At 32.0% G+C, this 57,671-nt stretch carries 49 protein-coding genes and 1 pseudogene (1 of these 50 running past the window's edge); 33 read left to right on the forward strand and 17 right to left on the reverse strand.

Annotated elements, in window-relative coordinates; translation table 11 throughout:
* Nucleotides 1-191: pseudogene (locus tag BMY33_RS21815) on the reverse strand (alginate export family protein); the annotation flags it as partial.
* 254 nt (nt 192-445) lie between these two features.
* On the opposite strand from BMY33_RS21815, the gene BMY33_RS21820 reads away from it, so the two are divergent.
* Nucleotides 446-1,129, forward strand: a complete 684-nt coding sequence (locus BMY33_RS21820) for a response regulator (protein WP_091412463.1) — start codon at nt 446-448, stop codon at nt 1,127-1,129.
* Nucleotides 1,130-1,140: 11 nt separating this feature from the next.
* On the opposite strand, the gene BMY33_RS21825 is transcribed toward BMY33_RS21820, so the two are convergent.
* Nucleotides 1,141-1,974, reverse strand: a complete 834-nt coding sequence (locus BMY33_RS21825; protein WP_091412464.1) for a type IV pili methyl-accepting chemotaxis transducer N-terminal domain-containing protein — start codon at nt 1,972-1,974, stop codon at nt 1,141-1,143.
* A 456-nt stretch (nt 1,975-2,430) separates the two neighbouring features.
* Between BMY33_RS21825 and BMY33_RS21830 the strand changes: the two genes are divergently transcribed.
* The 9 genes from BMY33_RS21830 (at nt 2,431) to BMY33_RS21870 (ending at nt 15,025) form a co-directional block, all read left to right on the forward strand.
* A complete protein-coding gene (locus BMY33_RS21830) occupies nt 2,431-3,831 on the forward strand; it encodes an MFS transporter (RefSeq protein WP_091412466.1) in 1,401 nt (466 codons plus the stop codon).
* Nucleotides 3,832-4,126: 295 nt separating this feature from the next.
* Nucleotides 4,127-5,533, forward strand: a complete 1,407-nt coding sequence (locus tag BMY33_RS21835) for a CmpA/NrtA family ABC transporter substrate-binding protein (RefSeq protein ID WP_091412468.1) — start codon at nt 4,127-4,129, stop codon at nt 5,531-5,533.
* Nucleotides 5,534-5,644: 111 nt separating this feature from the next.
* Complete coding sequence (locus tag BMY33_RS21840) at nt 5,645-6,742, forward strand: ABC transporter permease (protein WP_091412470.1); 1,098 nt, start codon at nt 5,645-5,647, stop codon at nt 6,740-6,742.
* A 10-nt stretch (nt 6,743-6,752) separates the two neighbouring features.
* Entirely contained in the window at nt 6,753-7,616 is an 864-nt protein-coding gene (locus BMY33_RS21845; RefSeq protein ID WP_091412472.1) for an ABC transporter ATP-binding protein, read from the forward strand.
* A 13-nt stretch (nt 7,617-7,629) separates the two neighbouring features.
* Nucleotides 7,630-8,454 carry an ABC transporter ATP-binding protein gene (locus BMY33_RS21850; RefSeq protein ID WP_091412474.1) on the forward strand — a complete coding sequence of 275 codons (825 nt, stop codon included), beginning with the start codon at nt 7,630-7,632 and terminating at the stop codon, nt 8,452-8,454.
* Nucleotides 8,455-8,843: 389 nt separating this feature from the next.
* Entirely contained in the window at nt 8,844-9,173 is a 330-nt protein-coding gene (locus BMY33_RS21855) for a hypothetical protein (protein WP_091412475.1), read from the forward strand.
* A gap of 92 nt (nt 9,174-9,265) precedes the next feature.
* Entirely contained in the window at nt 9,266-9,589 is a 324-nt protein-coding gene (locus tag BMY33_RS21860; protein ID WP_091412477.1) for a hypothetical protein, read from the forward strand.
* Nucleotides 9,590-10,064: 475 nt separating this feature from the next.
* Complete coding sequence (locus BMY33_RS21865; RefSeq protein ID WP_091412478.1) at nt 10,065-13,586, forward strand: nitrate reductase; 3,522 nt, start codon at nt 10,065-10,067, stop codon at nt 13,584-13,586.
* A 2-nt stretch (nt 13,587-13,588) separates the two neighbouring features.
* Nucleotides 13,589-15,025: a rubredoxin gene (locus BMY33_RS21870; protein WP_091412480.1), complete on the forward strand. Its 1,437-nt coding sequence runs from the start codon at nt 13,589-13,591 to the stop codon at nt 15,023-15,025.
* Between the two features lie 13 nt (nt 15,026-15,038).
* On the opposite strand, the gene BMY33_RS21875 is transcribed toward BMY33_RS21870, so the two are convergent.
* Complete coding sequence (locus tag BMY33_RS21875) at nt 15,039-15,557, reverse strand: lipocalin family protein (RefSeq protein ID WP_091412482.1); 519 nt, start codon at nt 15,555-15,557, stop codon at nt 15,039-15,041.
* 192 nt (nt 15,558-15,749) lie between these two features.
* On the opposite strand from BMY33_RS21875, the gene BMY33_RS23635 reads away from it, so the two are divergent.
* From BMY33_RS23635 to BMY33_RS21885, 3 genes are all read left to right on the forward strand, one after another.
* Nucleotides 15,750-15,899 (forward strand): hypothetical protein, encoded by a 150-nt coding sequence (locus BMY33_RS23635; protein ID WP_170837151.1) that lies wholly within the window; start codon nt 15,750-15,752, stop codon nt 15,897-15,899.
* Between the two features lie 121 nt (nt 15,900-16,020).
* Nucleotides 16,021-16,494, forward strand: a complete 474-nt coding sequence (locus BMY33_RS21880; protein ID WP_091412484.1) for a hypothetical protein — start codon at nt 16,021-16,023, stop codon at nt 16,492-16,494.
* A gap of 175 nt (nt 16,495-16,669) precedes the next feature.
* Complete coding sequence (locus tag BMY33_RS21885; protein WP_091412487.1) at nt 16,670-17,548, forward strand: follicular epithelium yolk protein subunit; 879 nt, start codon at nt 16,670-16,672, stop codon at nt 17,546-17,548.
* Between the two features lie 83 nt (nt 17,549-17,631).
* Here BMY33_RS21885 and BMY33_RS21890 read toward each other — a convergent pair whose 3' ends face one another.
* The 11 genes from BMY33_RS21890 to BMY33_RS21940 form a co-directional block, all read right to left on the reverse strand.
* Nucleotides 17,632-19,083: a S41 family peptidase gene (locus BMY33_RS21890; RefSeq protein WP_091412489.1), complete on the reverse strand. Its 1,452-nt coding sequence runs from the start codon at nt 19,081-19,083 to the stop codon at nt 17,632-17,634.
* A gap of 174 nt (nt 19,084-19,257) precedes the next feature.
* The gene (locus BMY33_RS21895; RefSeq protein ID WP_091412490.1) at nt 19,258-20,565 is read right to left on the reverse strand and encodes a carboxypeptidase-like regulatory domain-containing protein; all 1,308 of its coding nucleotides are present in this window, start codon (nt 20,563-20,565) and stop codon (nt 19,258-19,260) included.
* A 217-nt stretch (nt 20,566-20,782) separates the two neighbouring features.
* Complete coding sequence (locus tag BMY33_RS21900; RefSeq protein ID WP_091412492.1) at nt 20,783-22,186, reverse strand: ATP-binding protein; 1,404 nt, start codon at nt 22,184-22,186, stop codon at nt 20,783-20,785.
* Between the two features lie 124 nt (nt 22,187-22,310).
* Nucleotides 22,311-23,318 carry a GTP 3',8-cyclase MoaA gene (gene moaA, locus BMY33_RS21905; RefSeq protein WP_244543077.1) on the reverse strand — a complete coding sequence of 336 codons (1,008 nt, stop codon included), beginning with the start codon at nt 23,316-23,318 and terminating at the stop codon, nt 22,311-22,313.
* 6 nt (nt 23,319-23,324) lie between these two features.
* Complete coding sequence (gene moaCB, locus BMY33_RS21910; protein WP_091412494.1) at nt 23,325-24,245, reverse strand: bifunctional molybdenum cofactor biosynthesis protein MoaC/MoaB; 921 nt, start codon at nt 24,243-24,245, stop codon at nt 23,325-23,327.
* A 2-nt stretch (nt 24,246-24,247) separates the two neighbouring features.
* On the reverse strand, nt 24,248-24,685 hold the full coding sequence (locus BMY33_RS21915) for a molybdenum cofactor biosynthesis protein MoaE (RefSeq protein ID WP_091412496.1): 438 nt from the start codon (nt 24,683-24,685) through the stop codon (nt 24,248-24,250).
* A 13-nt stretch (nt 24,686-24,698) separates the two neighbouring features.
* Nucleotides 24,699-24,938 (reverse strand): MoaD/ThiS family protein, encoded by a 240-nt coding sequence (locus tag BMY33_RS21920; RefSeq protein WP_091412498.1) that lies wholly within the window; start codon nt 24,936-24,938, stop codon nt 24,699-24,701.
* On the reverse strand, nt 24,929-25,501 hold the full coding sequence (gene mobA / locus BMY33_RS21925; RefSeq protein ID WP_091412500.1) for a molybdenum cofactor guanylyltransferase: 573 nt from the start codon (nt 25,499-25,501) through the stop codon (nt 24,929-24,931). Before mobA ends, BMY33_RS21920 begins: the two co-directional genes overlap by 10 nt.
* Nucleotides 25,498-25,830 (reverse strand): winged helix-turn-helix domain-containing protein, encoded by a 333-nt coding sequence (locus BMY33_RS21930; RefSeq protein WP_091412502.1) that lies wholly within the window; start codon nt 25,828-25,830, stop codon nt 25,498-25,500. The genes mobA and BMY33_RS21930 overlap by 4 nt, the downstream gene beginning before the upstream one ends.
* 140 nt (nt 25,831-25,970) lie before the next feature.
* Nucleotides 25,971-27,149 (reverse strand): molybdopterin molybdotransferase MoeA, encoded by a 1,179-nt coding sequence (locus tag BMY33_RS21935; protein ID WP_091412504.1) that lies wholly within the window; start codon nt 27,147-27,149, stop codon nt 25,971-25,973.
* A gap of 123 nt (nt 27,150-27,272) precedes the next feature.
* Nucleotides 27,273-27,806 carry a hypothetical protein gene (locus tag BMY33_RS21940; protein ID WP_091412506.1) on the reverse strand — a complete coding sequence of 178 codons (534 nt, stop codon included), beginning with the start codon at nt 27,804-27,806 and terminating at the stop codon, nt 27,273-27,275.
* A gap of 300 nt (nt 27,807-28,106) precedes the next feature.
* Here BMY33_RS21940 and BMY33_RS21945 point away from each other — a divergent pair, with 300 nt between their 5' ends.
* The 4 genes from BMY33_RS21945 (at nt 28,107) to BMY33_RS21960 (ending at nt 33,829) form a co-directional block, all read left to right on the forward strand.
* The gene (locus BMY33_RS21945; protein ID WP_091412508.1) at nt 28,107-30,488 is read left to right on the forward strand and encodes a hypothetical protein; all 2,382 of its coding nucleotides are present in this window, start codon (nt 28,107-28,109) and stop codon (nt 30,486-30,488) included.
* A 55-nt stretch (nt 30,489-30,543) separates the two neighbouring features.
* A complete protein-coding gene (gene parS, locus BMY33_RS21950; protein WP_091412510.1) occupies nt 30,544-30,996 on the forward strand; it encodes a type II RES/Xre toxin-antitoxin system antitoxin in 453 nt (150 codons plus the stop codon).
* Nucleotides 30,996-31,451 carry an RES family NAD+ phosphorylase gene (locus tag BMY33_RS21955; RefSeq protein WP_091412511.1) on the forward strand — a complete coding sequence of 152 codons (456 nt, stop codon included), beginning with the start codon at nt 30,996-30,998 and terminating at the stop codon, nt 31,449-31,451. Before parS ends, BMY33_RS21955 begins: the two co-directional genes overlap by 1 nt.
* A gap of 305 nt (nt 31,452-31,756) precedes the next feature.
* A complete protein-coding gene (locus BMY33_RS21960; protein WP_091412615.1) occupies nt 31,757-33,829 on the forward strand; it encodes a M13 family metallopeptidase in 2,073 nt (690 codons plus the stop codon).
* Nucleotides 33,830-33,885: 56 nt separating this feature from the next.
* Here BMY33_RS21960 and BMY33_RS21965 read toward each other — a convergent pair whose 3' ends face one another.
* The gene (locus tag BMY33_RS21965; RefSeq protein WP_091412513.1) at nt 33,886-34,530 is read right to left on the reverse strand and encodes a hypothetical protein; all 645 of its coding nucleotides are present in this window, start codon (nt 34,528-34,530) and stop codon (nt 33,886-33,888) included.
* 102 nt (nt 34,531-34,632) lie between these two features.
* Here BMY33_RS21965 and BMY33_RS21970 point away from each other — a divergent pair, with 102 nt between their 5' ends.
* The 4 genes from BMY33_RS21970 to BMY33_RS21985 all read left to right on the forward strand — a co-directional run bounded on the left by BMY33_RS21970 (nt 34,633) and on the right by BMY33_RS21985 (nt 45,235).
* Nucleotides 34,633-35,967, forward strand: coding sequence for an aspartate kinase (locus BMY33_RS21970; protein ID WP_091412515.1), 1,335 nt, complete (start codon nt 34,633-34,635; stop codon nt 35,965-35,967).
* Nucleotides 35,968-36,593: 626 nt separating this feature from the next.
* Nucleotides 36,594-38,132 carry a YifB family Mg chelatase-like AAA ATPase gene (locus tag BMY33_RS21975; protein WP_091412516.1) on the forward strand — a complete coding sequence of 513 codons (1,539 nt, stop codon included), beginning with the start codon at nt 36,594-36,596 and terminating at the stop codon, nt 38,130-38,132.
* 139 nt (nt 38,133-38,271) lie between these two features.
* Complete coding sequence (locus BMY33_RS21980) at nt 38,272-42,042, forward strand: Ig-like domain-containing protein (RefSeq protein WP_091412518.1); 3,771 nt, start codon at nt 38,272-38,274, stop codon at nt 42,040-42,042.
* Nucleotides 42,043-42,358: 316 nt separating this feature from the next.
* Nucleotides 42,359-45,235, forward strand: coding sequence for a M16 family metallopeptidase (locus BMY33_RS21985; RefSeq protein WP_091412520.1), 2,877 nt, complete (start codon nt 42,359-42,361; stop codon nt 45,233-45,235).
* A gap of 60 nt (nt 45,236-45,295) precedes the next feature.
* Here BMY33_RS21985 and BMY33_RS21990 read toward each other — a convergent pair whose 3' ends face one another.
* Both BMY33_RS21990 and BMY33_RS21995 read right to left on the reverse strand, forming a co-directional pair.
* The gene (locus BMY33_RS21990; protein ID WP_091412523.1) at nt 45,296-45,646 is read right to left on the reverse strand and encodes a hypothetical protein; all 351 of its coding nucleotides are present in this window, start codon (nt 45,644-45,646) and stop codon (nt 45,296-45,298) included.
* 25 nt (nt 45,647-45,671) lie between these two features.
* Nucleotides 45,672-46,247, reverse strand: coding sequence for a toxin-antitoxin system YwqK family antitoxin (locus tag BMY33_RS21995; RefSeq protein ID WP_091412525.1), 576 nt, complete (start codon nt 46,245-46,247; stop codon nt 45,672-45,674).
* Between the two features lie 391 nt (nt 46,248-46,638).
* Here BMY33_RS21995 and BMY33_RS22000 point away from each other — a divergent pair, with 391 nt between their 5' ends.
* The 12 genes from BMY33_RS22000 to ilvD all read left to right on the forward strand — a co-directional run.
* Nucleotides 46,639-47,457 (forward strand): peptidoglycan-binding protein, encoded by an 819-nt coding sequence (locus tag BMY33_RS22000; protein ID WP_091412527.1) that lies wholly within the window; start codon nt 46,639-46,641, stop codon nt 47,455-47,457.
* 22 nt (nt 47,458-47,479) lie between these two features.
* On the forward strand, nt 47,480-48,823 hold the full coding sequence (locus BMY33_RS22005; RefSeq protein ID WP_091412529.1) for an ATP-binding protein: 1,344 nt from the start codon (nt 47,480-47,482) through the stop codon (nt 48,821-48,823).
* Nucleotides 48,824-48,941: 118 nt separating this feature from the next.
* Nucleotides 48,942-50,075, forward strand: a complete 1,134-nt coding sequence (locus BMY33_RS22010) for a DUF2891 domain-containing protein (RefSeq protein ID WP_091412531.1) — start codon at nt 48,942-48,944, stop codon at nt 50,073-50,075.
* A 49-nt stretch (nt 50,076-50,124) separates the two neighbouring features.
* Nucleotides 50,125-51,342: an Nramp family divalent metal transporter gene (locus tag BMY33_RS22015; RefSeq protein ID WP_091412532.1), complete on the forward strand. Its 1,218-nt coding sequence runs from the start codon at nt 50,125-50,127 to the stop codon at nt 51,340-51,342.
* 30 nt (nt 51,343-51,372) lie between these two features.
* Entirely contained in the window at nt 51,373-52,104 is a 732-nt protein-coding gene (gene pxpA, locus BMY33_RS22020) for a 5-oxoprolinase subunit PxpA (RefSeq protein WP_170837152.1), read from the forward strand.
* On the forward strand, nt 52,101-52,835 hold the full coding sequence (pxpB, locus tag BMY33_RS22025) for a 5-oxoprolinase subunit PxpB (protein WP_091412536.1): 735 nt from the start codon (nt 52,101-52,103) through the stop codon (nt 52,833-52,835). Before pxpA ends, pxpB begins: the two co-directional genes overlap by 4 nt.
* Nucleotides 52,832-53,683, forward strand: a complete 852-nt coding sequence (locus tag BMY33_RS22030; RefSeq protein ID WP_091412537.1) for a 5-oxoprolinase subunit C family protein — start codon at nt 52,832-52,834, stop codon at nt 53,681-53,683. The genes pxpB and BMY33_RS22030 overlap by 4 nt, the downstream gene beginning before the upstream one ends.
* A gap of 318 nt (nt 53,684-54,001) precedes the next feature.
* The gene (locus BMY33_RS22035; RefSeq protein WP_091412539.1) at nt 54,002-54,403 is read left to right on the forward strand and encodes a hypothetical protein; all 402 of its coding nucleotides are present in this window, start codon (nt 54,002-54,004) and stop codon (nt 54,401-54,403) included.
* Nucleotides 54,403-55,104: a hypothetical protein gene (locus BMY33_RS22040; RefSeq protein ID WP_091412541.1), complete on the forward strand. Its 702-nt coding sequence runs from the start codon at nt 54,403-54,405 to the stop codon at nt 55,102-55,104. Before BMY33_RS22035 ends, BMY33_RS22040 begins: the two co-directional genes overlap by 1 nt.
* Complete coding sequence (locus BMY33_RS22045; protein WP_091412617.1) at nt 55,074-55,862, forward strand: sensor histidine kinase; 789 nt, start codon at nt 55,074-55,076, stop codon at nt 55,860-55,862. Before BMY33_RS22040 ends, BMY33_RS22045 begins: the two co-directional genes overlap by 31 nt.
* A gap of 16 nt (nt 55,863-55,878) precedes the next feature.
* Complete coding sequence (locus BMY33_RS22050) at nt 55,879-56,535, forward strand: response regulator transcription factor (RefSeq protein WP_091412542.1); 657 nt, start codon at nt 55,879-55,881, stop codon at nt 56,533-56,535.
* 586 nt (nt 56,536-57,121) lie between these two features.
* On the forward strand, nt 57,122-57,671 hold the 5' portion of the coding sequence (gene ilvD, locus BMY33_RS22055; RefSeq protein WP_091412544.1) for a dihydroxy-acid dehydratase. Its footprint extends 1,127 nt past the window's final position; 550 of the gene's 1,677 nt are visible here — the first part of the coding sequence; its start codon is at nt 57,122-57,124; the stop codon falls past the right edge of the window.

The raw sequence follows: 57,671 nt of genomic DNA on the forward strand, positions 1-57,671 counted from the left end.
GTATATCCAAATTTTAAACGAGAACGTTGTTGTACAAATATAGCAGCATCTACTCCTGATGGAACAAGATTCCCGAAACCACGTAAATATTCTGCTCTGGGTCTTATGTCTGCATCAATACTTAATTCCTGAGCATTCCCCTTAAATACCAATACTATTAATAGTATGGCATAGTATAACTTATTTTTCATTTCTTAAATTTGTTTGGTGTGAGTATAAGTAATTCTCACAGTTGCTATGTTCTTTTCAATTAATTCTATTAGCTGACGTATTAATTGAATTACAAATCTAAGTATTAATACGTATTTTTAATGTTTTTATTAAATAAAAATACGTATTCTTCTTTTGAGAATTATTAAATTATTGATAGTATTTTTGAATTATTCTTATCTTTGATTGCTAAGTAGTTTGTTTGTAAAGAATACGTAATTAAGTATTAGAAAGTATGGTGAGTATTGTATTGGTAGATGATCATTTTTTAGTTAGGGATGGAATTCGTTCGCTCCTAGAGGATGAAAAGCAATATGAGGTTATTGGAGAAGCTTCTGATGGTAGAGAAGCAATTGAGTTAGTGCAGTCTTTGTGTCCTGACATTGTAATATGTGATATAAGAATGCCCGAAATGTCTGGAATAGAAACAGTAAAAGAGCTTACTACATTGTCAGTGTCTTCTAAAACAATCATGCTGTCTATGCATGATTCTGATGAGTATATTTTGCAATCAATTAATGCGGGTGCAGATGGATATCTGCTTAAGGATGCGGGTAAAGAGGAGTTTTTGAAAGCGTTATCTACAGTAAGTAAAGGAAATAAATACTTTAGTGGAGATGTTTCTTCTATTTTAGTTAAAAATTTACTTAAAAACAGTGATGAAAGCATAAAGGAAAAACCATCAAAATTAGCTGAAGTTGGTAAAAAGGAAAAGAATAATCCGTTTGATCTTACGAAAAGAGAAAATCAGATACTTAAGTTGGCAGTGTCTGGCATGACTAATAAAGATATTGCAGCTGAGTTAGATATAAGTAAAAGAACTACAGAAGTTCATCGCTTTAATCTAATGAAAAAAATGGCGGTTAAAAATGTATTAGAATTGAGTAAAAAAGCCAGAGAATATGATATGATTCCCTGACTCTTAGTTTTTTAATTGGTTGCTACATCTTCATATAAATTAGTGATTTTATTAAAAGATTTTGTTAGTTGGTTTGTAGTAGCGAACATTTCTTGTAAGGTAAAATCACCATTTAATAGACCATTTTTGTTGGTTTGAAGCTTTTCCCAATAGGACATTACAACACCTAATTCTTCTTCTATGTCGGTGCTGTTGTAATTACTGATTAATAATTCTCCAATAGTGTTATCAAATTTTTCATAGGTTTCATTTAGTACTTTTTTATATTCAGGACTATCTCCTTTAAACATAGTAGTTGCGGTATAATATAAACATAGTCGTTGCGATAACATTCGCTGTCTTCCAGATATATTTATAGTCTTAGCTAAATCTTTGTTTTTGTTCTGAAAAAATTGATTATTATAGTTGTAGCTGTTTTCTATACTGATAACTACTTCATTACAGGATTTTAATAAATTGGTATTTGCTTTTACTATTCTTAAGGAATTTTGAGTGTCTGGAGTACTTGCAATGATTGTTTTAAATTCATCCCATAATGTTCTTACTTTTTTTAAAGAAAGTTTGGTGGAACTACTGGAAGCATTTTTTGTAAGTATTTGTAACTGTTTTTCGAAAATAAACTTACTGGAGTTTAATTCCTTTTTTATCGATTGATCGTTAATTCCTTTAGCGGTTAACAAATAAGCTTTAGAAATTTTCTGAGATAACATTCGTTGTTTTCCTGAGATATTTATAGCCTTTGCATAACTGATAGCCCCGTATTTGTTTGATTGAGCTGTTAGGTGTGTATTGAATACAAGGGCAATAAGGATGGTCAATAAAATTGTAGTGCTCTTCTTTTTCATAAGTAAGTTTTTACTTTGTTATTAATTATTATTGGGGTTAACCATATTAAAAGGGGTTTATGGTGTTTTTTTTGTAAAAAAGGTATTTACGCTACAGAGATATATTTATCAAAATACTTATTTTTTTTTGAGAAAACCAAATATTTAGTACGTAGTCCTATTAAATGCTTTTTGTTGTGCTTCTTGAGTTATGGGATTTCCATATTTACGATATTGTTAAACAGTTAAATATTTGTTTAGCAGTTGTTTAACTATTGTTTAAGCATGTTTTTAATATTGCTTTAAATTTTTGACACCCTAGATTGTTGATTCTGTAATTATGGACTCTCTGTATTATTAAATACGTAATTATGAGGTTTAATACTTAATATATTAACTAAAGTATTGTTTTTTATAGGTATTAGTACTTAGTTTGTTTTGTGATAAATAAAACTTAAACTTAAAAAATACGTTAATATGGATGCCTTAGGGAAGTCTACTACACTAAATCTATTAAACTTCAAAAATCTTTCAATTAGAACTTTTTGGATAACTTCAATTGCTTTTTTCTTATGTTTTTTTTCTTGGTTTGGAATTGTTCCTTTTATGCCTGATGTGGTTAGAGATTTAGGGTTAACTCCAGATCAAAAATGGAATTCAATTATTGTGGCTGTTACGGGAACTGTATTTGCAAGACTTTTTATAGGTAAAATGTGTGATAAATATGGTCCTCGAATCTGTTACACTTGGTTGTTGATGTTAGGGGCAATTCCTGTTGTATTATTAGGACTAGTGCAAACTCCAATGCAGTTTATAATTTGTAGACTTTTTATTGGTTTTATTGGAGCTTCTTTTGTGATAACACAATTTCATACTTCTATTATGTTTGCTTCTAATATAGTAGGTACCGCAAATGCAACTTCTGCTGGATGGGGTAATCTGGGAGGTGGTGCAAATCGCCTAGGAATGCCTTTAATAGCTGCTGGAGTGGTGAGTTTTGGTATTGCAGAAACAGAAGCTTGGAGGTATTGTATGGTAATAGCGGGAGTTGTTTGCTTTTTAATGGGGATTGTGTATTACTTTTTTACGCAAGATACACCTAATGGAAATTATAAAGAACTAAAAGTTAAGGGAGAGTTACCACAATCAAAGAAGGATGAGGTGAGTTTTTTGTCAGCGATTAAGGATTATCGCGTATGGATACTTTTTGTAATATATGCAGCTTGTTTCGGAATGGAACTTACGGTATATGGAACAATGGATGATTATCTTCAAAATACATTTCAGTTAGAACGGGTTACAGCTGGAAACCTAGTATTGTCTTTTGCATTGATGAATATTTTTGCTAGAACGTTAGGAGGTTTTTTTGGAGATCGTTTTGGTAGGTTAAAAGGGTTGCGAGGTCGTGTGTTGTTTCTTGCGGTAATACTTGCGATTGAGGGGGTAATGTTGTCTTTATTTTCTGGAATGAATGGATTAACTTTTGGGGTTGTTTTTTTGGTAGGTTTTAGTCTTTCTGTTCAGATGGCAGAGGGTGCCACCTTTTCGGTGGTACCTTTTATAAATAAAAAAGCGATTGGTTCTATTTCTGGTATTGTGGGTGCAGGAGGTAACGTGGGAGCCTTTGTAGCTGCCATGGTATTGAAGTCAAAATCGGCAATAGCAGAGAAGACTGCTATTTTGGATAATCAAGGCCTTGGAGAAGATGTAGTGAATGCAGCGCAAGCTGCTGCTGCTTCACAAGCAGTATCTGAAGGTTATTTTTTGATTGGTATTTTTGTGGTGATTACTGCAGTAGTTTCTTTAGCAATAAAATTTTCTACCGAAGATGAAAAAGCTATACAGAAAGAGATGAAAGGTATTCCTGTGCCGAACTAACTTATGTTAAGTATCAATATAAAAAGGTTTTTGTATGAATAATAAACATTGTTCGTATGAAAGCCTTTTGTTTTTGCTGTACGTTGTTGATTTTTAGATGTTTTGATAAGTTTCTTCTTGACCGTTTTGCGATTCTGTTAAAAATATGCTGCTAATTTTTTATATAAAATAATATTCTCCCTATAATTTTTACAAAACAAAAATACTTATTTAAATACGTAATTTTAACATTTTAATTAAGTATTTATACTTAGTTTTGAAATATTCTATTAGCTGAATCTTTAAAAACTGAATTATGAAAACAATGAATTTTAAAATAGGGATTTTCTTGACTGCAATGATTTTTTTGTCTTGTGGAGGAGAAAAGAAAAAAGAAATAGCATCTAGTGAAGCGAATGCAAAAGAAGATACATCTAAATTGGTAATAGAGAAGCCTCAATTGACTTTTGGATTTATAAAGTTAACAGATATGGCTCCTTTAGCGATCGCTAAAGAGAAAGGTTTTTTTGAAGATGAAGGTTTATTTGTTTCCGTGGAAGCTCAATCAAATTGGAAAAATGTACTAGATAGAGTGATAGATGGTCAACTAGATGGTTCTCATATGTTGGCGGGACAGCCTATTGCAGCTGGAGCTGGTTTTGGTAGACAAGCAGAGTTGGTGACTCCATTTTCTATGGATTTAAACGGAAATGGTATAACGGTGTCTAATGATGTTTGGTCTAAAATGAAACCTAATGTACCACAAGGAGAGGATGGAAAACCAATTCATCCAATTACCGCAGAATCTTTAAAGCCTGTGATAGAGTCTTATAAGAATGAAGGAAAAGCTTTCAAGATGGGAATGGTATTTCCTGTTTCTACACATAATTATGAAATACGATATTGGTTAGCTGCCGCAGGAATTAATCCAGGAATGTATTCTAAGGATAATATTCAAGGACAGATAGATGCAGATGTATTATTATCGGTAACTCCACCACCACAAATGCCAGCTACTCTTGAAGCTGGAACAATATATGGGTATTGTGTTGGAGAGCCATGGAATCAGCAAGCAGTTTTTAAAGGAATAGGTGTTCCGGTAACCACAAACTATGATATCTGGAAAAATAATCCAGAGAAGGTGTTTGTGATGACAAAGAAGTTCGTAAAAGAATATCCAAATACAGCTACAGCAGTTACTAAAGCATTAATTAGAGCTGGTAAGTGGTTGGATACTCCGGGGAATCGTAAGGAGGCAGTTAAGATATTATCGATGCCAGAATATGTTGGAGCTGATGAGGTGGTTCTTGCAAACTCTATGACTGGAACTTTTGAGTTCGAAAAAGGAGATAAAAGGGAGATGCCTGATTTTAATGTGTTTTATAGATATGATGCAACATATCCTTTTTATTCCGATGGTATATGGTTCTTGACTCAAATGAGACGTTGGGGGCAAATTCCTGAAAGTAAATCTGCAGAGTGGTATGATACTACGATTAAAGATATTTATCGTCCTGATATATGGACAAAAGCAGCTAATTTATTGGTGGAAGAAGGGCATTTAGAAGCTTCTGAATTGCCTAAAACGGATGGTTATAAACCGGTAACTACCGATTTTATTGATGGTAATAAATATGATGCTAAGGATCCGATAGGGTATATCAATAGCTTTGGTATTGGTAATAAAGAAAATGTGGAAGGTGTTTCAAGCATTGAGAAATAAAAAGGGGCTCCCTTTTTATTTCTCTTCCATAAAAAATCAAATAATCTTAAATACTTAGTTCGATAAGGTGTTAGGATAATTGGAGAGAAATAAGTTTTTAAAAAAAATAAAATGAAAGATAGGTCAATACATATTCTAAACTTTGTAGGGTTAGGTTTTTTTGAACCTGCTATACGATTAGCTACAGGAGAAGAGATAAAGAAAAATTTAGTTGCTTTACTTAAAAAAGTATTATTACCAATACTGTCGGTAGGATTATTTTTGTTGTTATGGCATTCTGGTGCTACATATCTTTATAATGTTGAAAAAGATGCTAGAATAGAGAAAGCTCTAGCAGATCAGGGAGAAGTTGGAGCTTTGGAAATGCGTACGTGTATAGAATCTGGAGATATTAGTTGTCAACCTAATACATTGCCATCACCAGCGCAAGTTTGGACTGCGTACAAATCATTATTAGCTGATCACGCAGTTATTTCTGATAAAAAAGTAGCTTTTGCAGAAAAAGTGGCAGCAACCAATGCTCAAAGACAAGAACAGGGTTTAGCTGCAATTACGTATACAGGTAGACCATCTTTTGTGGATCAAATTTTTACAAGTTTAAAAACGGTATTTGCAGGTTTCTTGTTAGCATTGTTTATTGCTGTTCCGATTGGTATTATGTTAGGATTGAGCAAAACATTGAGATCTTCAGTGAATTGGTTGATTCAGATATTTAAACCTGTATCTCCGGTAGTATGGTTGTTGTTGGTTTTTATGATTGTAAAAACATTGACTCGTGGGTCTGACTCAGATAGTTCTTTTATAATCTCTTTTATAAGTGTTGGATTGTGTTCTATGTGGGCAACTCTTGTAAATACTAGTATGGGGGTTTCTTCGGTTGATAAAGATTATATTAACGTGGCTAAAGTACTTCAGTTAAGTGTTGCGCAAAAAGTATTCAAGATTATTTTGCCATCATCGTTTCCTTTAATTTTTACGGGTTTAAGGATAACATTATCTGTGGCTTGGATGGTATTGATTGCAATAGAATTATTAGCGCAAAGTCCTGGTTTAGGTTCTTTTGTTTGGGAAGAATTCCAAAATGGTGCAAATGATTCTAATTCTAAAATCATAGTAGCTATGTTTATTATTGGAATTATAGGATTCTTGTTAGACCGTATTATGTTGACTATACAGAAGTTTGTCACTTTTACAGAAGAAACCGCTTAAAATATAAGATATGGCATATATAGAGTTAAGAAATGTATCTAAGTCTTTTGGAGTAGGGAAAGATCGTACCCAGGTGTTATCTAATATTAATTTGGAGATTGAAGAAGGAGAGTTTGTGGCTATTGTAGGTTTTACAGGAAGCGGGAAGACTACATTAATAAATCTTATTTCTGGTTTGTTAATGCCAGACGAAGGTGAGGTTTTATTTAAAGGAGAACCGGTAACTGGACCTGATCACGAGAGAGGAGTAATTTTTCAAAATTATTCATTGCTCCCTTGGCTAAATGTTCGTAATAATGTAGGGATGGCTGTAAAGGAAGCTTTTAATAAAATGTCTAAAAAAGATCGGAATAGGCGGGTTGAGGATTATGTGGAGATGGTGAACCTTTCGCCGGCTATAGGTAAGCTTCCTAAAGAACTTTCTGGGGGTATGAGGCAGAGAGTTTCTGTAACAAGGGCATTGTCTATGAGTCCCGAAGTTATTTTAATGGATGAACCTCTAAGCGCTTTAGATGCTTTAACGAGAGGGAATTTACAACAAGAGATTCTTAAAATTTGGAACAAGGATAAAAAGACAGCTTTGTTGATTACTAATGATGTGGACGAAGGGATCTTAATGGCGGATCGTATTATTCCATTAAAACCGGGTCCTAAAGCTACACTTGGCCCTGAATATAAAATTAATTTAGAAAGACCAAGAGATAAGACGGCGCTTAATCATAATGAAGAGTATAAGCAACTTCGGAATAGTATAATGGAATATCTTATACAAATAGGAGAGCAAAGAGCTTCAAAAAAAGAAAATGATTATGTATTACCAGATATTAAACCGAAAATGAAACCGGCACCTTTTAGAAGATTAAGTTTTAGTTAAAAATAGATTGAAAATGGAGGCATTAGAAAAAGAAGAAGTAGTAAGAAGATCGGATAATGGGTTGTTTGAAGATAAATACATGTTGGATATTTCTCAGTTAACTAAAATTTATCCTACTCCTAATGGAGATTATGTGGTATTGGATGATCTTGATTTAAAAGTAAAACATGAGGAGTTCATATCTATAATTGGTCATTCTGGTTGTGGTAAGTCTACATTACTTACCATGATTGCGGGACTTAATCCTATTTCAAGAGGAACTATAATTGCGGATAATCAAACTATTAAAGGACCTGGCCCTGATAGAGGAGTGATATTTCAGTCACCAAGCTTATTGCCATGGATGACAGCGTATGATAATGTGATGTTAGGTGTTAAACAAGTGTTCGCTCATGGGACAAAAAAGGATAGAGATGATATCGTTAAGTATTATTTAGCAAAGGTAGGTTTAGAGGATGCCATGCATAAAAAGGCGAAAGAGTTGTCTCAGGGAATGCAACAAAGAGTTGGGATTGCACGAGCATTTGCTCTTAAGCCTAAGGTTTTGTTGCTTGATGAGCCTTTTGGGATGTTAGATTCTCTGACGAGAGGAGAATTACAGGATGTACTTATAGAGGTTTGGAATCAAGAGAAAATAACGGCAATAATGATTACGCATGATGTTGACGAGTCTATTTTCTTAGCAGATCGAGTTATTATGATGACTAGTGGCCCAAGAGCTAAAGTTGGAGATATACTTGAAATTGACTTTGAAAGACCTCGTTTAAGAAAAGATGTTTTGGAACATCCTGATTATTATAAGTATAGAGAGCATTTAATAAATTTTTTAGAACATTAAGGTTATTTAAAATGATACTATAGTTTTGTAAAACACTTTATAATGTTGCTATTTTAATAACATTATAAAGTGTTTTTTTTATATGTACATATGTAGTTAGAAGGAAATATGTAAATAATTATTATGGTGTTAAGTGATGGATTTTAAAATTTCACTTATTTAAATTGTAGAATAAATAATTTAAATAATTATTTTTTTGATAAAACATAATTATTTAGTCAATGCCCCTATTTTTTTAGGGGTATTTTGTTTTTATATGTGTTTTATGTATAGATTTGTATTGTTTTTTAGGGGTATTGTTATTTTTGGTTGTTTTTTATTGAATAACACCCATTAAAATATAGGGGTTAATTTTTTATTTAATTTTTAAAAAGTAAAGAGTAAAAAGTATGAATATTGAAGAATTGATAACTGTATCAATTACGGAATTCTTAGATGTAGAGGTTCATAGGGATACCGGGAATCTGGATTTTTCTTCTAAAATAGAAATCGTGAAAAAACGTATTACTAGTAAAGTGAAAAACAGTCCAGATGCTTATGGTATGGTGAATGGTTTAGATGGCTATGAGTATGAAATGTTTTTTAGTAGTAATCCTAATGATATGATTAAGATAGATGGATGGATTCCAATTGATACCAGTAGAATTGAAAAAGCGGATAAGATTAACGAGTATATAGAAATAGGACTGTTAAGAAGAATAGGTAGTTCTTTGAGCTAACAAACATTAGTTATCAAATTCAGGTTAATAGTATGTTATATTAACCTATTTCGCTAAAAAAATATAGTATAAACCCAAATATAATATGAATTATGAAAGTAAATGAATTAATTACAGAAGCTATTACTGAGTTTTTAGATGTAGAGGTGAATGGAGATACGGGTAATTTGAATTTTGCATCTAAAATCGAAATAGTTAAAAAGAGAATTAGTAATAAAGTGAAAAGTAGCCCTGAGTCATATGGGGTGAATAATTCAGGGGTATATGAGTATGAAATGTTCTTTAGTAGTAACCCAAATGATATGATTAAAATAGATGGTTGGTTGCCAATTGATACTAAGAAAATTGAAAAAGCAGATAAAATCACAGAGTACATAGAAATAGGTTTGTTAAGAAGAATTGAGAAAGCTGCTTAACCTATAACGGTATAGTTCACAAATTTTTGTAAAAAAGAACAAGTTTTAAACTCTGTTTAACTAATATTGGTATATTTAATCTAATATTTAATTAAACAGAGTTTATTTTTTATTAGCGATCTACAAGTAGGATTAGCGAATCACAAAAGAATAAATTTGTTACCTAGGGAATAAGAAAACATTCAAAAATATATGGAAATGTATCCATCGATAATTTAGTGTTTGAAACCTTAAAGATCTAGTAGCTTTAAGTGTTTCTTGTGTTGCCGGTTATGAGAAGTCATAACCGGCTTTTTTGTACATATAACTTGATAAAAGTTACAGAGGTAATATCGAATAATCATTTTTTAAAGATGTTTTTTTTATCGAATTCGTAATTTTATTAAGTCTTAGATAGAAAAAGGTTCTGAAGTTATGTTTGATACGTATTAATACTTAGTTTTGATAGTAAACTTAAGTACATTTAAATCGATATATGACTGCATTTAAATCTTATAAAACTACCTGTTCTTATTGTGGTGTTGGTTGTGGAATAATAGCTAAAAAAGATGCTAAAGGAGTAATTACGGTAGAAGGTGATCCTGATCATCCTGTAAATAAAGGCATGCTATGTTCTAAAGGAATGAATTTACATCATGTTGTACAGGATAAAAGTGATCGTATATTATATCCAGAGATGAGGTGGAGTAAGGGACATGAGCTACAACGGGTTTCTTGGGATCAAGCTTTTGATCGTGCAGTAGCAGTCTTTAATACGATTATCAATAAGTATGGACCAGATAGTGTTGGGTTTTATGTTTCTGGGCAATGTCTTACAGAAGAATATTATCTTGTAAATAAGCTTACTAAAGGATTTATTGGGACTAATAATTTAGATACTAATTCTAGATTATGTATGAGTTCTGCAGTTGTAGGATATAAACAAGCGCTAGGAGAAGATAGTGTTCCTATTGCTTATGAGGATATAGAGCTTGCAGATTGTTTTATGATTGCTGGAGCAAACCCAGCTTGGTGTCATCCAATTTTATTTAGAAGAATAGAAGCTCATAAAGAGAAAAATCCGAATACTAAAATTATCGTTGTAGATCCAAGAAAAACACAATCATGTGATATTGCAGATTTGCATTTACAAATAATACCGGGTACAGATGTTGTTTTATATAATGCGATTGCTAAAAGACTTATTGATCGAAAAAGGATTGATAAAAATTTTATTGCTAATCATACAGATAATTTCGAATTATTAAAAGAATCTTTGAAATCTGCGTCGTTAAACGAAGCAGCAAAAGTTTGTGGAATTACAGTAGCGGATATAAAAAAGGCAGCCTCTTTTATTAGTAATGCTAAAGGTTTTATCACGCTTTGGGCAATGGGTTTAAATCAAAGTTCGATTGGAGTAAATAAAAATAATGCACTTTTAAACCTCTCATTACTCACTGGTCATATTGGAAAACCTGGATCAGGTCCTTTTTCATTAACAGGGCAGCCTAATGCTATGGGAGGTAGAGAAGTAGGAGGTATGGCTAATTTGCTAGCTGCGCATAAAGATTTAAGTAATAAAGAACACCGTGCAGAAGTTGCTAATTTTTGGGGAGGAAAAGAAATTTCAGAAAAGCCTGGATTAACCGCAACAGAAATGTTTGATGCGTTAGAAAACGGAAAATTAAAGGCTGTATGGGTTATATGCACTAATCCTTTGGTCAGTCTTCCTAATGCCAATAAGGTAGAAAAAGCACTTAAGAATGCTAAATTTGTAGTAGTTCAAGATATTTCGCATCGCTCGGAAACATTAGAATATGCTGATTTAATATTGCCTGCTGCTGGGTGGGCAGAGAAAGAGGGTACAATGACCAATAGTGAGCGTCGTATAACGTATTTAAATAAAGTAGTAGATCCTCCTGGAGAAGCACTGCCGGATGCAGAAATCCTTTGGAAATTTGCACAAAAAATGGGTTATAGAGGTTTTGACTACACATCTGTGGAAGAGGTGTATAAGGAACATTGCCAGTTGACAAAAGGAACTAATATAGATATTACAGGTTTAAATTATGATCGTTTAAAGAATGAGGGTAGTTTTCAGTGGCCAGTTCCAGAAACAAACCATTCAGGAACCGCTCGTTTATTTCAGAACAAGCAATTTTATACAGACTCTGGGAATGCAAAGTTCGTGATACCAAGATTTACTAAACCAACCTCAGAATTACTTACAGAGAAACATCCATTAATTCTAACAACGGGTAGAGTACGTGATCAATGGCATACCAGAACTAAAACAGGAAAAGTAAACAGATTATTGACTCATATCCCGCATCCTTTTCTAGAAATAAATCAAGTAGATGCTTTTCTTAGGAAAATTAAAGATGGAGATATTGCTGTAGTCGAAAGTAAAAGGGGGAAAGTACAGGTAAAGGTAAAGGTAAGTGATACGATTGGTAAAGGAGTTGTATTTCTTCCGATGCATTGGGGTAAAGTTTTAGGCAATGATTATGGAAGAGCAAATAATCTGACTACTAGTATTATTGATCCTATTTCTAAAGAACCAGATTTTAAATTTTCTGCTGTACAAGTTTCGAAGTTTATTAAAGAAAAACAAAAGATCTGTATTATAGGCGCAGGTACTGCTGCATATCGTTTTATACAAACATATAGAGAACAAAATACAGAAGATGATATTACTGTGTTTTCTAAAGAACCGTATCCGTTTTATAATAGAGTATTGTTACCAGAATATGTGAGTGAAGAACTTACTTGGGAACAATTACAGAAGATGAGAGAAGGCAGTATGGAGTCCCTCAACGTTACTTTGTCTACAAGTAACCCCGTAAATGAGATTAATAGAGAAGAAAAATACCTTATAGATAGTAAAGGGAAAAAACATGAATATGATATTGTTTTAATGGCTACCGGAAGTAGGGCTTTTGTTCCAAAAGAAGTTCCTATTCATTTACCAGGTAGATTTACAATGAGAGATCGAGGAGATGCTGATAAATTGAAAAAATATTTAGAAGAAAGTGGTTTGCCTGAGAATGAACAACATGTTACCATTGTTGGAGGAGGATTGTTAGGCCTAGAACTAGCTGCTGCATTACGCAAAAAGGATGTAAAAATTACTATTATACAAAGGGGTAATAGGTTGATGGAAAGGCAGCTGGATATTATTGCAAGTCGTTTGTTAGCAGAGGATGTTAGAGAAAAAGGGATACAGATTCATTTTGATAATGAAGTAGATACTGTCTTTAATCAGAATTCAAGCTCTTTATTGGTGAACCTAAAATCAGGAAAGTCTTTTAGTTGTAATGCTGTAGTCTATTCGATAGGTACAATCCCTAATATCGATCTAGCAAAAACAGAAGGTATTAATTGTCGTCGTGGTATTATAGTAAATCAGTATTTGCAATCAAGTGATCCGGATATTTTTGCTGTAGGTGAGATTGCAGAATTCGAAGGTAATTTGTTCGGAATTACAGCAGCGGCAGAACAACAAGCAGATATTGTAGCAAAGTATATTTTAGGAGATTTTAGTGCGATATATAGAGGTTCTGTATTTATGAATATTCTAAAGTTTGAAGATCTAGATCTTTGTAGTATAGGTAATATTGATATGCCTAAAGATGATCCATCTTATGAAGAAGTTGTTTTTATGGATGTGGGGAAACGGTTTTATAAGAAATGTATCGTTAAAAATGATTGGTTAGTCGGAGCAATCTTGATGGGAGATAAAAGTGAGTTTGCAGATTTTAAAAGGTTGATCGAAGAGAAGATAGAACTTTCAGAAAAAAGAGAAGAATTGCTCAGATCATCGCAACCTGCTGAACCTGTATTAGGTAAGTTAATTTGTTCTTGTAGTCAGGTTGGTGAAGGCAACTTGGAAGAAGCTATTAAATCTGGATGTGAAGATTTCACTGAACTTTGTATAAAAACTGGAGCTGGATTAGGTTGTGGTAGTTGTAAGCCAGAGGTCAAGGAAGTGTTGAATAATGTAATGCAATTAGCTTAGTTATGGAAGAGTTTATGCATAGAGTAAATATTAAAGGAGGGATTTTATCGCCTAGCGAATTACAACGCATTATTGTTTATGCAGAAGAATTGGGATTAGATACGTTTCATTTTGGATCTAGACAAGATATTGTATTTCCATCTAGAGGTAATACTGGAGCTATAGTTGCTAAGCATGAAACTTTTAATACTGATTTTTTTGCTCCAGAAGCCGAACAAAATATTAGTTGTTCTTATGTTTCTATAGATATTTTTAACTCTACAGTTTGGTTAAGAGGAACTACATATTTATATATTTTAGAACAGTTTCGGTACAAGCCAAAATTAAAAATAAATATAGCTGATCCGCAACAACAAATGGTTTCTTTGTTCTCTGGTGATCTTAATTTTATTGCATCTAGTCAAGAAGATTATTGGTATTTGTTTTTAAAACTACCAGGTTGGGAAGAGGTGTTTTATCCTGTTTTAATTTTTACTTGGGATATAGCTAAGGTAGCTCAAGAAATTGAAAGTATTTATGAAAAAACAAATAATGTTGATGACCTTTTTCAATTCCTCAATGAGAGTATCGATACCAATAATCGAACTATCGAAAAGCCATTAAGTGTTGGTTTTAAGCCATTTCCTTACTATGAAGGAATGAATAAAATGGGGATCAATCAATATTGGTTAGGGCTGTATTGGCGAAATAATAAGTATGATTTAAAATTCTTAAAAGCGCTCTGTGAATTTTGTATAGAATATCGTATTGGTAAAATATGTTTGACACCTTGGAAATCATTTATTATTAAAGGAATTCCTAAAGAATGTAAGTTGACCTTGGAAAAGTTATTAGGGCAGTTTGGTATTAATGTGAGGCATTCTGCATTAGAATTGAATTGGCACTTACCAGTGGGAAGTCAAAAAGCATTAGACCTTAAAAAGTTTTTGGTCATGAATTTTGATCAAAATGATATCAGTACTTATGGAATGACATTTTCTATAAGTATTAGGCGCAAACAAAAAAGATATTTCACGTCCGTAGTTATTGAGGAGAATAAAACACCCGAAGCAGTAAAAGATTTTGTAGTAAGACCTACTTATAATGTTTTATATGCTAAAAATTTTAATCCCAATACTAGAAAATACATTGTATATGCTCAGGATATTGATCAAATGGATTTACCAGGAATATTACTTGAACTAACTAAAACATATTTTCAAAATCTTGGAGAAGGAGATGAAGAAAGCTTTGCTGGTGTTGTTGCAAAAAAAGAGAAAATAGAAGTCGAAGTATTCCAGTGCAAAGAATGCCAAACCATATACGATCCGTCGGTAGGGGATATAGTATCATCTATTCCAGTTGGTACAGAGTTTTCTGAACTTCCAGAATCTTATCAATGTGCATTATGTGATGCTTCAAAAGATAGTTTTGAAAAAATGACATTAGAGATTGTTTAATCGAAACAAACTATTATTTATTGTGAAAATTCCTATTAGGGGTAGTAATATCTTCTTCTACGTATAAGTCAACAATTGTTCGTACCTGACCAGAAAACTGAGCGTGCCTATATCGTAATTGTAAGCTATCTTTAGAGAGGTAAGTAATCTGAAAAAATTTGTGATTTTCCTCGATGTTCATTAATTCAGGTAGTTGATCACTCTTTAGTTTGATGAAATAATGTCCTTTTTTACTTTTAGTGATTTCCCAATCAGCGGTTAAAGAAGGTCCACAATCTCTTTGTTTGTTGTTATTATCTTTAACTGTCATATCTGGAAAATAGGTGTTTCGGTATGATAAAAAACAACCAGCCATATTCATTCTAGTGCCATCGTTATGTCGTTTAGCAATTTTCCATGTTTTGCCAGATGTTCCGGCAATAAGTTCTACTGCATTTTCGGGGATTTGATAAGGTTCTTTGTTTGTATCAGAACAAGAGGACGTTATAATCAATATAAAAACCAAGATTAATAGTGGGTAGTATTTTTTCATGAGTTTAAAAGTTAGTGATTATGCTATATCAAAAATTATTCCGATTTCTCTCTTTTTAAGTGCTTGATATTAAAGATTTCTGTATCATTAATAATCTTTAGTTAATAGTTGTGTAAGTAAATAAGAATTAAAAAGCTATACATAAGTGGTATAGCTTTTTGTATTTTGTGATATGTAACCAATTAGTTCGATATGAAAAAGTCAATCACAGATATTAAAGGAGTAACTACACTTAGTAAAAATCAACAAAGTACGCTTGCAGGAGATTATGAACCTTCATGGCACTACAATTGTTATTCAAGTTATGATTCTTATGACGATTGTTATTGGGAGTTTTACTAATTTGATAAAAACTTTCTTTAGATTCCAGAAATAAACTGCTGGGTGTTTATCATACAAACATTGGAGTCGTCTTAATATTTATTCCTAAGTTCGCAAGGAATCGTTAATTGGTTGTGTCCTTATGAAAGCTGCTACAGTTAGAGAATTAAAAATAGAGTTAAACAATTGTTCACAACAAGAATTGGTAGCGCTATGTCTTCGCTTATCTAAGTTTAAAAAAGAAAATAAGGAACTACTTACGTATTTGTTATATGAAGCTTCTGACGAGGATAACTATATAGCTTCGGTACAAGAAGAAATTACCAAGGAGTTTGGATTAATTAATACCAGTAGCTATTACTACATCAAAAAAAGTGTTCGCAAAATTTTACGTATCAGTAAGAAGTATATTCGATATTCTGGTAAAAAAGAAACAGAGGTAGAGATATTATTGCATTTCTGTTCAGAGTTAAAAATGTTGCGCCCTTCTATTAAGAATAATAGAATGCTAACAAATATTTATGATAGACAGATCACTAGTATTACTAAAACCATAGGTACGTTACACGAAGATTTACAGTATGATTATGAGCTAGTATTGGATTCATTGATATAATATAATATATCCTCCTATCATTTTTATGTTTCTTTTTCTGTAAAATAAATGGGGAATTTTACAACTTTATATACGAAAACACGGGAAAACACTTATAGTATATAATGTTGATTTTTAGTTAGTTTGTATGTGCACAAAAAATAAGTACTAACAATTTTAACTTAAATTAATCATTATGGGTATTAGTATTAGTATTGTTGCTGGGCAAGATCAAGCAGCATCAAGCGTAAATGCAAGTGGATCCGTTCAACATGTGATCACGGATGAAGAAAGAACAACTTTTAAACTAGGTGATAAACAATTAAAAGATGCTGTAAACAAGTATTTCGGAAAGTCTCCTAATGATGCATATTTACATAGTCCGACACCTTGGGGAGATTTATATAAAAAATATAGTTGGCCTCAGGTGCAGATGGTTTTGGTGGTACAAAGCGCTGAAATATTAGGAATCACATCAGAGCCAGTGATTGTGAAAACACAAGATTTTACAAATAACAGTAGTATAAAAGGAACATTTAATGTCGCAATCTCAGAATCATTAAACAATACGACATCCTCTAATTGGAGCACTGGAGGCACCCTAACTATAGGTCAAAAATTTAGTTATGGTGTAAAGTTTCTTGGTGCTGGAGCAGAGGGAGAAACTTCATTGTCATATAGTCAATCTTGGGGAATTGGTGGTCAAGAATCTAAGTCAATTACAGTCGGTTCTACATCTGGAGTAAGTGTAGAGTTAGATCCCGGAGAATCTGTTGTAGCAGAACTTTCTGCTAGTAGAGGTGTGATGAAAGTAAGAATTAAATATAATGCTTATCTGATAGGAAACTCTGCTGTAAATTATAACCCTACGTATAAGAAGCATCATTTTTGGAGTTTAGGAATCGGAGGAGTTATGTCTAAAGGTGGAGTATCAAACTCAGTGCAATCCACAGAAGATATAGAAATTGGATATTATTCTAATTCTAAAATAGAATTAAAGAATAAATTAAGTGGAAAGGTAAAAGCGAGTCACGCATTAGCAGATGCTCCTGCTGGCGAACTTACATTAGCTTAATTAGATATTAATTTTTTTTGTTTTTCCCGACTTCGATAGGGTAGTACTTAATTGTATTGCTTTGTCGAAGTTTATTTATTTTATTATCCTTTTATTAGTTTAAAGATGTAATCAAGTTCACTGTCTTTTCCTTTTATAAGATCTTCTACAGAAAGCATTACCGTACGATCAGGTATTACACCAGAACCTTTAGGTAGACTGGTGTCTTTTACATAATGTGTAATTCGTTCCATAGACATTACCATAATAATCTTAGCGTTAGGTAATTCATAATATACAGGGAATTGACCTGTATGAGAGTAGTAGCCGCCTCCTGTTTCTTCTCCAACCAACAGAATATTTGGATCGTTTTTAGCTAATAAAGCGAGCGCTGATCCCGCAGAAAATGTAGTGCCACCTGCTAACATATACACTCTTCCTTGAAATTTATTTTTATTAGGTACCATCATAGTTTCTAAATCATCAAAATCAAGTTTCCAGCCATTATATTTAGGGTGGTTATAAAATTTGTCTTTTAAAAACTCTTTCTCTCCATAGTTTCGAGTTACATATGCGCGTTCAGGAATTTCCAAAGATGATACAAATGCACTAGTTCTTTGTTTGTAGAGTTTATCTGTAATAAAAGAAAAAAGATTAACAGAATTAGGTCTAAAGCCTCCATTATTATTCCTAATGTCAATAATGAGATGCTTTACTTTCTTTTTTTTAATTTCTTTAAAAAGCTTTATTAAACGAGATTTGAATGCCCTGATATCTACACCAAAGGAGTTAACAACCAATACTGCCGTTTTTAAATCATCTCTGTAGTATACAAAAGGTTCTTTAGTGTTAATATGTTTCGAAAAGAAAGCTACTTTATCAGTAGTGCTATGATAGTTAGAAAAATAGGAGTTACGATTGATGTTTCTGTGCTTGGCATTCACAAAAGAATCTGCAGCTAAGGTGATTTTTTTTTCATTACCATCTGGTGTTATATACTCAATAATATACTCTTTTTGTACGCCATATTCATACATATAAAACAATCCGAATTTCAATTCGATATCTCTATACTTTCTGGTAAGATTATGCCCGTCTGTAGGAGCATATTTTTTTAGGGCTTCTAGGATAGTAGTAGTAGGTGTATTATTAATACCAACTACTTTTGATCCGATTGGTATATCAAAATCATCTGTATCTATATAGAATTCTGCTTGGATGATTTTAAGTATTAATGGAAAATAGTATTGTGTAGTATTTAAACTGTTAGGAGCAAAAAGTAACAAATGTCCATCTTTAATTTGGTCAGTAATTTGCTGCATTTTTTTAAATAACTCAATGTCTTCAATATCCTCAGATAAAGATTCTTTTGTAATACTTAAAATAGAATCTAGTGTTATTTCATCAATATATTCATAAAGTGCAGGATGTCCTTTTTTTAATATGTTTTCAAAGATTTTAAAATCTTCTTGCGCTTTTTCTGGTGTGAGTGTTTTTTGAGCAAAAAGTGAAGTAGATATGGTAATAAAAAATACAATGCACCAAATGCGATTCATGCGATAAATTTTGATATACAATTTTTAAAGACGTCACTTGATGAAAAATGTGACAACTTCTTATTTCCCTTAGGTGTAAAAGTAAGAAATTAGATAGGAGAAGTAATTATTTAGAGTATAAAAAAACAGGTGCTTTCTTAGTACCTGTTTTTCCAAATTACTTATGTAAGTATGTTAATTTAATTTTCGTAATTGTTTCTTTATTTTTCGAATTGCGGATTCTATAGATTTTTCTGGTTCTATTACATTATATTCTCCCCAGAATTGTGGATCCGAGAAACCAGAAGCTTCATCACTAATTACTACTGTGGATTTTAAACGATCTCTAGCTCGTAAATTTTCGTTCTCAGGATTCTTTTTCCAATCAGTAACCGCCATTTCAATATTTAATTTGTACGTGGAATTAAACAATTTTTTCTTCCAGTTTACTTTAAACACTAAATCAATCTTTCCATATCCATAATACCATTTCCCATTTTTTTCTCTATAATTCATATTATAAGTAGCAACAGTAGGGTATACTTTGGCTCTGGAAGGTTTTTTTCTAACAAATAATTTACTAGCTTCCTCTCTGTCATCTAATTTAAGACTAAAAACAGCTTTTGTTAATGCTAATGTTTCTGAATCGATATATAACTTTCCATAATAATAAAGATCTTGGATATAAGGCTTTTGTTTGAACTTAAGGACATATATGTACCGATCATTAATTTTAGTAGATTTATCAAAGCTAAATTCATAAATTTTTAAAATGTCTTCGGTAAATAGAAGATCAGGATTTTTCATTACATCAATGAATAAAGTACTTGATGGTCCTCCTTGAAGTTTTAGGGTAAGCGTATCTAGTTTTTTGTAATCAGCACTTTTTCTTGCTTTATAAAGCTTAATCACATCATTTTTATCCGAAGCATACGGTTTTTTATATACATCTACAACAGCTTCAGAGAGAGATACGTATGTTCTCCTTCTTTTTATGGTTTCTCTATAAAATGCAGTCATAATAGTATTATCACTTTGATAATTTGAGCCACGTTTTTTCATTACCGCTTTAATAAGTGCTTCCGGATCTCGAGGATCAATATTTATTTCTGTAAGTTCTGTGATTGATGCGGATAATTGGATTTTTGTTTTGCTTCCTTTTAATGTAGAAAGTGAAACTATTTTATCTTTATATCCTAAAAAGGAAACAGTAATATTGGCACTTGCATTACTTTTTGGAACTTTTAATAAAAATTCACCTTCGCTATTCGTAATTGTTGAAATATTAGTTCCGTTTAAAGAAACTGTTGCAGAGATTAAAGGATCGTTAGAAGTTTTGTCTACTACAATTCCTTTGTACCCATTGTAGTTTAGTTCGTTTTGGATACCTGTATCTTGGAACAAGCTAAATGCTTGAAGATTATTAGAATATCCAATAATTAAAAATATGCAAAGTAAAAAGGTAAAACCATTTCTACTTAAAAAAGTACTTTTTCTATCCATATTATATTCGTTCAGTTAATACTATCATTCTTAAGTTTTGAGGTAGAATGTAAAATATACAATATACTAAATTTACCGATGAATTTTGATGTACAATAGTTAAAAATGAGCTAATTATGAGTTTCTTGATGCTAGCTTTTGTGATGGACAAGAAAATAATTCTCAAGGAATTATTGTTGGATCTTGCTTTAAGATAATAAAAGAATATATAAATAGATTAGTGATATCCGCTATGATCACCAAACCAGTTTTTAAGTTTTATATTTAGTATTTCTGTGGTAAAAGGTTTGGTTATATAATCATCCAGTCCTTTTGCTATAAATCGTTCTGCATCTCCAGGCAATGCATTAGAAGTAATTGCAATTACCGGAGGTACTTTTTTATATCCTTGACGGATAATTTTACAGGTCTCTACACCATCTAATTCTGGTAAATTGATATCCATAAGAATAAGGTCATATTTGTCTTCCTCAAACATTTCTATAGCTTTTTTACCAGTCTTTGCTACATCCGCTGTACATCCTAAATATTTAAGAATCTGCTTAGAAACTAAAATGTTTGTTTCCGAATCTTCTACTAATAATGTGTGAAGATTAAATTTTTGATCATTACTTTTATCAAAGGCTTTATCCACGGACGGTATAACGACATTCGATATTTTGGTTTTAAAAGTAAACCAGAAGTTACTTCCTTTTCCCACTTCACTATGTACTCCTAATTTACCATTCATTAGGTCTACGAGTTTTTTACTGATAGTAAGTCCTAAACCTGTTCCTTCTCCAACAAGTATAGCTTCATTATGAACTTGACTAAACCGATTAAATAATGATTCTTGATCTTTTTTACTAATACCAATTCCAGAATCAATGACCTCTATCTTAAAGGTTAATTCTTCCCCTTTTTTAGAAATTAAAGATGATTTTACTGTTATAGTACCTTCATTTGTAAATTTAATCGCATTACCAATAAGATTTGATATCACTTGCTTCAATCGATTATCATCAGCGTGGATTTGTTCAGGTAATGTATCTGGATATTCAGAAATTAGATTAATGCCTTTAGCTTTGCTATTAGCTAAGAATAAATCAATATTTTGATGTATTAATTTTTTAAGATTAATTCCTTTTGGAGATAAAGAAAATTTTCCTGCCTCCATTTTAGATAGGTCAAGAATTTGATTTAGAATGTCTAATAAATTCTGTGAGGATTGATGAATAGTACTTACATACTCTTTTTGTAAATCATCTAGTTTTGTGTTTTTAAAAAGTAAATCAATCATACCAATAACTCCTACCATAGGAGTTCTGATTTCGTGACTCATATTTGCTAAAAAATCTTGTTTAAATTTTGAAGCTTGAAGAATTTGTTGATTTTTCTCTTTTAACTTATCTAAATTACGACCACCAAACATAGCAAAAAGTCCCAGGAATAGGGGAGCGGTATCAATAATATAATGTATTGGGTAGTTTTTTTGTACAAATAAGATAGATTCTAAAGAAAGTTCTAAGTTTAATTTAGAAATATCTATACCGGTGGCAACAATCGGAAATATCAATCCGAATAATATCCCGTAAAAGGTATATTTTGCAGCTTCAGATTTTAACCATGATTTTTGATTCATAGATGGTTTTTTGACTACGATCTTACGTTAGTTAATCATCCGATAAGGTTATTTTGGGGCCTTACTGGGATATGTGCTAAATATAGGGGTTTTTTTATAAATGAATAATATTGTCTTTTAGATGCTAACCGCCAATACTAATCATACTTCTATTTTTAGAATGTAGTTCGGGATTCTCTAATTTATCTGGAGTATCCATTCCGCCTCTAGAAGCGAATTTATGCTGTAATGCTGATTGTATTATTGGAAATATTGATTCTTGCGCTCTAAGAGGTTTTAGTAGAGAAAATTCATTATCAGAAAACAAGCAGTTTTTTAGTTTTCCATCCGCAGTTAAACGAATTCGATTGCAGGTATCACAAAAAGGATTCGTAACAGAACTTATAATAGCAAAACTGCCTTTATATCCATCAATTTTATAGTTTCTAGAAGTATCGTTAGGTGAGTCTGTTAATCGTTTAAGCTGCAAAGGAAACGAATAATTTACCTTGTCTAATATTTCTTGTTGGGTAACTAATTTATCCATATTCCATTGATTGCCATCAAAAGGCATAAATTCAATAAAACGAATGGTAAGATTTTGATTCTTTGTTAAATTAATAAAATCAATGATTTCGTCTTCATTGAAATTTTTTATCAAAACAATATTTAGTTTGACATTAAAACCTTTTTTCTGAAAAAGCTGAATTGTATTCCAGACTTTTTCGAATTCATTTCGACGAGTAATCTTCTCAAACTTGTTTTTGTGTAGTGAATCAATACTTATGGTAATAGTAGTAACATTGTTTTCTTTTAACAGAGGAAGAAAACGTTCCGCTAATACTCCATTAGTGGTAATTCCTAATTCTACAGGTAATGCGGCTAGTTTCTCTAAAATTAATGGAAAATCTTTTCTTACCATTGGTTCTCCTCCAGTTAATCTGATTTTAGTAACTCCAATACTTACGAATTCTTTAGCAATAGTAAGGATTTCATCTGCTGTCATCAGATGTTCTTTAGGTCTTAGAGGTATTCCATCAGCAGGCATACAGTAAGTACATCTTAGATTGCATCTTTCTGTTAATGAGATTCTAAGATATGTATGTGAACGACCGAGACTATCTGTTAATATGTTCTGATTATCTATATCCACTTTTAATTATGATTCATTTGCATCGTGTTTAGCACCTTTAAGTATTCTGAATGTATGTAATACAGCAGGAAAAATAGCTTCCATAGATTCTTTTGCTCCATTTGTAGATCCTGGTAAAGCGAGTACTAATGTTTCTCCTATCACTCCAGCGACACTTCTAGAAAGCATAGCATAGGGCATACGGTCTTGTCCATAATTACGAATTGCTTCTTCGATTCCTGGGATACGTCGTTCTATTAATGGAGTTAGAGCTTCGGGGGTTACATCGCGTGGAGATAATCCGGTACCACCAGTAAAAATGATAAGGTCACTACCAGCCTCCTTTAATGAGTTAACTTGCTGTTGAATTTCATGTATCTCATCAGGAATAATAACATAGGTATTAATTGTAACTCCGCATTGTTCTAATTTTGTTATTATTGCTTTACCTGCTTTATCCTCTTTGTGACCTGCAGAGATAGAGTCAGAACATACAACAACCCCAGCAGTAAAAGGTTCCCCATTATCTTTATAGCTCGATTTACCACCTTTTTTACGAAGCAGTTTGATCTGTTGGATTTCTACATTTTTATCTACAGGTTTTAGCATGTCATACATCGTAAGCGCAACTACAGACGCACCATGCATTGCTTCAACTTCTACACCAGTTTTATAGATAGTTTTTACAGTCATCTCAATTGTGATTTCCAGATTGTTGATTTTGTAATCTATCGCTGTATATTCTATTGGTAATGGATGACAATCCGGAATCATATCGCTAGTTCTTTTAACTGCAAATAAACCTGCAGTTTTCGCCATTTCAAAAACATCTCCCTTAGGAATACTTTTAGATACAATTGCTTCTATAGTTTCTAAGTCTCCTACTTTAACAATAGCCTGCGCTACTGCAGTACGAAGTGTGTTGTTTTTATGTGTGATGTCTACCATTCTTAATTGTTTACTTTCCAAACATGAGTTTCGTCTTCAAATATTTCTTTGCCAAAGACGGGAACATCTTTCTTGATTTCTTCTACTAAAAACTCTAACGCTTCAAAAGCAACTCTTCTATGGGGAGCTGATACAAATACGAAAAGGCAAATTTCACCAGCCTTCACCTTACCCAAACTATGATAAATATGCATACAGGTAAGATCATATTTACTAAAAGTCGCTTCACGTATTTCATGAAACTTTTCTTCTGCCATATCTTTGTATGCAGAATATTCAATAGCCTGTACAATATTTCCCTCAATTTCATCAGCTCTTACTTGACCTAAAAAAATATCATGTGCACCAATTGATGTTTTGATTTGATGTTTTTCAATAGAGTTAGCTATAAAACTAGGTTTTATTGGTCCCTCTATAAAAACAGTTTTTCTTTTTTTCATTTGTTATTCTTTTTTAACCGCCAGAAAATGGAGGTAGTAGTGCTATTTCATTTTTGGTATTAAGTAAGACAATATTTGATTTAATTTCTTTATCAATTGCTATCTTAAATGATAGGTCCTGTAATTTTCTGTATTTGTCTTTAAGTAAGTTTTCTAATTGATCTACGTTACTTCCTTGTTCTAAGAAGATCATTTCTTCTTGACAATTGGTGATTTCAGCAATCATCCCGAAATATAAAACCTTTAATTCCATTGTGTTGCTTCTTTATATTGTTTTGGTGTATTTATATTTTTTATAAAAGGAGCTATGCTTTCTTCAATAGGAATGCTTTTTACCTTTAATGCAGATAATGTTTGTTTTAAACTTAAGCGTTTTGTGTTTATACTTTCAAGAAAAGTATTAATGACAGATTTGTTGTATAAAGTGATCAATGGTATATCTTGAAAAGTAATTACATCAAAATTAGATTCATATGAGGCAATAAGTTTATTAAAAACTAAGGAATCAATTAAGGGGACATCACAACTAAGTACTAAGTTGTGTGCTGTTTTGGTGTGTTTTAGACCAGTATATATGCCTCCTACAGGCCCCAAATTAGGAATAACATCACTAATACAAGGATATCCAAAAATTGTATACTCTGGATTGTTAGTTATGATTAGAATTCTGTCCGTAATTGATTCAATTGCCTTAATAATATGATATATAAAAGGTTTGCCTCTATGCAACTTTAAGCCTTTGTCTTGTCCCATTCTACTGCTTTTACCACCGGCTAGTATGATTCCTGTTATGTCCAGATCTTTCGTAGAACTCATAACTGTAATTCTTTTAGTTGCTGATCTAAGAAATCCCAGCAATTTTTGTTAATATTTTCGAATGCAGAAATCATTTTTAGCCCATATTCAGTGATTTTGGTACCGCCACCGCCGCTTCCACCAGTATTGGTAATAACGACTGGAATTGAAGCGTTTTTATTGATAGAATCGACTAAATTCCAAGCTTTCTTGTAAGACATTCCAAGAGATTTAGCAGCTTTCGATAGAGATCCTTCTAGTTCTATGGCTTTTAGGATTTTAATTCTTCCTTCTCCTAAAAAGACACCTTTATCTCCTTCTATCCATATCCTGCTTTTTATTTGGTACATGTTGGGCGTTGTTTCCTGCAAGATATAACGAAAAAAATGAAGAATAGACTCTTTCAGAAATTTTTATGATTTCCTCAAAATTGTATGATTTTGGTCAAGTAAACCGAAATTTAAGTAGGATTTTTAGAAAAAATATAAAATTATTGCGGTAACAAAATGGTCTCTACTAAAGAATTTTTGTCAATTTGATTAATGTTTTCAGGTATAAAAACCAGAGCATCCGCTACAGCATAAGAGTATAGCATTGCAGAACTTTGGCCTTCTAGAACTTCTACGCTTTCTTCGGAAGTTTTAGCTTTCAAGAATTGTGCTCGATCTCCTTTTTTGACAAAATCCTCTGTTAAAGATTTCATAGTCCTTTTAAGACCAAGAGAAGTTATAGTACCCATCATTTTTTGTATAACCGGAATTACATAAATATAATAGCAAGTCAGAGAAGATGCTGGATTTCCAGGTAATGCGAAAATTAAGGTTTTGTTGTTTCTTCCAAAAAACAAAGGCTTACCAGGCTTTTGTTTAATTTTATAGAATAACTCTTCGGTGCGAAGCTCTGATAAAGCTTCTTTTACAAAATCGTAATCGCCCACAGAAATTCCACCACTAATTAATACTAAATCATTGTTTATGATGGCTTGTCGGATAGTTTCTTTAGTACTTTCATATTCATCTTGTACGATGTATTTATTAATCTTTTTAATTTTAGATTGTTCGAGTACTGATTGTAATTGTAAGGAGTTACTCTCGTAAATTTTTCCTTCTTGCAGTTTTTGCCCTGGAGGTATTAATTCGTTACCAGTGGTTATTATAGCAACGCTTGGAGGAGTAAAAACTTGGACTTCATTAACTCCTAATCCCGATAAAAAACCAATACCTGCAGGCGATAATTTCGTTCCTTTAGCTAATGCGATGTCCCCTTTTTTTATCTGTTCTCCAATAGCTCTAATATTTTGATTTTTATTTACTTCTCCATGTACTGTAATGATATCTTCTGATCTTATCACTTTTTCTTGAATTACTACAGTATTTGCATTATTCGGAACTCTGGCTCCAGTAAAAATACGAACTCCTTGTCCTGGTAATAAACTATAGTCATCTGGATCTCCGGCTTTTACTTCTCCAATAATTTGATAGGTATTTTTATCGTGGAGTAATAATGCATATCCATCCATTGCTGATTGACGGAATGGTGGCATATGTATTGAAGAGTCAATATTTTTACTAAGAACTAATCCATTAGTACCTTTTAATGGAACTGTTTTTACTTTAGGAGTATATGATACTTCTGAAATTATGGATAGTGCTTTTGATACAGAAATCATTCGGAATTGTTTTATATCAAAAATATTGCTTTGTTAGGAGGTAACCTAAATTTTATAGCGCATAAAAAAAGCACGACAATTAAATTGCCGTGCTATCATAAAACCTTACTTTTTATGATTGATTTAACCTTTAAAAACGATTTTTTTCAATTTGTAACCTTCAATTTTGATGAAGTATGTTTTTGGATCTCTGTAATTGTGAATGTAGTCATCAATTATACCGTGGTCTAATAATCTACCTGTTAAAGTGTAAAGACTATAATTAAGACCTTGGGGCACATCCTTAATATTTTTAAATGTTTCTAGACCAGTACTCTGCTGACACGTAGAATCTGCTAGAAATCTATCAATAAAGGTAACTCTTCCTTTTTTCTCACCTTCTAGGGTAACGGTAGCCGATTCATCTACATCAAGAATTCCGTTTCCAGAAATATCGCCTAAGATTACTAGACAGGCATTTCTAATTTTAATTCTCGCTCCGTTTTCGATATGTAAACTTTCGGTGATAAAAATGACTCCTTCTTCGGTGTTCTCATCTAAACCGTTAATTATTGTGTTTTCAGTCACAGACATTAACTTATAGGAAATGTCAATTTTTACGTTTGCAAATGCTACACTTGCAAAAAGTAATGTTAATAGGGGTAATAATTTTTTCATAAGGTTCAGTTTTTGGGTTAAACTGCAATTAAAAAAGTAAGCTTTTTCTTACTTAAATAGTGTTTTATTCGTCGTAAAACACATAATCAACGACAAGATACAACTTTTTATGTTAAAACCGTAATTTTTTAGATTTAAATCTTGATTTCATCACAATGAATTTTATAAATATTCTCGTTAGACCCATAAATACAGGTGTTTAGACAAATGTTAAATTTTACATTTTCATTAACAAATTGATTTCCAATTTATTGCTTTTGAGGTTTTTGAAAGAGAAATGATAAAATCTGATTTTTTCAGATGTTATTTTTAAAATTAGTCAGTGATTTCGGAATTTTTAGTTTTAAATTTGATGTAATGATGATCAAACTATTATTATTTTTCGAAGGCTTTAATATTTGGTTTAAAAACCTATTGCGAGAACTTTCTAATAATATTATCAGCCTTTTTTTTATAGGGTTTGTCTATTTAGCTTTGTGGCACTTTCCGCAAACGGTGGATTTATTGCTAATCCTTAACCAAGCAGATACTTTTTTATTAGAGGTTCCTTTGTATTTTAGTTTACTTATTATTGCTGCGTTTTTAATATGGAACGCTCCAAAGTATTTTTATTTTCATAATTATAAAGATATTACGCTTACAAATCTTATCGGATTTGTTCCTAATCAGCATTATAGGTTTCAGGATAAGAGTGAATCTGCTAGTTATAATTATATAACTAGAATTCATATGAGAAAAACTTTACCTAGAATTTTGGCAATTCTGTTACTTACAATATCAGCATTAAGTATTCTTAATGCTATGGAATTATTTGGATTAGAAAATACATATACTAGGTTTTTGAATCCAACAAATACTTTAATTCTGATTATTTTTTTACTATTACTATTATCAGAGCCTAAGTTATATAAGTTGCTGAAAGATTTTTTAAATAGAAGTGCAAAAACTAAGTTTTTTGTTTTTATAGTTTCTATCGGCTTAATGGTTTTAATTATATCATTAGGTACATTAAACACTCAAGCAGAAAAGGATTTAGGTAATTTGTTTTTATCTAATAGTGCGTTAGTGTTATTGTTTTTTACACTATCGTTTAATAGTTATAGGTTTTTAAAACGTTTTCCCAAAAAGCTTTTTTACACCTTAATTTTAATGTCTGGGTTTATCATGTTAACGACATTTTTATTATTTAATTTTTATCCGAGCCTAGTTACTGGTATAAACCCCTTGTCTGTTTTAATACTTTCACTCTTAAGTCTTTTTATGATCTGTTTTGTGTTGATTTTGTTAGGAAAAAAAATGCGTTTTCCTTTACTATCAATTGTAACAGTTTTCTGTATTTTTTCTGCTAAGTTTTTTTCAGATACTTCAGACCACTATCAACTTAATTTAATAGAAACACAAGTTGATAGACCATCATTAGATACTTATATATATCATTGGCTAAAGAGTAGAGAAAATATTATTAAAAATGCGGATTCATTTTTTCCGATCATTATGGCTTCTTCCGAAGGAGGGGGGTCAAGAGCAGGGCTTTGGGCTTTTTTAGTACATAGTTATTTGTATGAAAAATCCAACGGAGATTATTTTGAAAAACATTTACTTTCGTTAACAGGAGCTTCTGGGGGAGGTGTTGGTAATTCAATGTTTTTTGCTGAAGCTAGAAATACAAGTTTACAAGGCAAAAAATCCAATTTTGTAATTGATAGGGACACTCAAAACACGAATCTAAATTATAAAGCTAGTAATATTTATAAGGAAAATTATTTATCAGTAGCATTACTTTCTTTATTAGGAAGAGATCTGTTTAAAGAAGTTACCAGTCTATTTAATTTTAAGAATAGAGGCCAACTATTAGAAGAGCAATGGACTCGAACTCATGAGGAATACTTTTTAGATTCAAAAGGGAAAAGTATTATGGATAAAGAGTTTTTATCTTTTTATGCTAATATTTTGATAAGTGATACTACGGATTTTGTTTTACAGAAAACACCTCCTTTATTATTAGTAAATACAACGCATACTCAGACGGGGAATTATAATATTATAAGCCCAGTAGAGTATTCTGATGTAAGAGAATTAAGAGGAATGAATGATTTTTTTGAAGGATTACAATCAAATTATCCTAATAATTCTATAGCTCTTTCTACTGCCATGAGGATTAATGCTAGTTTTCCTTTTATTACTCCTGTTGGAGAAGTTAGAAAAAGGATGAAAACAGAAGTATCAATGTCCGATCAATATGCAGATGCTGGATATTATGATAATATTGGAGGTAGAGTATCAATAGGTATTGAAGAAGTACTTAAAAGAGTATTAAACGATTCTTTTCCATTGTTAAAGGAAAAAGTTAGAATAAAACATCTAATTATTACTAATGAAGAAGATCGAAAAATAGCTAAAACAAGTACGCAACTTTCAGCTCCGTTGACAACCCTTAAAAATGTAAGGTATGGTCATACAAAAGAAGTAATGAAAAAATTAGGAGAAGATTATATAATTAGTTTAAAGCAAACAGAAATTATACCTTCTTCTGTTAATCCATTAACTGGTGGTATTAAAAAAGAAGAGTTTTCTATAAAACCAGTATTACCTTTAGGTAGATATTTGTCTACTGTAGCAATTAGATCTATGGAAGCTAGATTGGATTCTGTAAGTGTGGATTTGGATTTAATTTTAGAATAACAAAGTCAATTGTCATTTTTTTTTGTACATTTGTCAATATTAAATTCTTTTGGTTATGAGCGCAGTATCACCGTTGGATTATGATGGTTTAGAAAGTGAAGGTTTGTTAAGGTACCTCAATATTGATATTCCTTTACATAATGTGTATGATTTTATAGAGTTATCCCGTAACGGGATTGATAAAAGAGCATTGCTGCACCTTGCCAAAACAATAGATTTTGATCAAAGCGAGTTAGCACATGTTTTACATTTATCGGAGCGGACAATACAACGTTATGAACTCAACAAAAAGTTAAGTACTGAAGCAAGCTCAAAAGCATTGCAATTAGCAAAACTTTATGCAAGAGGAGAAAATATTTTTGGTGACTTGGAGCGCTTTAAGAGATGGATGGAACATCCAAATGTTGCATTAGCTACAAAAAAACCAAAAGAACTTCTAGATACTACATTTGGGTTTCAGTTATTAAACGAAGAGTTAATTCGTATAGAGCATGGAATTTTTGCATAATGTTGGTATATAGAATTGCTAAACAAAAATATATAAAAGACCTTACTGGAATTGGAGCTAAAACTGTTGGCGGTAGATGGAATCCAAAAGGAGTTGCTGTTTTATATACAAGTACTACTGCGGCCCTTTCTGTTTTGGAGGTGCTAGCACACTTGCCAGCTGCATATTTTCCTGATAATATGGCTATTGCTACCATAGAATTGCCGGATGATCTAATTTCCACAATTGATATTAAAGAATTACCAAAAGATTGGAATAAAATACCACCGTCTACAGGAATTCAACATTTTGCTTTAAATTGGATATCGGAGAATATAAACTTAGGATTAAAAGTTCCTAGTATTATAGTACCAAGAGAACAGAATCTTCTTATTAATCCATTACATCCGGATTTTAATTTGGTAAAGTTAATAGAGATTGAACCTTTTAGTTTTGATACACGATTACTTAAATAAATTCGCTGTATTTAATTTTAGAAACTAATATTTACAGACTTAATTCTAAAAAATAATGGTCATTATTAATGATGTTTTGTAGCTAATTTTTTGTTAATAAGATAACACTTTTTACGGTTTAGACATTGTTAATCAATGGTTTAATGATTGTGTTTTTGTTTTCGATTAGTTAAATTTTTAAAAAGAACTTCCTGTATTTTTACAATTTGCCTAACTTGCGAGATTGGATATGAGTAACGAATCCTCAATTTTTACGTCTTATTCCAAAGAACTAAACTTAATTTATTAATAAAATGAATACAAAAATGAGAAAAGTGTATTTTTTGGCTGCATTCGTCATTGCATTTGTCAGTTGCAAGAATGAAACCAAAAAAGAGGAAGAAAAGGAAACTGAGGCTGTTGCCGAGGTTGAAAAAGTTCCCGGTATCGTTTTGGACAATATGGACCCCACCGTTAGTCCAAAGGAAGATTTTTATAACTACATTAATGGTAGTTGGATGAAGAATACAGAAATTCCAGAAGATAGAACTAGCTGGGGTGGTTTTGGCGTATTAAGAAAATCTACTGATAATGATGTTTTGGAAATATTGGCTAAAGCAAAAAAAAGTGGGAAATATAGTGCCGATACGGATCAGGCTAAAGCTTTGGCAATTTTTGATACAAAATTGGATACTACGGCTAGAAATGCATCAGGAGTAAAGCCACTACAACCTGCATTAGACGCTATTGCATCTATAAAGAATTTGGAAGATCTTCAAACAGTATTGGCGAAAAACCCTTCGGTTTCTTCACCATTTATTGGATTAGGAGTACAGGCAGATCTTAATAATAGTGCTATGAATGCTGTATACCTTGGTCAAAATGGTCTTGGTTTACCTGATAGAGATTACTATTTAGATCAGGATTCAAAATCAAAAGAAATCCGTGAAGAATATAAAAAGCATATCGTAAGAATGCTTGGAATGTTAGGAGACGCTGAAGCAGATGCAAAAATTGCAGCAGATAAAATCCTAAAAATGGAAACTCAGCTTGCTGAGCCAAGGCTTAATAAAGAAGAGAGTAGAGACGCTCGTAATTATAATAATCCAAGAACACTAGCAGAGGCAGACAAGATGTTGTCAAGTGTAGATTTAAGTAAAATGATTTCAGATCTTGGCGTAACAAAGAAGTTTGATACGATCATAGTTGCTCATTTGAGATACACAAAGTTTTTAGATGGTTTTTTAAAAAACACATCTATAGAAGATATCAAAACTTTAGTTAGATGGGATACATTTAATAGTGCTACAGGTCTTTTAACGACCGATATCGAAAAAGCGAACTGGGATTTTTATAGTAAATACTTAAGAGGTCAAAAGGAACAAAGACCAGCAGAAGAGCGTGCTTTGGCTACTGTTAATGGGACAGTAGGAGAAGCATTAGGACAATTATATGTTGATGAAAAGTTTCCGCCTGAAGCAAAAGAAAAGGCAGAAAAAATGATTGCTAATGTAATTACGGCTTTTAAAGGCAGAATTGAGCGATTAGATTGGATGAGTGATACGACTAAGGTTAAAGCAATAGAAAAGCTGGATAAGTTCACGGTTAAAATTGGATATCCAAACAAATGGGAAGATTATTCTCAGATGGCAGTTTCTGCAGATAAATCTTATTTTGATAATATGGCAGCTGTAAGTAAGTGGGCTCAGGATAAACAATTTGAGGATATAGGAGAACCTGTAGATAAAACTAAATGGGGAATGTCTCCACAGACAGTGAATGCTTATTTTAACCCTCTTAATAATGAGATTGTTTTTCCTGCAGCAATATTACAACCTCCATTTTATAACTATACTGCAGATGAAGCTGTAAATTATGGTGGTATTGGAGCAGTAATAGGTCACGAAATCTCTCATGCTTTTGATGATTCTGGTGCTCGTTTTGATGCAAATGGAAATCTTTCTAACTGGTGGACAGAAGATGATCTTAAGAAATTTACTGAAAGAGGTGATGCCTTAGCTGAACAATATAGTGCTATTGAAGTTTTAGATAGTGTGTATATTAATGGTAAGTTTACTCTTGGAGAAAATATTGGAGATCTTGGAGGTGTATTAGGAGCTTATGATGGATTACAGATGCATTTAGCAGAAAATGGAAGACCTGAGGATATTGATGGATTTACTCCAGAACAACGATTTTTTATGTCTTGGGCTACCGTTTGGAGAACGAAAGTTAGAGAAGATGCGTTAAGAACACAAATTAAAACGGATCCACACTCTCCTGGTACTACTAGAGCAATTCAACCTTTGTTAAATGTTCAAGCATTTTATGATGCTTTTGATATTAAGCAAGGAGATAAAATGTATTTAGAACCAGAGAAACGAGTAAATATTTGGTAAGCAAATAAAAAAGAAAAAAAAGCCCTGTTATCAGGGCTTTTTTTATTATCAATATTTTAATTTTCTTTTATTTCATTCATTAAGAGAAAGGCATCATTAACATATTCTTTTTCTAAAAAAAGAGTAAAATAATTAGAGGTTGATATGATTTCAAAAACGGGAATCCCCTCATATGCTAAAAGCTTAAATATATAGAAATACAATCCAATGGATCTTGAGCTATCGTCGGGAAGAGCAATAGACATAGATGATAAATCATCTTTGATAGAAATACAAGTTTCATTCTTAAAATGATTTTCAACAATTTCTTTAAGAGAAGAGGAAACAAGTATATTGCTTTCTTGAAAATTACTTGAATATGTAAAGTAAGTTTTTGATTTATCTTTTACAGTGTTTAATAAATTAGATTGACTGGTAAGAATAGTGTTAGAGTTTAAAAAAGCATATTCGGTAATCCCAGATCTTACTACAATATCTCCTAAGCTTCCGAGATTTTCGGAATGTTTAATTCTTTTAGGATGATATCTGCGCAATGCCATGACAATAGAACCAGGTTTTACAGGTTTTCTCATTTCTTTTTCCACTTGTGGCAATAGATCAGCGGCAAGTGAACTAAAATTAATAATATCTCTTGATAGCGCATCTTCTAAGAATGGTTGATGCCTTAATATATTGTGAACACAATCGGTTATAGTTTTCATTTGTTAGATATTTAACATATTGTGTAAATATATACTTTTTTTATGAAAATATTTATTCTTTATTCACTATTGTCTAATTATGCATCATAAAATGAAAGTGTTATGAAGATTTTAAAGTTTGGTGGAACATCTGTTGGATCTGTAGAAAATTTGTATAAAGTAAAAGATATACTTATTAGTGATAGTGATCAAAAGATTGTTGTATGTTCAGCAATGTCTGGTGTGACTGATCAATTAGTAAATTTAGTAGCATATATAAAGTTAAAAGATGCAGAAGCCATTACTAGAAATCTACATAGACTAGAGAATAAACATATAGAAGTTGTTGATTCTTTGATTGAAGACTTAGAATTGAGAAATAATCTTAAAGATGGAATTTCCTCATTGATAACAGAAATGTTAGAGTTATCTAATCAAGAATATACAGAAGAGTTAAATGCTAAAGTTCTCACTTTTGGAGAGACTTTGTTGACTTACATTTTTTCAAATTTTTTGAGTACTATTGAGGTTGAGAATAGACTTATAGCAGCGAAAGAGTTTATGTGCGTGGATAATGTGGATAACCCAAATATTCAGAAGGTTTCTAAAAAGTTGAATAAGGTTTTGGAAGCTAACGAACCTTCTGGCATATATATAACTCAAGGATTTGTTTGTAGAGATCATTTAAATCAATTAAGCACGTTAAAAAGAGGAGGTAGTGATTATACGGCTACTATTATAGGTGCAGCTGTAAATGCAAGTGAGATTCAAATATGGACTGATATAGATGGATTACATAATAATGATCCAAGATATGTGGAAGGGACCAATCCAATAGCACACCTTACGTATAATGAGGCTGCAGAATTAGCATATTTCGGAGCTAAAATTTTACACCCACAAACGGTTTCTCCAGTTGTAGATATGGATATTCCAGTGTTGTTAAAAAACACATTTGATCCTAAAGCAGCCGGAACTATTATTTCTAATAAAACATATAGAAAGGGATTGAAAGCCATCTCTGCGAAAGACGGAATTACAGCTATTAAGATTAAATCAAATAGAATGTTAATGGCACATGGGTATCTTAGAAGAATTTTTGAAGTTTTTGATAATTATCATACATCAATTGATATGATAACTACATCAGAAATAGCAATTTCTTTAACGATTGATGACACTACTCATATTGATGAAATTGTAAAAGAAATAGAAGGATATGCAGAGGTAACAGTAGAGCAGAATCATAGTATTATTTGTATTGTTGGAGAATCTGTAATTAATGATAAAAATTCTCATAAACTTTTTGAGATTTTAAATTATATACCAGTGAGAATGATTTCTTATGGAGGGAGTAATAATAATATCTCGATACTAGTAGAAACAAAAGATAAAATACCAACCCTTAGATTTTTAAATGAGAGATTGTTTCTTTCTCATCAAGAAGCGGTTCTCTAGATAATTTGTTATGTAACATGATGAGCCTTTAATCAAATGAAGATGGTATGTTTTTATTGTTTTTAAGACAATAAAACTTCACTTATACCAAAATTATTGTTTTTTATGAAATCCCAACAACTAACCAAGTTGGGATTTTTTTTAAAGAAATATAGGGTAGTAAGGTAGTTAACTGTTTTATATATAAACTAAGAACTTAAACCACTCCTAATGTTAAAGAGAATCGTTGAAAAATACCGTTTAGAAATCGTTTTGTTTGTTTTTTATTCAGTAGTTACGTTTACATTTGTTAAGCTTTTTTTATTTTAAAATATTTTAGCCTTTCTAACTAGTAGCTTACTGAATTTAATTAGAATTCACTCTTTATTATTAATGTTGTAAAGTTCCTCTTTCCTCGAAATTTATTTAATTTATAACAATAATTACTACATAATTTTAATAACCTATTATCTATTGTTTCTTTATTAAGAAACAATATGCTTAATTACGATGCAATCCTGCCATAATTTTTATAATTAATTAAAAATAGTACTGATTTAACAGTAACATATATGTTGAAAGTGACATATACTTATAACGACGGTATCACATAAGGAGATATTCTAGTTATAATCAAAAAAAAGAGTATGCTTATTAAGGTCTTTGGAAGTGCCGTTTTTGGCGTTGAGGCTACAACAATAACTGTAGAAGTTAATATAGATAAAGGAATTGGATACCATTTGGTCGGGTTGCCTGATAACGCAATTAAAGAGAGTAGTTTCCGGATTGCGGCGGCTCTGCAGAATAACAGTTATAAACTTCCAGGAAAGAAGATTACAATAAATATGGCCCCAGCGGATCTTAGAAAAGAAGGATCGGCATATGACTTAACATTAGCTTTAGGAATACTAGCGGCTAGTTCTCAGATTAAAGGGGAGAATATCTCTGATTATTTAATAATGGGAGAATTATCGTTAGATGGAAGTCTTCAACCTATAAAAGGTGCCTTACCTATTGCAATTAAAGCAAGAGAAGAAGGGTTTAAAGGATTTATTCTGCCTACTCAAAATGCAAAAGAAGCTGCAATAGTAGATAATCTTGAAGTTTATGGTGTAGAAAATATTAAAGAAGTGATTGATTTTTTTGATGGTAAAGGAGTATTGAAGCAAACTATTGTAGATACTAGAGAAGAGTTTTATAAAGAATTGGATAATCCAGAGTTTGATTTTGCAGATGTCAAAGGTCAGGAAAGTATTAAAAGGTGCATGGAGATTGCAGCTGCTGGTGGTCATAATATTATTTTGGTTGGACCACCTGGTAGTGGAAAAACAATGCTGAGCAAGAGGTTACCAAGTATTTTACCTCCAATGTCTCTTCAGGAAGCTTTAGAAACGACAAAGATACATAGTGTTGTGGGAAGGGTAAAAGATAATGTTGGACTAATGGCACAGCGCCCTTTTCGTAGTCCGCATCATACAATTTCTAATGTTGCTTTAGTTGGTGGAGGCAGTTATCCACAACCTGGTGAGATTTCATTATCACATAATGGTGTTTTGTTTTTGGATGAACTTCCCGAATTTAAGCGTGAAGTATTAGAAGTCATGCGGCAACCATTAGAGGATAGAGAGGTAACAATTTCTAGAGCTAAATTTACTGTTACTTATCCATCTAGTTTTATGTTAGTAGCAAGTATGAATCCCAGTCCAGGTGGATATTTTAATGATCCAGATGCACCAGTAACTTCTTCTCCAGCCGAGATGCAACGATATCTTAGTAAAATTTCTGGACCGCTATTGGATCGTATTGATATTCATATTGAAGTTACTCCAGTTCCTTTTGATAAACTAAGTGAAGAAAGAAGAGGTGAAAGTAGTGTTAAGATTAGACAACGTGTTATTAAAGCTAGGGATATACAAACAAATAGGTTTCTAGATCTAAAGAATATTCATTATAACGCTCAGATGGGAGTAAGGCAATTAAGAGTTTATTGCCAGTTAGATGATGCTTCAAAAGAATTATTAAAAACAGCGATGGAACGATTAAACCTTTCTGCAAGAGCTTACGATAGAATTTTAAAGGTTTCTAGAACTATAGCAGATCTAGAAGGTGCTCAATCCATTAGTGGTGATCATATTTCTGAAGCAATACAATATCGTAGTTTGGATCGTGATGGATGGTTGGGATAAAATTTATTATAGTTAGCAGAAGTTTCTTTAGATTATGAGTAGGGTAATTTTTGCTAAAACTGTTGTAATTAAACAAGACATTTTTTTTGAATTAAATAAATCTATATATTAAAACATTTATTAACCTTTCGTACAAATTATGAAAAATTTTTATCTCTTTTTCGCTCTACTTTTTTTCGGAATAATTAATGCTCAATACAATCAAGATGCTCCTTGGATGCGGAACCTGAAACAGAGTAAGACCAATAAGGAATTGAAACCTACTTTTAAAGAAATTCAACAAGCTTTTAATGATTATTGGGAAACTAGGGACCCAAGTAAGAAAGGTAGTGGGTATAAACCATTTAAAAGATGGGAATATATTTGGGAGGATGTTGTTGATGGAGAAGGATACTTGCCAACTCCTGAAGATAAATGGATTGCTTGGGAACATAAGAATGAAATAAATAATAAATTAATATCTACAGATTTAAGTAGTTGGGAAGCCATAGGACCTTTTACGCATACAAATACAGGGTCTTGGTCTTCAGGTCAAGCTAGAATTAATGCTATAACTGTAGACCCTAATGATGCAAATATTTGGTATGTAGGTACTCCTGCAGGAGGATTATGGAAATCAGTTAATGCTGGAAATGCTTGGGTGCCTTTAACAGATAATTTACCTCAAATAGGTGTTTCTGGAATAGCTATAGATTATTCAAATTCAGATGTTATTTATATCTCCACAGGAGATGATGATGGAAATGATACTTTAAGTGCCGGTGTTTTTAAATCTACAGATGGCGGACAAACTTGGAATCCGACTGGGTTGGCTCCAAGTAATACACCATTGTCAATGAATGAAATTTATATACATCCAACTAATTCTAGTATATTATGGGTAGCTACTAATACAGGAATTTTTAAATCAATAGATGCTGGTGTAACTTGGAATGTTACGTTACCAGGAAATATTAAAGATATTAAATTAAAACCAAGTGATCCTAATGTAATATATGCTGTAACTCCTAGCGAATTTTATAAATCGACCAATGGAGGAGATTCTTTTAATATGATTACCAATGGAACTCCAGTAGGTAGTGGTAGAATGGTAATTGAGGTAACACCTGCGAATAACGAATATGTCTACATATTAAGTGTTAATGCGGACGAATCTTTTCAAGGTGTATATCGCTCTGAAAATAGTGGGGATTCTTTCTTAGAAAAAAATAGTTCTACTGATGTTATAGAAAGCCAACAAGCTTTTTATGATTTGGCCTTAGGTGTTTCTCAAACAGATGCTGATGAAGTATTTGTAGGTTGTCTTAATGTTTGGAAGTCAGATGATGGAGGTACATCTTTTAGTAAATTAAATGAATGGTCTTTCCCTCAAGGTGCGTCTTATACGCATGCAGATATACATATGATTAGATCTTTTGGGGGAACTGTTTTCGTATGTTCAGACGGAGGTATTTATTCATCTACTAATGGTGGTAATGTTTTTACAGATCATACAGCAGGTATTCAAGCAAGTCAATTTTATAAAGTGGCTGTTTCCCAAAATGATCCAAATAAAATGGTTGGAGGATTGCAAGATAATGGAGGGCACGCATATAATAATGGAAATGGAAATTGGCTTAATTACTATGGTGCAGATGGCATGGATACAGCAATTGACCCAACAAATGATGATAAGTATTACGGATTTATTCAAAATGGAGGAGGGCTATATTTGTCTTCAAATGCAGGTAGTAGTGGTTCAGGAAGTGTACCCCAACCAGCTGGATCTAATGGGAATTGGATAACGCCATTAGCAATAAACGCAACAGGAGAGTTATTTGCGGGTTATGATAATTTATATCGTTTAAATGCAGCTGAAAATGGATGGGTACAATTAGCGGATTTAGGAAGTTCAGCAAGTCAAATGGAAATAGCGTCATCTGATAATGCAATTATGTATATTTCAGTAAGTAGTACGCTTAAGAAAACAACTGATTCAGGAAATAATGTTGTAGATGTATTTAATTTTGGAAGCAGAATAAGAGGAATAGCTATTCATAATACAGATCCTAATATTGTATGGGTTACTACGGCATCTGCCGTTCATAAGTCAATCGATGGAGGAAATACTTTCAATAATATTTCTTCAAATTTACCAATAAATGATAATTATTTTTTTATAAATGATATAGTGCACCATTCTGGTCAATCACAAGATCCAATATACATAGGTACGAGTATTGGTGTATATAGGAGTGTTAATGATGGATCTTGGACTCCATTTTTAAATAATTTACCAACTACTATAGTTAATGATTTAGAAATTAATATAGCTGATAATTCCATTACCGCAGCTACTTATGGAAGGGGTATATGGAGATCTTCACTTCCTAATTGTCTTACAATTACTGCAAAACAAGAATTATCAATAGATAATGGAGCTGTTGAAGAAGGGTCCTTAGTAGGCTTATGTACTGGACAATCAATCAAATTTCAATTAGATGTACTTACAGGAGCTAATCCAACTTATGTTTGGTCTGGACCTAATGGCTTCTCAAGTGTAGATGCGTCTATAACAATTAATGATCTATCCTTAAATGAAGCTGGTGAATATTTGGTGACAATTGATTCAGATGGAACATGTGGATCAATTGAGTATGCATTTTCGTTAGATTTGGAAGAAGCTTTACAACCTTTAGTTTCTGATATTGATGTTTGTGCTAATGATCAAGCAACACTTACAGCCTCGGGGAGTACAGATTATAAGTGGTATACTGCTGCTACAGGAGGTGCTGAAATAGCAACAGGGACATCTTTTATAACCCCAGCTATAACAGGTCCTACTACTTATTATGTTTCAGGGGTTTCTTCAGTAATAGTTTCAGAGAAAACACCTGCGCCAGATATTAGTACAGCTGCTGATTATGATTTTTCTCAGGGGTTGATTTTTAATACGAATGATGATATAACTATTGAGTCTTTTATGATGTCAGCTATGTCTGCTGGATCTAGAACTATACAAGTTGCTGATGCAGCTGGAAATGTAGTCGCTTCAACTACTGTAGACATTCCATTAGGGGAATCGTTAGTAATTGTAAACCTTAATGTTCCTAAAGGGAATAATAATATAATATCTGTAACAAGTGATTTAGTTTCATTAAGAAGGACACCTGCAGGAAATGGAGTTAGTTATCCTTATACTTCACCTTCCAATGTAGTCTCAATTGTTGGAAACACAGTAAATGCATTAGAATTCTATTACTTCTTTTATGATTGGAATTTTACATCAAAAGGAGGGAGGTGTGAATCGATTCGAACACCTGTAAATATTAACATTGCAGCTGATACTCCTGATTTATCGGATGGAGACACAGTATATAGTATTGATGGAGGAACAGCAGTATCATTTAGCAACGGAGAAACAATTGAAGTTTTAGAAGATTTAAATATAGAATTGACAATACCAGCTTCTCCGTTTAATGCTTCGGTAGTTTGGACTGCACCTGGAGGTCAAACATATAATACCGATAGTATTAATTTTGATAATATAGAACTTAATGGGGATGAAGATGGAGATTGGACCGTAGAAGTTACTTTTGGAGCAAATTGTGGGGTAGCACAACAAGTAATTAATTTTACTTTAGATGTCGAGCCTACTACTCTTAGTGTTGAAGATTTTAATTTAGATGCTATAAAAATCCATCCAAACCCTACTCGAAGTAAGTTGTACATAGACAATACAGTTAACTTTGTTAATCCTACTATTACAATTTTTGATATAAGAGGAAGGAAATTGAATAATACTCTTGATATCCAGAAAATAACTTCCAAGCAGGTTGAATTGAATACATCATCTTTGTCACCTGGAGCTTATTTTATTGTAATAGAAAATGATCAAAGAAGATTAGTTAAGAAAATGGTTAAAGAATAGTCAATACTTAATTAATTTTTATAATTACGAATTATAAAAGCTTTATATATTTTGTGTTGTTATATATAATATATAAAGCTTTTCTTTTTTTTAAGTTTAATATGGAATGAGATATAGAGTAATGTATTTATAAAAAAAATATTATAAAGGGATTTATATTAGGATCAACAGTTAAAATAAATAAATCTTAAAATTTTAATGTATATAGAAGCTTTTTTGAATAAAAAACGACCTTTTTAACGTTTTTTTAATAATATAACAATATAAATACTCATTTCCTTAAACTACATTTAAACCTTAATCAAAAAAATAAAACATGAAAACTCGAATATCTAGGACGCTTTTAGTAGCAATATCCTTTTTATTTGTTTCCGTTATTTCTTGTAAAAAAGAAACAGCAGAAACTAAATCAGAAAACGAGGAAGTTGGTAAATTATCTATCGATTTCGAAAAGTACGAATTAGAAAATGGCCTTCAGGTTGTTTTACATCAAGACAAATCAGATCCCATTGTTTCGGTTGCTATACAATATGGTGTAGGATCAAATCGAGAAAAAACAGGAAGAACAGGTTTTGCTCATTTATTCGAGCATATGCTATTCCAAGAATCAGAGAATGTACCTCAGGATCAGTTCTTCAAGAAGATCCAAGATGTTGGAGGAACTCTTAACGGAGGTACTTGGCAAGATGGAACTATATATTATGAAGTAGTTCCGAAGAATGCTATGGAAACAGTTATGTGGTTAGAATCTGATAGAATGGGATTCTTAATTAATACAGTTACTGAAAGTGCTTTTAATAATCAACAAGAAGTAGTTCAAAATGAAAAGAGACAGCGAGTTGATAATAATCCTTATGGTCATACGAGTTGGGTTATTGATAAAAACATTTTTCCAGAAGGACATCCTTACAATTGGCAGGTGATAGGAGAGTTGGTTGATCTTCAGAATGCTACAGTAGAAGATGTAAAAGAATTTTATGATAAATATTATGGACCGAACAACGCTACTTTAGTACTTGCAGGTGATTTTGAAACTGCAGATGCTAAAGCTATGATCGAAAAATATTTTGGAGAAATTAAAAAGAGACAACCTGTAGGGAAATTAAAAGTCCAGAATGTAACCTTATCAGAAACTAAAAGGTTTATGCACGAGGATAATTTTGCTACTACCGCACAGCTAAATATGGTTTGGCCTACGGTAGAGCAATACACCGAAGATGCATATGCTCTTGATTTTTTAGGGGAGTTATTAGCAGAAGGAAAAAAAGCTCCATTGTATAAGGTGTTAGTAAAGGAAAAAGAACTTACTTCTGATACGAATGCTTGGAACCGTTCTATGGAAATTGCTGGGAAATTTAGAGTAAATGTTACAGCAAATGATGGAAAAAGCTTAGCAGATATTGAAGCTGGAGTTTTTGAAGCATTTAAGAAGTTTGAAGAAGAAGGAATTACAGATACTGATATCGAAAGAATAAAAGCAGGTTTAGAGACTCAGTTTTATAACGGAATAAGTAGTGTATTAGGAAAGTCTTTTCAATTGGCACAATATAATGTATTTGCTGGTGATCCTGGATTTATTACTCAGGATATAGAAAATATTAAAGCGGTTACCAAAGAGGATGTATTAAGAGTATATAACAAATATATTAAAGGTAAACCTTACGTTATTACTAGTTTCGTTCCTAAAGGTAAAGCTGATTTAGCAGCAAATGATTCCGAAAAAGCAGCTGTAGTAGAAGAAGAAATTAAGGAGAACGTAGAAAAAGCAGTAGCAGAAACTAATGAGGAAATAGAAAAGACACCTTCGGTTTTTGATAGATCTGTAGCTCCTAAAGAAGGAGAGTCTCCTAAGCTTAATATTCCATCATCTTGGAATACTACCTTAGCTAACGGAATGAAAGTATATGGTATGGAACAAAATGAACTTCCATTAGTGAATTTTAGTTTAGTAATTTCTGGAGGTCATTTATTAGATTCATTCGATAAAGTAGGAGTTGCAAACCTAATGACGGATATCATGATGGAAGGAACAGCTACTAAAACCCCAGAGCAGTTGGAAGAAGAAATAGAGCTATTAGGAGCATCAATTAATATGTATACTACAAGAGAATCTATAGTTATTAGTGGAAATACACTAGCACGTAACTTGGATAAAACAATAAACCTTGTAGAAGAAATTCTGTTACAACCTAGATGGGATGAAGAAGAATTTGCAAGAATTAAAACAAAAACGATTAATGGAATAAAAAGATCTGCAGCCAACCCTAATGTAGTTGCAAGAAATGTATATAATAAAGTACTTTATGGAGATAAGCATATGTTTGCTTATCCAACCAGCGGAACTGTGGAGTCTGTAGAGACTATAACTATTGACGACCTAAAGCAATTTTATACAAATAATTTTTCTCCTTCTGTAAGTAAATTTCAGATAGTGGGTGATCTAAATCAAGAAAAGGCGATTGCTGCTCTAAAAAACTTAGAGAGTAAATGGGCAAGTAAAGAAGTTACTATTCCTGAGTATGAAATCGTAAATAATAGAGATAAGGCATCTTTGTATTTTGTTGACATTCCTAATGCAAAACAATCTGTCATCAATATTGGATACTTATCAATGGCACGTACAGATGGGGATTATTTTCCTGCTACCGTAATGAATTATAAGTTAGGAGGATCTTTCTCGGGTAATGTAAACCTTATTCTTAGAGAAGAAAAAGGATATACTTATGGTGCTAGATCAGGGTTTAGTGGAAGTAAAATTCCAGGTACGTTTACAGCTTCTTCTAGTGTTCGTACTAATACTACTTTTGAATCTGTAAAAATATTTAAAGATGAGATCGAAAAATATAAGAGTGGTATTTCTGAAGAAGATTTAACGTTTACTAAGAATGCTTTGATAAAATCAAATGCACGTAAATTTGAAACTCAGTTTGCATTATTAGGTATATTACAAGAAATGGGTCGATATGATCTTGCTCCTGATTATATAGCTAAAGAAGAGGCAATTATTGAAGGAATGACTCTTGAGCAACACAAAGCACTAGCTAACAAATATCTCGATGAATCTAAAATGGCTTATTTAGTTATTGGAGATGCCGCTACTCAGTTTGAACAATTTAAGAATGCTGGTTTTGACGAAGTAGTAATGTTGGATAAAGATGCTAAAGAAGTAAAGTTATCCGATGTAAAGATGTAATTTTATATCAATTCACTAAATATAAGATAAAGGAGAACGATTAAGTTCTCCTTTATTTTTTTATTGACTATTATGTTTGATTTTTATTTTTTGTATTAGTCCGCAAACGTATTTTTTAAACTCCATATTTCTTATTCCATAACCATCCAATCCAATTAGTTCAACATTCTTCGAATCTCTTGATATCAATTGTATATAAAACAAAGAATATCCATCTCGTTTAAACCAAATTTCATTTTCTTTTCTTAAAATCTGATAAGAACTACACTCTTCAGAAAAAGGTGATTCTTTAATCAAGGAATAATTTTCATAATTAATGCACTCATAGTGTTGTTCAATTTTGGCCCAATATGATTGATAATATATTACTATTATAGTAACAATTATGATTAGTAAAATAATTGCTAACATGATTTGTGAGTTTTTGGAAGTAATATTAATAATTCCCGATAGATTGGTTAACAGAAAAGAAGTTTATATCCTGTAATGTGTTATTTAGAATTACTTCTTTCTGTTCTTTATCATTTTCGAATGTTACCATTTTTTCTAATCGTCCTGATTCATTATAAACTTTCCATGTGCCTTGTCTTTTGCCTTTAGTAAAAAAGCCATCAATTTTTACCTTCCCATTAGAGTAAAAAGCTTTCCAATTCCCATCTTCATTACCATTATTATAATTTTCGACAAATATTAGTCTTCCTTTTTTATCATAAATTTTCCATTCTCCATGAATTTTATCGTTATTAAATTCCCCTTCCTTTTTTAGTTTGCCGTTTGTGTGAAAGAATTTCCATGCTCCATTTAGTTTGTTGTTACGAGTTTCTCTAATTTCTTTAATGGAACCATTATTATAATAATAAGAGTTTTGATTAGTTATTGATTTTACTATGTTTTTAGATGTTGTGCCATTAGCGGTAGTTGTATCAACTAAAGTGGTTGACTGTTGTGCATGAGCTTTAGAAAGAAACAGTAAGCTCAAAGAAAATATTGTTTTAAGAAGTGTGCTTTTCATAATAATAGTGCTTTTCGTTTTCGACAATACAAAGATTCGGATTTAAACTACCTTTTGTTACACCTCTTTTAGTGAAATTGTGCTCACTGTTTTCAGGGAATAGACATGTTTTATAATATTATAGGTAGTACAGAATATCAGCTCAAATAAGATTAAAAAAAAACAGTAATTTATTTGGGACATTTATCCCTTTACTTAACAGTTATTTTCCTTAATAGATCTGGTGTTTTAGCTGTGTTAACTTATTAATCGGTACCTTAATTTTATAAAATCTTAGATTAACATATTATTACCATGTAATTATTAAGTAGTGTTTGATAGGATAAAAGGAATTCATAGAATAGTGTCAATGGATATGAATTGACTTTATGTTATTAAACAAGATAGGGTTATGAAAAAGACTGCGTATCAGAAAGAATTAGTAATAAAAGCTACTCAAAAAAGAGGAGGAATAAATAACAATAAAAAGGATGTGATGAAAATTCAATCTTGGCTGACATTATTTTCTATTCCTAATCCAGGGAGTGGCACAGCTACGGAAATTGATGGTGATTTCGGCCCAGCAACAGAAAGAGCAATAAAGAATTTTCAGGAGTTTAAGAACATCACGAAAACAGGTGTTGTTGTTCAAGAGTTATTTGATATGCTATCTGCTAGTTTAAAAGAAGCTTTTGAAAAACCTTTGGTAAGTAACAGTCTGAGAGATTTGATAGTAGAGGCAGCAGAAAATCATTTACGTCAGCATCCTTTTGAGCTTAATATACAAGGGCAATCCAATAGTGGCCCTTGGGTGCGGAGTTATATGGATGGTCATGATGGCTCCCCTTGGTTTTGGTGTATGGGATTTGTACAAGCCATTCTTGATCAGGCCGCTAGCGCTATTGGTAAAAATTTTAAAACATTAATGCCGCTTACCTATAGTTGTGATACGGTAGGTAATACAGGTTTAGAAAAAAATGTACTTTCTAGATATCAAAAAATAAGAAGAGATCCCTCAATTATACAAAAAGGAGATGTATTTCTAATACAAAAATCACGTTTAGATTGGACTCATACAGGTATAATAACTGCTATAGAAGGTGATGTTATAGAAACTATAGAAGGAAATACTAATCATCAGGGTTCTAGAAATGGAATAGCAGTTATGAAGAGAACTAGAAGCTTTAGAAGATCTAAAATAGATGTATTCTCTATAGGGTCATTAATATAATTCTTATAACAACACATACTTAATGAAAAAGACATTGGCTCAAAACACAATACATTTTGATAGTAAACTATCATTTCTAAAGGAGGTTATAGAGTATCGCTTAAAAGATAACTATACCAATGAAATACCTGTGTTTCTGAAATTTGATAAAATTATGTCTGATGATTCTTTGTTTTCAAAATTTGTTAGAGAAAAGGAATTATCTCTAGAAGAAGTGATTACTTTATTGTTGGCTATTGTTCCTCATATTTCTCCTGATTTTTTTACAAAAATTATATCCGATTTTTTGCCTAATGGAGGGGGATTACCTGATTTTGGTGGTGTGAAAGGTAAAAACCATAGGGGGATTATACCTACAGGAGAAACTGTACAATTTATAGTGGCAGGTAGTGATATCCAAAAAAGAATGCAGCTCACTGAGATGTTCTATGAAGAGCATCTTTTTTTTAAGGAAGGAGTTCTGTATTTGGGTACAGTTCCAATGGGAGAACCCAAAATGAGTGGACGCTTGATGCTGGCTGAAGAATATATAGAATTATTCACTACAGGAAACATTTTAAAGCCTTCATTAAGTAAGGATTTTCTAGCGGAGAGGATAGATACTCAATTGGATTGGGATGATTTGGTAGTACAAAATAAAACTTTACAACAGATAAAAGAGATCGAAGTTTGGTTAGATTACAACGATATTGTATTGAATGATTGGAATATGAAATCTAGAATCAAACCTGGTTATCGAATTCTTTTTTCTGGTCCTCCAGGAACTGGAAAAACGTTAACGGCTACTTTATTAGGTAAATTCACAGGAAAAGATGTGTATCGCATTGATTTATCTATGATTGTATCCAAATATATTGGAGAAACTGAAAAGAACTTATCTAAATTGTTTGATAAGGCTAAAAACAAATCTTGGATTTTGTTTTTTGATGAAGCAGATGCTATTTTCGGAAAACGAACCGATGTAAGAGATGCTCATGATAAGTATGCGAATCAAGAGGTGTCTTATTTACTACAGCGAATAGAAGCGCATTCGGGCTTGGTTATTTTGGCTACAAATTTTAGAAATAATATAGATACCGCATTCACTCGTAGATTTCAATCTATTATAGAATTCGAAAACCCATCATATAAAGAAAGGTTATCACTTTGGAAGAAAAACTTACCGAATAAAATTGCATTGGATAAAAGTGTTTCTTTAGAAGAAATCTCAAAAAAATATCCGCTTACAGGCGCAAATATTATAAATGTAGTACAATATATATGTCTTAAAACGATAGCTTCTAAGCATAAGTCAATTCTTCTCGAAACTGTATTAGAAGGAATAAAAAAAGAATACCTAAAAGAAGGTAAAATGGTCAAGATATAAGAGTTTATAAACTATTCTTCTATGTTATTAACAATCATATAGATTAACACTCGGAAATCAATATTTTTAAAAGGGAATCATCCTTAGGGATGAAGAAAAGTTTAAAATATATTGACACATGAATCGATTAGCTATTTTGTTTTCCTTGATGATTATTGGGGCTTGCAATACTTCAGAAACTAACTCTAATAAAGTAATAGAAGCACCTTTAGTTCAAGAGGGTATTTCTAAAATTGTTATAGAAAAACCTCTAAAATTAACTAAAGATCAAGCATCTAATCTAGCCGAATTGCCCTTAGCGTGCATTCATACAGAGTACCCAAATAAATTGGGACAAACCATAGGGAGCAAAGAAGATTTAGGAGAACCCAAAGTTTTGCATCCAGCCTTTTATGGATGTTTTGATTGGCATTCTGCAGTTCATGGACATTGGTCCTTAGTCAAGCTATTAAAATCTTTTCCAGAAATGGAAAAGGCTGCTGAGATAAAAGCTAAGCTGATTGAAAGTATTTCTAAAGAACATATAGAAGCTGAAGTGTTATATTTTAAAGGGAAGCACAATACATCATATGAACGAACATATGGATGGGCATGGTTGCTAAAGCTTGCCGAAGAAATCCATACTTGGGAAGATCCTATAGCAAAAGATTTGGAACAAAACTTACAGCCATTAACAGATGTTATAGTACAACGATATATAGAATTTTTGCCAAAATTGAAGTATCCAATAAGAGTGGGAGAGCATACTAATACAGCATTCGGATTATCTTTTGCTTTAGATTATGCGAATACGTTTGACAATGATAAGCTTAAGAATATTATCATTACTAGGGCAAAGGGATTTTATGGTAAAGATGCTGATTGCCCTATAGGTTGGGAACCTAGTGGATATGATTTCTTATCACCTTGTTTCGAAGAGGTAGATTTAATGAGAAAAGTATTAGATAAAACATCCTTCGATTTATGGATCAGTGATTTCATGCCACAACTTAAAAAGCAAGATTTTAAGATTAAAGTAGGGGAGGTTTCGGACCGTAGCGACGGAAAATTGGTACACTTAGATGGACTTAATTTTAGTAGGGCGTGGGTGTTATACGGATTAGCGAATCAATATCCAGAATATGAACATCTTATCAATATTGCGAATCAACATGTGAAATATTCATTGCCAAATCTTGTGGGTGATAGTTATGAAGGAGGTCATTGGCTAGGATCTTTTGCAATTTATGCACTCGATGATCAATCTAAATAGTGTAATCTCTCGAACTTCTTACATAACTAATAACTAAAAACATAAACATGTGAAAAAATGGTTTTCTAATATCGGTCCAGGAACATTAGTAACTGCTGCTTTTATAGGTCCAGGAACTGTTACCGTCTGTACGTTGGCAGGTGTACAATTTGGGTATTCTCTATTATGGGCTTTGGTATTGTCTATAATTGCCTGTATGGTGTTGCAAGAGATGTCGGCGCGTTTAGGAATTATTACCCAAAAGGGTCTAAGTGAAGTTGTAAAATCGCAATTCGATAATAAAATAGTAAGGTGGATACTAATAGGAGTGATTCTTTCTGCCATTTTTATAGGTAATGCTGCGTATGAAGCTGGTAATATAAGTGGAGGAGTATTGGGGTTGTCCACTATTTTAGGGTCTCCAACAGTTCAAATAGGTACTATTTCTATTAATTATATGAGTATTACTATTGGTATAATAGCTTTTGTATTACTGTACATTGGTAATTATAAAGTTTTGGAACGTAGTTTAGTAGTACTTGTGTTATTTATGAGTATTGCATTTATCATTACCGCAATTGTTACAAAACCAGACCTTTCACTTTTGTTTAAAGGCTTTGTACCTGACTTATCCGCTGACAAAATACTCACTATTGTAGGGTTAATAGGAACAACAGTTGTACCCTATAACTTGTTTCTTCACGCATCAATAGTAAGTGAGAAATGGAAAACTAAAGAAGATCTCCCGGCAGCTAGAAAAGATACTATTGTTGCGATAGTTTTAGGTGGATTGGTTTCTATGGCAATTATAATTGCAGGTGCAGCTATTCAACAAACAGAAGTTAATAATGCTGCTGATTTAGCAAAAGGACTTGAACCAGTTTTTGGGTCTATGGCAAAATATGTATTATCATTAGGGTTGTTTGCGGCCGGAATTACTTCTGCGATTACTGCTCCTTTGGCTGCTGCTTATGTTGTAAAAGGATGCATGGGATGGCAAGATGGGCTAAAAAGTAATTCCTTTAGAGCTGTCTGGATGTTTATACTTTTTTTAGGTGTTTTATTTTCTTCATTAGGAATAAAATCGATAGTGATTATTCGATTTGCACAAATAGCAAATGGGCTTCTTTTGCCGATTATAGCAATCTTCCTTTTATGGGTTATGAATCAAAAAAATATTTTGGGGAATTTTACTAATTCTTTAAAGCAAAACATTCTTGGCTTTTTGATAGTATTTATTACTTGCTTTTTAGGATTTAGAGGTGTTTGGAAAGTTATTATAAATTAGTAAGAAAAATCTTTATAAAAAGTAGGAATTTTGAAAAAAATAATATTGAATTCTGATGTTGGAGAAGAGGCAGGTTTTGATGAAGAAATAATGCCATATATATCATGGTGTAATATTGCGTGTGGAGTTCATGCGGGAAATGATAAGGTGATCCAGGAAACAATCGATTTGGCATTACGACATGAAGTAAAAATTGGTGCTCATCCATCGTATCCTGATCGTGAAAATTTTGGAAGAATTGTTATGGATATTTCTTATAGTGATCTTGTAGAAACTTTAACGACGCAAATTCAAAAAGTAAAATCCTTTGTAGAAGAAAGAGGTGGTCGATTACATCATGTAAAGCCTCATGGCGCATTATATAATGAAGCAGTGAAAAATGAAGAGGTAGCAAATGCAATTATTCAATCTGTTAAAAATATCGATAAAAGTTTAGGTGTAATAACGACTAAAGAGTCTATGATTTCGTATCTTTGTAAAGATAATATTGAGGTAAGGTATGAGGTTTTTGCAGATCGAAATTATAATGATGATTTAACTTTGGTTTCACGTTTTTTGAATAATGCAGTGTTGTTTAATTCGGAGGAGATTTTGAATCATGTTTTAAAGATGGTTTCCGAAGGAAAAGTAAAAACAATAAAAGGAGTGGAGGTGCCAATTTTTTTTAACACAATTTGTGTGCACGGAGATAATCCAAAATCTGTTGAAATTTTGGAGCACTTATATAAGGAGTTTGTGAAGCGAAATTTTGTATTGAAATGAAGAGATCTGAGGTTGAATTTCAATATAAACGTTATAGTGAGCAAGCAATTTTGATTCAAACTTTATCAAAAGTTGATGAAAATTTGCTAGAAACGCTGCTTTTTTATAAAAAATCCATTGAAAAATATTATGATAAACTAATAGTTGAAGTGATTTTATCATATAACTCGTTATTAATTTATTATGTATCCACTATAGAAGATGTCTATGGTGAGATTTTAACACTTAAATCGTTGTTTTCTGATGATGGTGAAATTCAGGTAATGAAAAAGCGTTTGTGGAAAGTGCCTGTTTGTTATTCGAATTCACTCGCTCCTGAACTCTCTTTGTTTGCGGCAAAAAAATCAATGAATATTGAAGAGATAATTTCATTGCACACTGCTCCAGTATATACTACACATTTTATTGGTTTTCTGCCAGGGTTTTTATATTTGGACGGATTGAATGAAAAATTGATTACTCCTAGAAAATCTACTCCTAGTCCGAAGTTGAAAAAAGGCTCTGTTGCTATAGGTGGAAATCAAACTGGAATTTATCCGTGTGATAGTCCAGGTGGATGGCATGTGATAGGTTGTACACCTTTAGGTTTTTTTGATGTTAATATAGAAAAACCTTGTTTTGTGTCACCTGGTGATAAAATTAAATTTGTATCGATAAAAGAAAATGAATATAACGATATTAGATTATCAATTTCAAAGTTGGATTATACACCAAAATTTGATTTAATATGATGAGTAAAATGACATTATTGTCTTCAGGAATGTATACTACAATTCAGGATGGTGGGCGATTTGGTTACTCGAAATATGGTGTTCCAAAAAGTGGAGCAATGGATCTTCAGTCTTATTTTTTGGCGAATGCCATATTGGATAATGACAAAAAATGTGCAGTACTTGAGTGGGCAATGATTCCACCTATTTTAGAATTTGAAGACGATACGGTGGTTTCAGTTACAGGAGCAATTTGTGTCCCGTTTTTGAATGAAATAAAGCAAAAAATGAATAGTCAAATACAAATTCGGAAAGGCGATGTTTTACGGTTAAAAAATGTGACAAATGGAGTGTATGGTTTTGTAGGAATAAAATTTGGTTTTCAATCCGAAATGCTTTTAAGAAGTAGATCTCAATATAATGAGATTACATCTTTATCATCACTTCGTAAAAATGATCAAGTTTCTTTTAAAATAGTTGTCGATTTTTCGACATCTAATGCTTCGCTTTTTACACCTCCTTTTTGGGGTAAAAAGGATCGAATTAATGTTTTCGAGGGCCCTGAATTTGATATGCTAACTGATCATCAAAAGCATCAGTTGTTAAATGCGAAATTTTCAATATCCAATACTAGAGATCGGATGGCGATTTTGTTAGATGGTTTGTTAGAAAATACATTATCTTCAATGTTATCATCACCTGTTTTACCAGGTACGGTTCAGTTAACTCCGTCGGGTCGGTTGATTGTTTTGATGAGAGACTGTCAAACTACTGGAGGATATCCCAGAATTTTACAATTAACAAAAGAATCTATTAATGTTATCGCGCAGAAGCGAAGTGGTGAGTCCATAAAGTTTGATGTATTATGATTTTTTTTATTTAAGTGGTTACTATGCGGATTTTAGTAGTGTTTTTTTTGTTTTTAAATAAGTTGCTTTTGTGGTGTAATTAACTGATTAGTATGTAGGTGTTAATTACATTAGGGGTAAAATCACCTTATGTAGTAGGGGTAAAAGCCCCTTTTATTACTTTTTTTGTTTTTCCTTGTTAAGTGTTATTTATTTGAAAATCAAAACTTTAAGTGTACGGGTTTACCGTAGAATCATTCAGTTAAAGGGTGGCGTTGTTTGTGTAAAACTTAGATTTTTAAATATATTAGCAACAATAACCCAATAAATGATAATATTATGGCAAAAAAAGTACAAAAACCCCAAAAGTGTATTACCGAAAATGAAGCTAGGGAGCTTCATGATAATTGGTGTAAAAAAAGAAGTAAAAGATTACAGAAAAAATTAGGATTCGAGGATAAGCGAGAATTCCATTGGTCTGTCGCTGAATTGGAAGAATATTTGGCATATGTAAAGCAGGAATCTGAAAAGCAAGGAATTAAGGATCCAGGAATCAGAGTGTATTTAGGTGCGTATTCGGAATCTAAATGTAAAATGAAGAAAGGGTATTCTACATTGTTTTTTGCTCCTACTGGATCTAGACCAGGAGCTTTTGGAAAAGATGGAGAAGATCCTGAGAATAATTATGGAATAGAACCTTTTAATCATAGTTCAGGAGGGCATCCACCTAATTCATATTAATGGGAACATTTAGTTTAATTTTTGTTCATCTGTTAGAGCTTATTGCCGCGATATTTGGAACATTCTATATTTTTAAATACCGAGAAGATAAATCTACTCGGTATTTTACATATTTCTTGTGGTTAACAGTTTTTGTTGAGACTGTAGGGCTTATCCCAAATATTATACAATCAGTGGAAAGCTTTGGGCATTTGAAAGAAACTTTCTGGAATCAGAATTTCTGGTTGTACAATACGTATTTAATTCTCAGCTTTTTATTCTATCTTAATTATGTAAAAATGAATTTGAAATCCTCTAAGTTAAAAAAAGTTCTTATGATCTTTTTTTTAATTTATGGTTTATCGACTATAGTGAATCTTGTTTTTTCTAAGGTTTTATTTGAGGCATATTCAGCATATAGTTTTGTTGTTGGTTCTATATTATTGTTCTTTTCAATTGGATTGTACTATTATGAAATTTTACAAAGTAATGCAATTCTTAATTTTAGTAGATCAATTCCTTTTTACTTTTCGGTTGGAACTTTAGTTTTTCACCTATGTGTTACTCCGTTATTTATATATAGTCGATATTATAGTAATAGAACTAGTCCTGAGTTTGTAGAGGTTTACGCCTTGATTCTTACAATAGCCAACATTTTTATGTATACTTGTTATATTATTGGATTTTTGATATGCTCGAAAAAGAACAAATCTTACTCATAACATACTTTACTGTTATCATTTTATTTTTTGTGGTATTCGGTATAATGTTCTTTGTTGCTTTTCAGCGAAGAAAGAATAAACTACTTCTTGAGAAATTCAAAGCAGAACAACGTTTCGAAGAAGAGCTACAAAATTCTAAATTAGAAATCCAGGAACAGACTCTTAAAAATGTAAGTTGGGAGTTACACGATAATATTGGCCAGTTACTATCTACAGCAGTCATGCAGATTAATATTTTAAGCACGAATCTGGAACCAAAAATCAAAGAGTCCGTGCATGATATTAGAGGTTTGGTAGGAGATAGCCTGCAAGAAATAAGAAACCTATCAAAAACCTTAAATCATGAGGTTATCCAGAATATAGGGTTAGAAAAATCCATCCAAGTAGAATTAGACAGATTTAAAAAACTAAATTTTTTAACTCCCGAGTTAATTGTAGATGGAGAAGAAGTGCTTATCAACCCTAAAGATGAAATTATTATATATCGTATTGTTCAGGAGTTTTTCTCTAATACTATTAAGCATGCAGAAGCATCACACCTTCTAGTAAAATTAAATTATACTCCTCAGGATTTGACTATTGTTATAAAAGATGACGGTGTAGGATATGATATGGAATCAGTGCAAGCCAACTCTGGATTATTAAATATGAAAAGTAGAGCAGCATTGGTCAATGCAAGTTTAGATTGTTTTTCAGAGCCCGGTAAAGGAGTATTGCTTACCTTGCGGTATCCATTTAAAGAAGAGGACAAAGTTTAATAAAACTTAAACGGAAATGAAGAAAAAAACGGTAGTTATTGTAGATGATCATCTCCTATTTGCACAATCTCTAGAAAGCCTTATTTCTAACTTAGAAGGATATGAAGTACTTGCTATTCTTAAAAACGGAAAAGAGCTAACACAATATTATCTGCATAAAAGAAAAAAGCCAGAATTAATTTTATTAGATGTTAAGATGCCAGTTATGGATGGGATTCAAACCATGCAATGGTTAAAAGAAAATCAGCCAGAACAAAAAGTGTTAGCATTGACAATGGAGGATGATGAAGAGACAATTATAAAAATGTTGAGGGCAGGTGCAAGAGGGTATCTATTAAAGGATATTCATCCAGAGAACTTTGAATTTGCGATGAAAATGGTAATTGAGCAAGGATTCTATTATTCTAGTAAGATAGAAACTGCGCTAAAGTATTCTGAAAAAGCGGATGCAGATGTTAGTCAGAGTCTTACGGATAAATTAACAGATAGGGAATGGACTTTTTTAAAATATGCTTGTTCAGAACTTACGTATAAAAGTATAGCAGGTGAAATGAACCTTAGTCCCAAAACAATAGAGAATTATAGGGAATCGGTTTTTAAAAAGCTGCAGGTAAAAACTAGAGTAGGTCTTGTCATATATTGTATGAAGAACAATTTATTCAAGTTAGATTAAAAATTTACTTTTGAATACTATTTGTTTTTAGAAAAAATATTTTGTTATATTTACCGCACAAATGAAATCAAACAATATCAATATTATCAATATCATTAGAAACGTCGTGATTATTTCACCACGTTGAAAGGGATATTTATAGTATAAAAAATATATTAAAATCCCTTTACGAAAGTAAAGGGATTTTTTATTGTTGTTTAATAATAGAACAATGGAAATAGTAAAAAATATTAGTATTAATGTCATTAGTATCGTTGTGATTATTTCACTGCGGTGAAGGGGATGTTGATGCAATTTAAATACTAAACTCCCTTCTATATTAGAAGGGAGTTTTTTTATGCCTAAAAAATAATGTGTAACAAAAATTAACAAATAGTGATTGTAAATAAAAAGAGTGTAAGTGTTTGTAAATCAATAAATAAAGTTTGTTTGGTGGTGGTTGGATGTTGTAAGCTTATTGAATATAATTCAACAGTTTAGTCATTACGAAATAATTTTATACTATGGTTTATTTGATTAAGTATGAATTTGATAGAAAACCAGTTAAAATTTTAGATAATTATTAAAAAATTCACATTCAAAAGGGATGAGTATTAATAAATATAGTAAACAAGTAACACAAGATGATACGCAACCAGCCGCACAGGCCATGTTGCACGCAATTGGTTTAACAGATGAAGATTTTAACAAACCTCTTGTGGGTATTGCTAGTACAGGTTACGAAGGTAATCCTTGTAATATGCATCTTAATGATTTAGCAAAATTAGTAAAACAAGGAACCAAAGAAGAAGATGTAGTGGGCCTTATATTTAATACAATCGGTGTTAGTGATGGTATTTCTATGGGAACTCCTGGAATGCGTTTTTCTCTACCATCAAGAGATGTGATTGCTGATTCTATGGAAACCGTGGTTCAGGCAATGTCTTATGATGGTATGGTAACTGTGGTAGGTTGTGATAAAAATATGCCAGGTGCCTTGATGGCAATGATTCGATTAAATCGACCATCAGTGTTAGTGTACGGAGGTACTATTGCTTCTGGATGTCACGAAGGAAAGAAACTAGATATTGTTTCAGCGTTTGAAGCTTGGGGAGAAAAGGTAGCGGGAACTATGGAGAATAGCGAATATAAAAGCG

The sequence above is a fragment of the Aquimarina amphilecti genome (assembly GCF_900109375.1).
Classification (GTDB): Bacteria; Bacteroidota; Bacteroidia; order Flavobacteriales; family Flavobacteriaceae; genus Aquimarina; species Aquimarina amphilecti.

Coding starts and splice junctions, on each gene's coding strand:
- BMY33_RS21850 (WP_091412474.1), top strand. CDS start 7,630: ATGGAGGCATTAGAAAAAGAAGAAGTAGTAAGAAGATCGGATAATGGG.
- BMY33_RS21880 (WP_091412484.1), top strand. CDS start 16,021: ATGAAAGCTGCTACAGTTAGAGAATTAAAAATAGAGTTAAACAATTGT.
- BMY33_RS21985 (WP_091412520.1), top strand. CDS start 42,359: ATGAAAACTCGAATATCTAGGACGCTTTTAGTAGCAATATCCTTTTTA.
- BMY33_RS21830 (WP_091412466.1), top strand. CDS start 2,431: ATGGATGCCTTAGGGAAGTCTACTACACTAAATCTATTAAACTTCAAA.
- BMY33_RS21920 (WP_091412498.1), bottom strand. CDS start 24,938: ATGGAATTAAAGGTTTTATATTTCGGGATGATTGCTGAAATCACCAAT.
- BMY33_RS21960 (WP_091412615.1), top strand. CDS start 31,757: ATGAGAAAAGTGTATTTTTTGGCTGCATTCGTCATTGCATTTGTCAGT.
- BMY33_RS21860 (WP_091412477.1), top strand. CDS start 9,266: ATGAAAGTAAATGAATTAATTACAGAAGCTATTACTGAGTTTTTAGAT.
- BMY33_RS21980 (WP_091412518.1), top strand. CDS start 38,272: ATGAAAAATTTTTATCTCTTTTTCGCTCTACTTTTTTTCGGAATAATT.
- BMY33_RS21930 (WP_091412502.1), bottom strand. CDS start 25,830: ATGTACCAAATAAAAAGCAGGATATGGATAGAAGGAGATAAAGGTGTC.
- BMY33_RS22010 (WP_091412531.1), top strand. CDS start 48,942: ATGAATCGATTAGCTATTTTGTTTTCCTTGATGATTATTGGGGCTTGC.
- BMY33_RS21945 (WP_091412508.1), top strand. CDS start 28,107: ATGTTATTTTTAAAATTAGTCAGTGATTTCGGAATTTTTAGTTTTAAA.
- BMY33_RS22035 (WP_091412539.1), top strand. CDS start 54,002: ATGGCAAAAAAAGTACAAAAACCCCAAAAGTGTATTACCGAAAATGAA.
- BMY33_RS21940 (WP_091412506.1), bottom strand. CDS start 27,806: ATGAAAAAATTATTACCCCTATTAACATTACTTTTTGCAAGTGTAGCA.
- BMY33_RS22005 (WP_091412529.1), top strand. CDS start 47,480: ATGAAAAAGACATTGGCTCAAAACACAATACATTTTGATAGTAAACTA.
- BMY33_RS21935 (WP_091412504.1), bottom strand. CDS start 27,149: ATGATTTCTGTATCAAAAGCACTATCCATAATTTCAGAAGTATCATAT.
- BMY33_RS21855 (WP_091412475.1), top strand. CDS start 8,844: ATGAATATTGAAGAATTGATAACTGTATCAATTACGGAATTCTTAGAT.
- BMY33_RS21915 (WP_091412496.1), bottom strand. CDS start 24,685: ATGAAAAAAAGAAAAACTGTTTTTATAGAGGGACCAATAAAACCTAGT.
- BMY33_RS21990 (WP_091412523.1), bottom strand. CDS start 45,646: ATGTTAGCAATTATTTTACTAATCATAATTGTTACTATAATAGTAATA.
- BMY33_RS21870 (WP_091412480.1), top strand. CDS start 13,589: ATGGAAGAGTTTATGCATAGAGTAAATATTAAAGGAGGGATTTTATCG.
- BMY33_RS21895 (WP_091412490.1), bottom strand. CDS start 20,565: ATGGATAGAAAAAGTACTTTTTTAAGTAGAAATGGTTTTACCTTTTTA.
- BMY33_RS23635 (WP_170837151.1), top strand. CDS start 15,750: ATGAAAAAGTCAATCACAGATATTAAAGGAGTAACTACACTTAGTAAA.
- BMY33_RS21890 (WP_091412489.1), bottom strand. CDS start 19,083: ATGAATCGCATTTGGTGCATTGTATTTTTTATTACCATATCTACTTCA.
- BMY33_RS21840 (WP_091412470.1), top strand. CDS start 5,645: ATGAAAGATAGGTCAATACATATTCTAAACTTTGTAGGGTTAGGTTTT.
- parS (WP_091412510.1), top strand. CDS start 30,544: ATGAGCGCAGTATCACCGTTGGATTATGATGGTTTAGAAAGTGAAGGT.
- BMY33_RS21965 (WP_091412513.1), bottom strand. CDS start 34,530: ATGAAAACTATAACCGATTGTGTTCACAATATATTAAGGCATCAACCA.
- BMY33_RS22050 (WP_091412542.1), top strand. CDS start 55,879: ATGAAGAAAAAAACGGTAGTTATTGTAGATGATCATCTCCTATTTGCA.
- BMY33_RS22000 (WP_091412527.1), top strand. CDS start 46,639: ATGAAAAAGACTGCGTATCAGAAAGAATTAGTAATAAAAGCTACTCAA.
- BMY33_RS21900 (WP_091412492.1), bottom strand. CDS start 22,186: ATGAATCAAAAATCATGGTTAAAATCTGAAGCTGCAAAATATACCTTT.
- BMY33_RS21825 (WP_091412464.1), bottom strand. CDS start 1,974: ATGAAAAAGAAGAGCACTACAATTTTATTGACCATCCTTATTGCCCTT.
- BMY33_RS21820 (WP_091412463.1), top strand. CDS start 446: ATGGTGAGTATTGTATTGGTAGATGATCATTTTTTAGTTAGGGATGGA.
- BMY33_RS21975 (WP_091412516.1), top strand. CDS start 36,594: ATGCTTATTAAGGTCTTTGGAAGTGCCGTTTTTGGCGTTGAGGCTACA.
- BMY33_RS22040 (WP_091412541.1), top strand. CDS start 54,403: ATGGGAACATTTAGTTTAATTTTTGTTCATCTGTTAGAGCTTATTGCC.
- pxpB (WP_091412536.1), top strand. CDS start 52,101: ATGAAGAGATCTGAGGTTGAATTTCAATATAAACGTTATAGTGAGCAA.
- BMY33_RS21970 (WP_091412515.1), top strand. CDS start 34,633: ATGAAGATTTTAAAGTTTGGTGGAACATCTGTTGGATCTGTAGAAAAT.
- BMY33_RS21875 (WP_091412482.1), bottom strand. CDS start 15,557: ATGAAAAAATACTACCCACTATTAATCTTGGTTTTTATATTGATTATA.
- mobA (WP_091412500.1), bottom strand. CDS start 25,501: ATGAGTTCTACGAAAGATCTGGACATAACAGGAATCATACTAGCCGGT.
- BMY33_RS21835 (WP_091412468.1), top strand. CDS start 4,127: ATGAAAACAATGAATTTTAAAATAGGGATTTTCTTGACTGCAATGATT.
- moaCB (WP_091412494.1), bottom strand. CDS start 24,245: ATGGTAGACATCACACATAAAAACAACACACTTCGTACTGCAGTAGCG.
- BMY33_RS21885 (WP_091412487.1), top strand. CDS start 16,670: ATGGGTATTAGTATTAGTATTGTTGCTGGGCAAGATCAAGCAGCATCA.
- BMY33_RS22030 (WP_091412537.1), top strand. CDS start 52,832: ATGATGAGTAAAATGACATTATTGTCTTCAGGAATGTATACTACAATT.
- BMY33_RS21845 (WP_091412472.1), top strand. CDS start 6,753: ATGGCATATATAGAGTTAAGAAATGTATCTAAGTCTTTTGGAGTAGGG.
- BMY33_RS21955 (WP_091412511.1), top strand. CDS start 30,996: ATGTTGGTATATAGAATTGCTAAACAAAAATATATAAAAGACCTTACT.
- BMY33_RS21865 (WP_091412478.1), top strand. CDS start 10,065: ATGACTGCATTTAAATCTTATAAAACTACCTGTTCTTATTGTGGTGTT.
- BMY33_RS22045 (WP_091412617.1), top strand. CDS start 55,074: ATGCTCGAAAAAGAACAAATCTTACTCATAACATACTTTACTGTTATC.
- BMY33_RS21995 (WP_091412525.1), bottom strand. CDS start 46,247: ATGAAAAGCACACTTCTTAAAACAATATTTTCTTTGAGCTTACTGTTT.